This window comes from Shouchella sp. JSM 1781072 (assembly GCF_041949915.1).
Classification (GTDB): domain Bacteria; phylum Bacillota; class Bacilli; order Bacillales; family Bacillaceae_D; genus Shouchella.
Map to the genome: position 1 here is coordinate 1 of NZ_JBHFQE010000002.1, position 57671 is coordinate 57671.

Genomic DNA, 57671 nt, shown 5'->3' on the forward strand with positions numbered 1-57671 from the left:
CGTGTTACTCACCCGTCCGCCGCTGACTTCCGGGAGCAAGCTCCCTTCTGTCCGCTCGACTTGCATGTATTAGGCACGCCGCCAGCGTTCGTCCTGAGCCAGGATCAAACTCTCCGTTAAAAGTGTTTACTTACACACGGATGTGTTGACTTCGACGTTGCAACACGGATGTTGCGATCGTAGTCGAAGATCCTAAGCTGTTGCACATTTTTTAAAAGCTGTGTCTAACTTCATTGACGAGATACCTTGTATCTCTTTTACGCTTGGCTTTTGTTCAGTTTTCAAAGAACTTGTTTGCGCCATCTGTTGGCGACTTAGATATAATAACAAGATTTAACGTGTATCGTCAATACTATTTCATAAAAAAATAATAAAAATTAATTCCGAACAATTAAACATGCAAAAAAACCGTTTTTCTTCCTATATAAATAATTGTTTCATTCTCTATAAATAAAAAAGCAACCCGCCTTTTGACGAATCGCTTTTAAGAAAAAATTAATGAGGTAAGAAGAATAGGAATAACACGAATGCCACAAATAATAAATACATAAGTGGATGTAATTCTTTTCCACGTCCTTTAACAATCATCGTTAATGGATAAAGAACAAAACCGAGTGCAATCCCTGTAGCAATGCTATAAGTTAACGGCATCGTAACGACTGTAAAAAATACCGGAACGGCAATCTCCATCTTGTTCCAATCAATATGACGTAGAGAAGTCGCCATCATAACTCCAACTATGATAAGAGCAGGAGCCGTTACTTGTTCTGTAATGACAGATAGCAGTGGCGAAAAGAATAGCGCTACTAAGAAAAACAGACCTGTAAAGATCGCGGTTAACCCCGTTCGACCACCAACCGCTACGCCTGATGTCGATTCTACGTAAGCTGTTGTAGTTGATGTACCGAAAACGGCACCAACTGTCGTCGCACTCGCATCTGCAAATAATGCTCTTCCCGCACGAGGTAAGCGATTATCTTTAACAAAACCAGCCTGTGTCGCAACAGCAAACAATGTTCCTGCTGTATCGAAAAAGACGATAAATAAAAACGTTAAAATGACAATGAGCATCTGTAAAGTAAAAATCTCATCAGTCCAGCTTTCAAATTGGAAAGCTGCTCCAAAAGTCGTTAAGCTTGGTGGCATAGAAAGGATTCCACCATCTAGACTATTCATCCCTGTTAAAATACCAGCCAGGGCCGTTAATGCGAGGCCATAAAAAACTGCGCCTTTAATGTTCATCACAACAAGGATAATCGTAATCACAATACCAAAGATGGCAAGCAACGTTCCAGGAGATTGTAAATTCCCCATCGTAACAAGAGTGGCTTCATCCCCTACTACGATCCCAGCATTTTTAAGTCCAATAAAAGCAATAAATAATCCAATCCCGGCGCCTGCCGCGTATTTAAGCTCTTCTGGTATTGCATTTATAATTTTTTCTCTAAGTTTAAAAATTGTAATAAAGATAAAGATTACACCGGATGCAAAAACCGCAAATAATGCAGCTTGCCAGGACATACCATAGTTTATAACAACCGTGTAAGCAAAGAAGGCATTTAAACCCATTCCAGGAGCAAGGGCGATTGGATAGTTTGCGATTAATCCCATTATAATAGAACCAACCATTGCAGCTAACGCTGTCGCAACAAACACTGCACCTTGGTCCATCCCTGCTGCACCTAATATATCTGGATTGACGAACAAGATATAGGCCATTGCCAGGAATGTTGTTAATCCTGCTACTGCTTCTTGTCGTATAGATGTTTTGTTTGCACTTAATTGAAAGAACCGATCCATTCTTTTCTTTCCCCCCAAAATAAAATAACTCTAGGATGTTCTACCTAGAGTCGACATGACAAGGTTGTTTTATGCAAACAGCGCTTCTCATATCGTAGTCAAGCTATTTACGGTAGCTCGGTAGAAACTTGCAGACCTTATTTCTGCGGATATACGATCGAAATGCTATACGATTTAGTACGAAATTAGTTTAGCAATAGTAAAGGCAGTTGTCAATATAAAATACGAACATTAAAAGAGTATAATTAAAAAACATTCGTTATTTATCCAATTATTTTCAAGACCACCCTTTTCTTGTATACTTGCCGTACAAGATGAGATGGAGGCCATTGATGTACGTTTGTAAGGCAAGATGCAAAACAACTTTATACATTCATGTTGGTGACAAAAACCTCGATTTGCCACAGACAAGACAATTATTTGAGCAACAATATAAAAAAACCATAACAGATTCGGTTAAGGTCTTGCAGTTCGAGAATTATAAATACTGGCGAAACCATTACAATGAAGTAGCAGCAACGGCAACGATTGAGATACTCGTCCCTCCGTTAACATTTAGCCGTTATATAGAAGATTACGAATCAATAGCTTGCCGTGCTGTAAGAAGGTTATTACCCACAAAAGGTTCTGGCATCCAAATTATTTCGAGTGAATGGTTATTTCCACAACGAAAAAAAGGGTATAGTAAGAAATAGATGGTTTAAAACAGAGAGGGGCACTTACATTGATTCACAACATAACAATTGACTTAGCAATTGAGAACCTAGAGGACCGTGGAGTGACAATTGAGGATATTATGGACCTTGTCTATGATTTACAAACACCCTACGTCCCTAATTTAACGAAAGAGATGTGCAGAAACCATGTCATGAAAGTGCTTGCTAAACGTGAAGTTCAAAACGCTTTATTAACAGGCATTGAGCTTGATCGATTAGCAGAGCAAAAGAAACTTTCATCTCCTATACAAGAGATTATAGAATCTGATGAAGGTTTATACGGAATTGACGAGATTATCGCCTTATCCATTGTTAATGTTTATGGATCGATCGGGTTAACAAATTTTGGCTATGTGGATAAAATTAAGCCTGGTATTCTTGCAAAACTTAATGACCATAATCAAGACAAATGCCACACATTTCTTGATGACATTGTCGGCGCAATTGCTGCAGCTGCATCAAGTCGACTCGCACACTCAGAAGAAGGGGCAGGCGTTCGAGATTAACAAAAAGAGAAGCGGTTTAACCCGCTTCTCTTTTTTTATGTATAAGCGCCTTTTCTTCACCTTCCAGGGCATATAACGAGTCCAATAAGAATCGAATACATAGCTTATAAATAAGAGCTTTATTAAGGAGGTGAATCTTATGGAACATCGTTGCTCTAAATGTGGGAAAAAGAAGGATAACATTCATATTACTGAAACGGACCCAATCATACACGCTCCTAAAAAAAGAGTCGTCGAAGAAGTAGAAGTTGTCATCATTCCGGAAGTTCACCCGATCGAAACCGTTGTAAAACGAAAAAAAATCTACCGTCACGTCCATCATTACCCTGAGAAAGTTATTATTGAAGAAGATCAAGAAGTTGAGAATGTAGCATGTCACGATCAACAACGAACAAGACGTCCAAGACAAGGCTGGGATTGGTTTTTATAATAGATCAGTATGTCTAGAAGCATTTTTTACAAAAAAAGCTTTATGAGCAACCTACTCATAAAGCTTTTTTGATTCAAATTAATAGACTTTATCGCCATTAAAAATCGAGTTCTTCACAACCACGTAATCAACATTTCGAATTGATTCAAGCTTTGACCCACCAGCATATGAAATGGATGATTGTAAATCTTGCTCCATTTCTTCTAATGTATCGGTCAAGGAACCTTTATGTTCAACAAACATCTTCTTACCTTCCACATTCTTCTTTTCACCTTTTTGAAATTCAGAAGCCGAACCAAAATATTCTTTTACTAATTTGCCGTTTCTTTCTGTTGTTTCGCCTGGCGATTCTTCATGACCTGCAAAAAGGGAGCCAATCATCACCATCGTCGCACCAAAACGAACGGATTTTGCTATATCGCCATTGGTTCGTATACCACCATCTGCAATAATGGGTTTACTTGCGGCTTTTGCACACCAGCGAAGCGCCGCTAGTTGCCACCCACCTGTTCCAAAACCTGTTTTTATTTTTGTGATACAGACTTTCCCAGGTCCAATTCCTACTTTTGTTGCATCAGCACCAGCATTCTCCAGCTCTCTAACAGCTTCTGGTGTACCCACATTCCCTGCTATGACAAAGCTAGTAGGCAATTGCTTTTTTATATGTTGAATCATTTCAATCACGGCATTAGAGTGTCCGTGAGCAATATCAATTGTAATATAATCAGGAATGACACCATCTGCTGCTAGTTGCTCAACAAAGCGATATTCCTCTTCTTTTACACCTACACTAATTGAAGCAAAAAGATCTTTCGCGTGCATATCTTGTATAAAAGCATAGCGTTTTTCCGGTTGGAATCGATGCATGACATAAAAATATCCGTTTTCTGCTAAATAAAGTGCAATCTTTTCATCTATAATGGTTTGCATATTTGCAGGAACTACTGGTAACTTAAATGTGCGTCCTCCTAATTCAACACTCGTGTCACATTCTGCTCTACTATTCACTACGCACTTTGCAGGAATTAATTGAATATCTTCGTAATCAAATACATTTTCCATCTAAGACACCCCTAAAAACGAATATTAAAACACAAAGGACGTTTAATCGTTCGCCCATTCCGTAATATACATGATTTCTATCTATAAGTCAAAGCTTTCTTACAATTAAAAGAAAACGGTTACGAACCATCTCCACAATTATAGGTGAGAAAATCGCAATTTTTTCTATATCTTTTCATTTAGAAAACGGTAACATTAGAGGTAGGAGTGTGATTACATGACAATTATTGACTCATTAAAACAAGCCTTTAACTCATTTGCAAATGAAGACCCTCAACGAATTTATTTTTCTCCAGGGCGTGTTAACCTTATTGGTGAACATACAGATTATAACAGTGGCTATGTATTTCCTGCAGCATTAGAGATGGGTACCTACTTAGCAGTAAATTTTAGAAACGATGAGACGATTAACATGCAGAGCGCTAATTTTCAAACGACCTATCAGTATTCAATTGATAACCTTACTTACTCTGAAAAAGACGATTGGAGCAATTATCCAAAAGGAGTGCTTCGTGAATTTCAGCAGCTCGGCTACCGGCTTCCAGGTATGAACCTTTATTTTTTCGGGGATTTACCAAACGGAGCAGGGTTATCGTCCTCAGCTTCCATCGAAATGGTGACCGCTTATTTCCTAAATGATGCCCTTCGATCAAATTTGAATCGAACGACGCTTGCTCAACTTTGTCAACGTGTTGAAAATCATTATATCGGGGTAAATAGTGGCATTATGGATCAATATGCTGTGGGCCTTGGGAAAGAAGCACATGCGCTCTTTATTGATACGAAAACCCTTCACCACGAGCTTGTGCCGCTTGAACTGGGTGAGTATGCATTGGTGCTAACAAACTCAAATAAAAAGCGTGGCTTAGCAGATTCAAAGTATAATGAGCGTCGCGCAGAGTGTGAACAAGGGGTAGCAATCTTACAGGAAGCGGGGTATCAATTGGAATCTTTAAGCGATTTAACCGTTGAAGAATGGCAAATTGCGAAAGCGACCATCCAGAATCCCGTCTTAGAAAAACGAATCAATCATATTGTCACTGAAAATCATCGCGTTCAACTAGCTGTCAAACACTTAAAAGCGCACGATATTCATAAATTTGGTCATTTTATGTGTGAATCACATGACTCGCTTGCTACAGATTATGACGTTACTGGAAATGAACTTGACCTCCTTTACGCTATCCAAAAAGATCAAAGTGGCTGTATTGGCACTCGAATGACTGGTGCAGGATTTGGAGGGTGCACTGTAAGTCTTGTTCATCAAAGTTATATTGGCCAATTTAAAGAAAATGTGGCGAAGCAGTATCATCAGCATACAAAGATCCAACCAGATTTTTATACAAGCTTAGCTGGAGACGGGGTCAAAAAAATTTATGAAGGAGGGCTATAAATGGTTCATATTTATATCGAACAGTTATTGCTTTACGGTCTAAGAAAGAACTTATTCTTACCAGAAGATAAACGCTATCTTCATAACCGCCTTCTTGAATTTTTACAACTCGATTATCCTGAAGAAGTTCACGTCACGGAAGAAGAACAGCTTGAAAACATTTTGTCCCCTTTACTTGACTGGGCGTTTTCTCGAGGCTTGATCTCTCATAATACGGTCACACATCGTGATTTATTCGACACAGCGATTATGAATCTTCTTCTTCCTCGGCCAAGTGACGTGACGATTTGGTTTAGACACAAAGAAAACAAATATGGTCCTGAAACAGCGACTAAATCCTTTTACGAGTTCAACAAACATGCCAATTACATTCGAATGGATCGGATTCAATTAAATGAAAGTTGGCATGTCGACACAGCTTACGGACCATTAGACATAACGATCAATTTGTCAAAACCCGAAAAAGATCCAACAGCACTTGCGGAGGCACGAAAGCAGTTACAACCAAAACGCTACCCAAACGGGCCTCTTGCTAAAGAAAATATAGGTTTCAAAGGCTCACTTAACCATCCTGCCAGACACAATTTACGCTATATTCCTGTTACATTAGCTGGTGAAGAGTGGTATTTTCAGTTTTCTCCATATGTCTACTACAACGAGCATGCGATCATTTTTTCCGGCGAACAAACACCAATGAAAATAAACGACACGACATTTGAACGATTATTCGATTTCATTGATCAATACCCACATTATTTTATTGGATCGAATGCAGATTTACCTATTGTTGGCGGCTCTATTCTTGAACACGACCATTATCAAGGCGGGATGCATTCATTTCCAATGGCTCATGCTCCGCTTAAACAAAAGCTCTCAAACATAGGGTTTCCTACGGTTGAAGCAGGCATTTTAAAGTGGCCTATGTCAGTAATTCGTTTAACGGGAGCGAATCGAAGCGACTTAATTGCGGCTTCCTCTCTCATTTTAAAAAACTGGCGATCTTATTCTGATCACTCGCTTGATCTAATTGCTTTTACGGAAAATGAGTCTCATAACACCATTACACCTGTGCTCCGTATGAACAACAATCATTACGAACTAGACTTAGTTCTACGTAACAATCGAACAACAGTTGAGCACCCTCTCGGTTTGTTTCATCCTCACCAAGAAGCTCATGCGATTAAAAAAGAAAACATTGGTCTTATTGAAGTCATGGGGCTAGCCATTTTGCCAGGTCGGTTAAAAAAGGAGTTAGAAGAAATTGCATCTGTTCTACTAAATGAACATGCAGAAACTTCACTCTCTCAGTCTCCTTATACGGAAAAGCATTGTCATTGGGCAATCGAACTGAAAAGACGATTAGGGCAAAAGCTGACAAAAGATAATATTGGTGATGAACTAAAAAAAGAAGTTGGGCATATTTTTATGGCAGTTCTGCATCATGCTGGTGTTTTCAAAGATTCTAAAGAGGGATTAGAAGGATTCAATCGCTTTTGGAGGTATTGTGAAAGAAATAACCGATAAGAAAAGAGGCCTGGGTAATAGGCCTCTTCCTCACCTCATACTTCGTTTACTTCGATTAAACGAACATTGTTCATGAGTACATCGATTCGACGCAACTGCGCTCGAGCTGAAGGTGATTTTGCTTGAACGAATAAAATTTCTTTGTAGCCATGGTCAATATAAGATTGAATAAGCGCTTTAAGTCCATCTAGCATGCTCTGTTTAGAAGCAATAATGTCGCTACCATCTAATACGAGCGTATATTCCGCACAATTAATAGAAGAAGCATGCTTAACATAGTCGTTTGTATATGCTTCCGCTTCCTCTTCGGTAATAAATCCACTCACAACAATTGTGAAGCGTTTTTTGTTTTTGTCGAGATTCATTGAATACATCAAACATCAGTCCTTTTTTTAAAATTTATATAATAATGCCGACAGCGTATAGCCTGCGCCGAATGAAAACCAAACAATCGTTTTTCCCTCTGTGAATTTACCTGACTCTAAACCTGATTCAAAAGCAAAACCTGGTGAAGCATTCCCTGCATATCCGTAGTCACGGCTGACAAACAACCATTTATCCATCGACGACTCCATTAATTCACATGTTTTTTTCACTAAACCTTCGTGAAATTGCGAGCAAATAAAGTAGTCAATGTCTTTCTCTGTTAAGCCATTCCGTTCCAATAATTGTGGCAGGACTTCCATATATTTATCGGGAATCCAGCCAGCTGGACCAACTTCCCACCGTAGCGTCCGCTCTCTTAATGTCGTTTCTTCTTTAAATACTTTCGAGTACCCAGCGGCAGGAAAACTCATTAATTCCCAACCATCAGAACCAATTAACGTATCAGAATCGACTATTCCTTTTCCATCTTGTTCGGTCTTTTCTAGAAGAAGCGCACTTGAACCATCCGTTAAAAAGCCAAATGTAACCGGATCGTCTTGATGCGACACATGGGTGGAGTTAAATACACTAACAAGTAGACATCGCTTTAAGTCATTGCGCGTCTTCATATACGCACTTACCATATCAAAAGAAGACAATAACCCTGTACAATTTTGATTTAAATCCATCACAAATTTTACAGCTCCATCGTTGCCCTCTCCAAGCGCATTTACAATAGTAATTGCATTCGAAGGAACCGTATACTCAGGTGCATCCGATACAAAAAACAAACCGTGTATATCTGCTAACGAAAGTCCCTCTTTATCTAAAACAGCTTGGCATGCCTTTGTTGCCATCGTAACCGACGTCTCTTGTCGATAATCGCTAATATATGGATGATTTTCTCTCCCGCCTATATCAAAAAGTGAATCAACTTGTGCACCAACAGCCGCAAAATGGGTGCGCATGTCTTCACGGTTTTTTATAGATTCTGGCAAGTATTTCGCTGCATTTTTAACAATAATACTACTCAAGCGCAGTTCTCCTCTCTCTATCTAACGTACATTATACATATCGACAAGTTCCGCCAATTTTTAATAGCTGTCTCTGTTAATTTTCATAAAAAAACCTGCAGCCTTAGCTACAGGTTCTCATTTATTCAGGTGACCCTTTCATCTTTAAGTCCTCGCTCGTTTCTACTTTTTCTCCGCCCATAAAAAAGGATGTTAGCAGAGCTAAGCTTATCGGAATAATTGCCAAGGTGAAAATAAACGTGATGGAGTCCGACATCGTTGTTGTAATGACTGCCAGAACATTGTCTGGTATTTGTGCCCGACCTTCTGGTGTAAACAACTCTTGTGGATCTGCTATTAAGTTTTCGTTCACCCTATCGGCAAATGCTTCATTCATACGGTTTGAAAATGACATGGTTTGTACAGTCCCAAAAATTGCAATTCCAACGGTCATTCCGAATGAACGCAAAAACGAGTTCGTTGAATTTGCCGATCCGCGATAACGCTTTGGCAAATCATTAATCGAAGCTGCTGGTAATAATGAAAAGGAAAATCCAACACCTAATCCTGCTAAAAACATATAGACCCCTAGCATGATACGCGAAATGTCAGGTGTCATCGTCGAGAGTAAGATCATTCCGGTCAAAAAGCATACACCTGAAAAGATCATCATTGTCCGAAATGGTATCTTTGTTTGCAACATCCCTCCTGTCATACTTCCAACGACTGAACCGATCATCATTGGCATTAACGTCGTTCCAGCACTCGATGCAGATCCTCCAAAAACGGCTTGCACAAAGATAGGGATGAAAATGGCTAATACAACAAACGTCCCACCGTAAATAAATGCAATGATTTGCGATGTCGCAAACAACCTCTTTTTGAACATCCAAAACGAAATAATTGGTTCTTCTGCACGACGTTCCGCAAAAACAAAAACAATGAAAGCGACCAACGCTAAGGCAAATAAAGCCAAAAGCTCTGGTGAAGACCAACCATAAGCTTCTCCGCCTAATTCCAACGCGAACATTAAACAAACAACCGCAATAACAAGTGTGGAAGCCCCAAGCCAATCAATTCTCTGTTTTCTCGTTTCCAACGTTTCTTTATAATGACGACCAATTAAATACAATGCAACTGCACCGATCGGTACATTAATATAGAAAATCCAATGCCAGCTTAACGTTTCCGTAATAAACGCACCCATTAACGGGCCAAACACACTAGAAACGCCAAAAACAGCGCCGATTAACCCTGTCATCTTCCCTCTCTTTTCAGGTGGGAAAATATCAAAAATAATCGTAAATGCGATTGGCATTAATGCGCCTCCACCAATTCCTTGAATTACTCGAAAGGCAATAAGTTGATTCATAGAATCAGCCAACCCACATAAAATAGAGCCAATTAAAAAAACAATTAAACCAAATAAAAAGAAACGTTTTCTTCCATACATGTCAGATAATTTGCCATAGATCGGCATACCTGCCATCATCGCAACCATGTATGCTGCGGTGACCCAGACAAACTGATCATAATTTCCCAAGTCCCCTACAATCGTGCCCATAGCCGTTGCAACAATGGTATTATCAATCGCTGCCATAAAAATTCCGAGTAAGAGACCAGCCGTTACCAAGGATGATGTTTTCATATGTATACTCCTTACTTGTTCACACTTCAAACTCTCTTTCTAGTGTACACTACGATTTCATCCTCTACCTATAAAATTTACAATTTTTCTGTTTTATTGTTTTGCATCAAAACGACACTTTCTCTTAACGACAGTTGGTATGGTAAATGAAAAAAAGCTCTAGCAGAGCCCTCTTGACCGACTAGGTTCTTAAAGGAGCATTTGAGCTAGAGCAATTTTTTTAGATTGTGTCTAACATTCCTCACCCAAAACCCATCAAGCCTAGGCTAAATGCTTTGTCGCATAACGTAACAAAACTGGGGCTACTTTTGTTGAATAAGACAGCTGTAATCGCTCTGTTCGTTTATGCGCATCCTTTCCAAATGGGCCTACGTTAATCGTTGGCACATTGAGTTTCTGAATGGCCTGAATAGGGATTAGGTAATTCTTATTATAGAGCGGCATAAAGGTTGTGAGCGTTGTTTCTGCTCGCTCGTCACCTTTAGAGCGGAGGTAACTCACATCAGACAATCCAGGGAAAAATGTCTTTAATACAATGGATTCTTGAAACGATTCGGTTCCAATGTGTTGCAACGATTTTGTCAGCTGGAGAATCGCATCATCTTTCGTTTCATCCAGCTTGACGTGCGGGTAATAAGGTGGCTGTAACAACAATAAATAAAAGGGTGCGAGATCTAAGAAATAGGATGATAAGTTTCTTGCGACAGTCAATGTTTGATCAGTAAAATTGTCATTCTCTGCGATACTTTCTTCGATAATGGTTTCATAAGATTGTTTAAAAGAAATGCCGTACTTTTCGATTCCTCGCTCATAAAGTTCTGTAATCGTGTACACTTTTGGCTGCGGAACAGCAGCAGCTAGAGCATCTGTTCCAAAAGCAAGGCGATGATTAACTAGTCGCTCGTAAATCGCTTCACTTGCATGGAGACAGGCCTGTTTTACTTTTTCCATGACTGCTTCAGGACTAGAATGTAAGGTGAGTACGTTATAAAACAAGTAGGATTCATTAGGCGTCTGAACATCATAAGTTTCTTTTAAATCACGGATTCGCAAACACGTTGGAGAAGGGGATGACTCTCCATCTAGTTGATCAGAAAAAGTGTCCGACCATTCCATTTCAACGGCAAGTTGCGCAGCCATAACTGAAGCATTAATGCCTTCCAGGGGTTGACCGACATGCGTCTCTCTTCCTAAACAATAGATGAACGGTAACAATTTACCGGTTGAACCAGTATAAATATATTTATTAAAATCGTTTGGATAAGCTGAAAAATTCGGTTCTGAGCAAATGCATGCGGAAAATTCCCAGCCAGCTTGTTGGTAGCGTTCAAGTTCTTCTACAGCAGCAAACATACCAAGCGACAATTTTTCTTCGTCTGGAACTGCAACTAGACAAATATTTTCTTTTGAATGCTCGTCGTTCGCAATGTCTTCCATAATGGATAACTGCATAGCTAGGCCTGCTTTCATATCCATTGAACCTCTGCCGAACAAGTAGTCATTGGAATGCAAATCTTTCCTAGCATCTTCGTCTAAAAATCCTTCTTGCTCTTGTAAAAGACGCTGCTGTAATTGAACCGGTTTAAAAGCTTCCTCCTTATAAAGGCCAAAATCATCCACTCCGACAACGTCAAAATGACTAAGTAATATCGTCGCTCGTTTTGATAGAGCGTTTTTGTCGAGCATCGCTACAATGGCGATTCGATTTAGAGGATCTCCTTTTAAAGGAATCTGCTTTACGTTATCTGGATGCTTTTGAAAATAAGGGTTGCGCAACAAAATTGAATGAATTAAATCAGCCATTTGATTTTCTTGGGTCGTTCCAGAAATACTCGGCTGATGAACAAGTTCTTTTGTTAATTCTAAGACACGGTCAGAATGTGGATAAGCTTGAAAGTGAGAATAAGACATCGAAAAGACCTCCCTTATCTATGCTAATCTATCGTATGTATCGCTTCTTTCGCTGTGCCTCCTCTTCTCTCCTTTAACAAATACGTGTTCCATTCGACAAAATCCTTCTTCTCCATATAAAAAAGCTATGATGGGTACGGATGTAGCCATCATAGCTTTTGGATTTAACGTTTTCTTTCTGCTTGACGGGCAAGTAACAATGCCCCTTCAATCCCAGCGTGTTCATGAAGGCCAGGAGGAACAACATAGTCGTCTGGATTTCCTATATCCATATAGCCATTTAGCTGTTGGACAAGTTCTTCTCGTATGAGGGCATAAAGCTGTTTTTGCTTCATGACTCCACCACCGATAATGACTTTTTTCGGGGATAATACGTACGTATATGCTGCAATCGCTTGAGCAAGATAATAGGCTTCTAGCTGCCATACCTTATCGTCTCCCGCTAACTCTATGCCGGCTTTCCCCCAACGCGCTTCAATCGCTGGGCCTGCAGCCATCCCTTCTGCACATGTCCCATGATACGGACAGTGACCTTGAAACGAATCATCCTTATGTGGTTTGACTGGTACATGCCCCATTTCAGGATGGGATAATCCCTCTAATACGTTTCCATTTACAACTGCTCCAGCGCCAATTCCCGTTCCAACGGTTATGTACATACAGCTATCTAACCCTTTAGCAGCTCCTTTTGTCGCTTCCGCCAATGCCGCACCGTTTACATCTGTCGTGATTTCGATCGGAACATTTAGTTCATTAAATGCATCTAACAATGGATAGCCTTTCCAGCCTTTTTTGGGCGTACTCGCTAAAGAACCATATGTATCGGAGCCTTCTTTTAGGTCTAGAGGACCAAAACTACCAATCCCTAGACTTGTAATTCCATTCTTTTTAAAAAAAGCAACAATAGGTGGAACGGTTTCTTCTGGCGTTAATGTTGGGATCGTAAGGCGATCCAACCAAACCCCTGCCTCATCTGTTACCACACAAATCATTTTTGTGCCTCCAGCTTCCAAACCACCGTATCGAACGTTGTTCATTCCTTTTCCTCCTACCCAGTAAACTAGTAAAAAGTATAGCATCCATCCTCTTATTTTGCTTTACGTTCTGATTGTTTTTTGTAAAATAGATGAAAAGGAGGTTTTTCATGCTTCATTCTCCAGCGAGACAAGCAGGCTTTTCTTTCCCAGGATTCACTACCAGTAAGCATAACTGCATAACCGATGTAGAAGGCGTCCAAGTAGGTCATTCTACGCTTATTGAAGGAGAACACATTCGAACCGGCGTAACGGCGATTTTGCCTCATCGTCGAAATCTGTTTGAAGAAAAAGCACAGGCAGGGTCCTATGTATTAAATGGTTTTGGCAAAACAACAGGGCTCATTCAGCTTGAAGAATTAGGTGTACTTGAGAGCCCTATCATGCTAACAAACACGTTCTCCGTTCCAGCTGTAACCGAAGGAACCCTTTCCTACCTCCTAACGCAAAATCCTCAAATTGGTGTGACAACAGGTACTGTAAACGTCGTGACGGCGGAATGTAACGATGGGTACTTAAATGACATACGCCGTATGCATGTAAAACCGAGTGATGCTGTTCAAGCGATTGAAACAGCATCTACTGAACCTACTCAAGAAGGTGCGGTCGGCGCTGGAACAGGAATGTCATGCTTAGGCTTTAAAGGCGGGATTGGCACAAGTTCCCGCGTAGTTTCCACCTACACAGTTGGCTGTCTGGTGTTAACGAATTACGGAAAGAAAGAGGATTGGATATATAGTCCTCACGCTAATCAAATTTCCATCGCTTCAGGAAACGACGGTGCGTCACCTCCAGATGGTTCCATTATTATCGTTCTTGCTACCGATGCGCCTCTCGATGCGCGCCAATTAAAACGTGTCGCAAAACGAGGCACACTTGGATTAGGACGTACAGCGTCTTTCGCCGCCAATGGAAGTGGCGATATCGTCATTGCTTTTTCTACCGCAAATCGAATTCCTCATGATCCACCTTTTTCTCTTCAGCAGGTTTCGTTTTTACATGATCAACATGAAGACGTGTCTAAGCTATTCGCCGCCACTGCAGAAGTAGTAGAAGAGGCGATCTTAAACTCATTGTGTGCCGCAACAACGATGAAAGGCTTTAATGGTCATACGCGACCTGGTTTGCTCGAACAAACGTAATCTGCACAGATGCCTAATTCATTGCATAAACTATTGCGAGAATGGAGGCGTTTAGTATGAAAAAAGAGTATGAAAATAAAGCCAGTACGTATTATCAAGGGATCAATCAACAACTTTTTTCATTAATCGATCCAGGGAGTAAGGTATTACTGGATGTTGGTTGCGGAGAGGGTGCGTTAGGTGCGGCAATTAAAGACGCCTACGAGGCCGAGGTACACGGCTTTGAACTTTTTCAACATGCCGCTGATCAAGCACGAAAAAAGCTCGATTCAGTAACTGTTGGAAACATTGAACAAGATTCACTGCCGTTTGCCCATGGATATTTTGATGGAATTATTTTTGCAGACGTTCTTGAACACACGTTAGATCCGTGGGCAACACTTGAAAAAGTAAAACCTTACTTAAAACAATCAGGAACGATTTATGCAAGCATTCCGAATGTCGGTCATATCTCCATCATCGAAGAACTGATTCGAGGAACGTGGAATTATGTAGATGCGGGCTTACTGGATAAAACCCATTTCCGCTTTTTTACGAAGAGTGAAATTGAAAAATTATTCGTATCGAGCGGGTATGACGTTGAGCAGATCGTCAATAATCAAGTGCTATTCCCACACCACCATCAGCTCATTCATAAAATTGTTGAAGCTGGTCAATCTATAGGTATAAATGTTGACACGTTTATTGAACGTTCGGTCGCGTATCAATACATGCTAAAAGCCAAACCAGTTGTCACCGCATAATGCTCGGTGGCTTTTTGGTTTAACCCTCACCTAAATCGGTTATAGGATAGAGATAATGATTGGTTGGGAGGGATGACGTTGCCACTTACAGAGGATCAAAAAAACAGGATGCTTCCATCAAAGCATCGCCAGCGCGAAATTGAGAAACAAGCGGATGAAAATGATCGTTTTGAGGAATTATTAAACAAACTGGAAGACGTGACAACGAATGGACGTCTAAAAGATATGGCTTTTCATTTTACAGATACGAAACAAGTGGTAAAATCAAATTTAATCGCTGGTATCGCAAGAGGCGTAGGATTGACAATCGGAGTCGCACTTTTTATTTCTCTTCTCCTCGCCATTATTAGCTTATTTGAACCTTTGCCGATTGTAGGGGAATGGCTTGCAGATTTAGCGAATCTCATCGAAGCAAATCGATAATTTTAAAAAGGAGGTTTTTGAACATGGATTGGTTAGGAATAGGCGTACTTGTCTTTGCAATTGCTTTTTTAATTGCTGTTTTTTGCTTACTACCTGCAATGCGTAATTTAGCAAAAACATTAGACAACACTGCAACAACTGTTGCACAACTAGAAAAAAGTTTAGACGAAATAACAGGTGAGGTAAAAGTTACGCTACATAACACAAACGAAACAATTATGGACGTGAATGAAAAGGTAACGAAACTAAACCCGCTTTTTGACATGATTCATGATTCTGGAGAAGCTGCACACCGTGCTTCCTCTGCACTTTCTACCTATACGCTGACACGTGTGAATGCGGCGAAACAAGAAGCTGTTACGGCTCAACCAGACCAAGTCTCAGGAATTATTAAAAGTATTGCCTTTCTTTATTACTTCCGAAAAGCAAAGAAACAACAACAACCACATGCATAAAAAAAGACGGGGCGTCCTCTCAAGAGGGCGACTCGTCTTTTTAATGGTAGACTGTTAAAAGTTGATCAATCGCTTCCGCTAATTCCACTTGTTCCACGTCATAGCGACCACCTAACACAATTCGATCAAACTTATCATTGTTACGTAGTAATTCCAACTGGTAAATGGATTGATCCTTTGTTTGAATACTCACCACAACATCTTGACCATCCTTACGCGTTACATACAGCAATATACCATGGTCCATCGGGATATAGCCTTTCACGTTCCACGCTGTAAACCAATCCATTTCCTTGCTTTGTATAGTTACGATAATCTGCTCTGCCACTTCTTCCACGTTTAACGCCTCCTTGCCTCCTTAGTGTATCATGCTCTTGATTTACTAAAAAAGGAGGAAAAAGAGCGTTTGTCTACGTGAAGTGGTTCTTCAATGATGATTTGAGCACGATTTAGTAAATGACTGAAATTCTTTTGAATGTGCTCACTCTGTTCCGGGCTATATTTTGTGAGGATTCTTTTTACCTCATCTCGTTCACCACGCTCTGAAAGGAGGATTTCCGTATAGTTGCCAATCATATGAATTAAGTTTCCGTTTAGTAATGTTCGAATACACTTTTTTAACGCTTTGTCGTTTGTTTGCAACAGACTCATCGCATTTACCATTGTATACGCGCCATTCTTCACGAACTTATACAGTAAATCTGGATTTCTTTGTATCCGTTTGTCGGTTTCTGGATATAAAAGAACGGGATAATATCCCGCAACAGCTAAATGGTAAAGCTTATTTGCCGCTAACTCTAAATCAGTACCATCAAGCGTTATAAAGACAAACCGTGTCTTGTTCAACGTAAATGCCTGTCCGCTCTCTAAATCTAAAAGGAGCTCGTCGTATAAAGGTAACGTATGACCAGTCAAAAGCGTAATGCCTTTTAATTGCTCATTATAATCATCCACTATACGCTTAATGTCCTCTCCCCACGTGACTGGCTGTTCTCGATCAAAAAGTGGAATGTAGCAAAGTGAATGCATGTCTTGGTCACGAACGAAATGGATTTGTTCAATAATCTTTGATCGCGATCGGGAAACCCCACTAATCTCTGGAAGTTCATGGTCCCATACATCAAACATTTTCATTCCTCCTTTTTTCGGTTAACCTATTCTATTTGACAACCTAAAATGATTTTCCTGCACTACCTTAAATAAAAATAGACTGAAACAAGAATATAGAGTATAAAAAAAGCGAGATGGATTTTCTTATTCATGTACAAGACCCCAATAAACTCACGGGTATATGCATTTGGTTGAAAATACCATGCCGTTGGGGATCCAATCCCTTCGGCAGGCATTGCGAGTTGTTTTGCAAGTAAACTCGATCGGAAAACATGAAAGTGATTTGTAATAAATACCAATTTTAACGACTTAGATTGCTCCATCAGTTTCTTTGAAAACAAGAAGTTCTCATAGGTATTACGAGCTTGGTCTTCTAAAATAATGTGTTGAGCGGGTATATTTTTCTTGATGAGATATGCTTTCATCGCTTCCGCTTCACTGATTAACTCATCTTCTCCTCTCCCCCCTGTCACAATGATTTTGGGAGGAGGCGCAACCTTTTTTTGCATGTCATAGAAATAGACACCTCTATCTAAACGGCTTGCTAATATCGGAGAAACCCGCTTGCCTTTTAATAATCCAGCTCCAAGTATTAAAAGATAATCCTGATCGTAATGAGGTCGAATCTGCCGATATAGTAGAGAGGAGATTAGAAAGGATAAAAACAAAAAGCCATATAGCCCAATATAAACCGTTGTTGTTAACGCAAGAGGTTCAATCGTAAACAACGCGGTTGGGATAAGTATAAGTAACACCATAACAAACAAGCTAATGGATAAGGAGAAAAAATTATTCCATTTTCTACCTTCTTTCTTCACAAGTTTCCACGTATTTCGAATAATGTATCCTACAACAAAGAGTAAAAAAAGCACACTCATCAGAGCAAACAATGCAGATAAAATTAAAATAACATAATCAATTCTGCTCATAGGTCCTGTCGTTGCGGCTGCTATGCCACCTGCAAGAAATAATAATAGACTTGCCGTTAAGAACATACCGTTAAAAATACTTCGCTTTTCAATGCGCATACTGAAGAAAAAAACAATTGCACAAATAATGGCACTTAATAAAAAGATATTCATGTTCTTCACCCTTGCCTATTTTTCGTATTATTCCTGTTTTACGATCGTGCGAAACTAGTTAAAAAGCCTTATTGCTTGAGTCAATTTTATCATTTCTCTTAAAGAGAATGTGTAACATCACGATACTCTGCTTTTATCATTTGCGTAGGTCTGTCTAAGAAGGGTCGCCGTTTATCCAAAAATGGAACGTTCATCTGATCGTTCGTAATCTCCAGAGTGTTCGTTTTTATGACACGATGTAGGGTTATGAAATTAATTAATTTATGTTATCTATAACACAGCACAAAAACACGGCACATATTTGGCACATGTACCGTGCATAAGAATACTCACTGCAATTCTATGCTACTACTTAAGGAGTGACTTTCTTCCATACATCCCACTCACCTGATCGACTTGGATCTTCTCCCCGTGTCCACCATTTCGCTTCATACCAAACGCCACGATGTTCGACTTGATCGCCTTTCGTATAAATCTTATCTTTTAACCAACTAGCGGTAGCTACATCATCGTTACACTGATCAACTTTTTTCCATACGTCCCACTCGCCTGAACGATTTGGATCTTCTCCTCGCGTCCACCATTTTGCTTCATAAACAAGTCCATCTTTCTTCACTTGATCGCCTTTCACATATACCGTTTCTTTGGACCATTGCTCGACTTGACATGTTTGCTGCTCATCATCTTCAGAAAATACATCTGCGATAGACTGGACAAGTTCTCCGTCGCGATTATTGCTCGTTTCCCAAAACATCGCACCGGCTAGCCCATGATCGACTACATACTGGGCTTTATGCGTAATTGATTCAGGATCGTCGTACGTGATAAAGGTTCCATTTTCTTCATTATAAAGAAATGGCACCTTGGATTTGTCATTCCAATATCGCTTGTAGCCATTTTGATTAATATAATTTTCTTTTAAGTCTTGATAATCAAACGTAGCGTTTGTCCACGTTCCTACATCAGCTGGTCCGTCACAAAAAGCATATTCTCCATTATTTTCACTGTCACAACCTTTCCAGCCGTATCCGTAGAAAGGCATACCCATTAAGAGCTTATCTTTAGGGACACCTGCGTTTAAATGACCTTGAATAGCGGCATCCACATTGAGTGCATCTGCCCAAGGAACCGTTGCCTCTTCGTCATAAAATAATGGCGCATTATGTCCATTTTGAATTTGCCATGTGCCATTAAGATCATACGTCATAATTTGAATCCAGTCTAAAATATGTGCGAGCTTCTCCATCTCATTGTTTTGTAAATAACTAGGGGAGGCTGAGGAGGCGATGGTCAACAAATACTGTTTGCCATCTTCCTCTCCCGCTTGATCTAATGCGTTTCTAGTTGCTTCTAAGAGCTTTGTATGATTTTGCTTATCTTCAGGGCTACGTTCGTTTTCTGGCATTCCGCCACTCACTGGATATTCCCAATCTAGATCCAATCCATCAAACCCGTACGCGCGAACAAAATCCACTGCAGATTGTGCAAAAGTTTCTCGTGTTTCTTCTGTAGCGGCAACAAGCGATAAGCGATTGGACCATGTATAGCCACCAACCGATATTACTGTTTTAAGATGAGGGTGTTCTTCTTTTAGTTTCTGAAGCTGCTTCACGTTTCCTTTAATCGTTTCATCTTCATGATCGCCAGGATACATCTTGTGCACATCTTGTTCGGGGTCCCCTAACACAATCGTCCCGTTTGGTACATCAATCGCTCCGTTCTCATCTTCACATGCCCATTCCTGTGGATTAGGCCCTGACGGGTCTAGATTTCCATGCACACCATTCCAACAAACATTCGCAAACGCATACATAATATGTGTCATGTTTTTGGCTGGAATATCCGTTACTTCGTAGCCTCTTTCTTCCGCAACCCATGATGGGTAATAGCCGACAATCTTCTTTTCAGCTCGTTCAGCCTTAGCTTGATCGAAACTACCAAAAAATAATAACGTTATAATGATTAAACATACAGAAATCCGTTTTTTATACATGTTTATTCCTCCTTTTACCCCTTTGACATTCCCGATAAAAGGGAATAATCCTGCAAAATATTTCAAAATAATCAGAAATAACTACTCATTACAGCAATTTTTGCGATGAAATGCGCCTTTTTAGCTATTGCTTCTTAACTGCAATAAAACTATAGTGATAGAATAGTCACTATTTTCTTAATAGGTATCGGACTATAAGAAGTGAGGGATTTTTTAATGCGCACGATTGATCAAGCCTTTCAGTTGTCCATTCGCTACACGGATAAGTTAACGAACCGTGTGGACAGAATTTATACCAATGATGAAAAACAATTTATTTTAAAAAAGAAATCTGATAAAGAGCGTGCACAATTAGAAATACAACTGCTGCAAGATCTGATTCATAAAAATCAACCAGTCCCTTCTCCTATTAAAACGAAGTCGAACGAATATATTGTTCAAACGCACCAATCTTATTATGTCGTGTACGAGCATTTACAAGGGCAGCACGTAGCCATTGATCAGTTGCTTAAACATACGCATGATGTTCCTAGTAAAGTCGGTTCCGCTCTAGCAAAACTGGATAATGCCCTTCTTGAAGTGAGTGATCACCATACTTCTTTTAGAAAACGACATGTGCTAACGTCACTATATGGAAACATCGTTCCATTTATGCAAAAAGAGGAAATTGCACTGGATGTGGTTCACCTTTTATCTGAACTATCCGAGGGAATGCAATGCTTAAAACACTTGCCAACACAGCTCATTCATCGCGATCCCCACTATCTTCATTTTCTTTTCGACGATCATCAAGTAAGCGGCGTGATCGATTTAGAACTAGTTGAAGAAAATGTGAGGATTTTAGATCCATGTTACTTTGCGACAAGTATATTAAACGATGTGTTCTCAAACCCTAATGATATCGAGCGCTGGTTTCCTGCAATGAAGGGGTTTTTCCGCGCCTACCATCAAGAAAATCCTTTTACCATTCAAGAAAGAAAAGCACTATGGTATACATTTTTAAGTATTGAAGCTGTTATGATTGCTTTCTTCAGTCACGATGAAGAACGTATGGAAAAAAATCGAGCTATGTTCTACTGGCTATATGAAAATAAGCAGCTGATTGATGAACTCATTCACTTAAGATAATCTAAAAGAAAGAATGACATAACGTAGGGTTCTTTTAACAACATGATAGATAATAAAGAAAAGACGATTAATCCGCGAATTAGTCGTCTTTTCAACATGTTCATAGTCTTTTGTCCCAATCCATTTTACAGTTATTGGTCTTCCAAAAACTCCCCTAATACCGTTAACGCCTGTTCTTCATCTGCTCCAACAGCAGTTAACAATACTTCATCATTTGGTTTAAGAACAATACTCATCAGTCCAAGGATACTTTTCACATTAATGACTGAACTTCCTTTTTTAAGATGAACATCAGCTTGGAACTGACTAGCCTTTTCGACGAACGACGCTGCATTCGAAGCATGTAGACCATTAGGTAACCCTACTTTAATTGCCTTCTCCATTAAGACGCCTCCTCTCTCGTGACTTTCCATCTATATGCAAAAAAAATTCTGTTATGAATGTTTTTTTTCAGTCATGGCGCGTTTATCTTGCACATACTTATAAACTAAATAAGGACAAGAAGGAAGGTGGCGACTTTGAATCAAACGGAATGCCTCTCTCATATTCGCAGCATACAACCTTTAGTAAGAGACATAGAATCCTTGAAAAAGGAGCAGCTAGAACAAATGAACAAGAAAGACCAACTAAAACGCGGTCCACTCCGTCATGTTTATCATTACAAGGAGCTTAATAGTCTATTTGCAATTGTGATTGTAGCCTATCTTTTCTTCTTTCATATCCTATTTTCCTCAACGCTTATTTATTTTTACCACTTCTTTACCATAATTGATCTCTTTCTTTTTCGGATGTTTCTTGTTCTCATCCTGTTTCTGATCATCCCTATAACGCTTTATTTTCTGCTGGTGATCGGGACCAACTATCTTTTAAAACGTTGGATGAACTATGAAGAAAAGGAAAATGAAACCTCACTTGCACTAGAAGAAATGATAGAAGCACAAACCACATTAAAAAATCAGTTGTCCAAACAAACGTCCATCCCAAACTATTACTTAAAAACATACGCGCTTAATAAGTTTGAAACGTACTTTCTTCACCAACGCGCTGATTCGCTTAAAGAAGCCATCAATTTATTTGAAGTAGAGCAACAACATGTTTTACAGCAATATCGTTTTTATCGCTATCACGGAGAAAAACGTTTTTCTGCTCTGTATGAAAAAGCAGCAGAATTCGAAAATCAAGTGACGTAACGCCGAAGAAACTCTATCCCGCCTTATGGTGGATAGAGTTTTTTTATGCTTGCTTCTTGATATCGTCCCATTTTCTATGAACATGCGTCGATGGTCCCTTATTTCCACATACTTCACATGGTTTTTTTGAGCGTATGTATAAGACCCAAAATACTGTGATCGTAATGCCTAACATGCCTCCCATTGTATCGACGATCACATCCTCGATCATAGGTGAACGCCCTGGAGTAAACGACTGTCGATATTCATCGAAACATGCATAAAACACGACAAATATGAACGACATCATCACCGCATAGCGCAAGCGGACGATATAAGCAAGTAACCGAGAGCCAATTAAGCCAATTAACAAAAAGGAGAAAAAATGGGCGGCTTTTCGTAGAAAGAACTCTACAAACGATTCTACCGATAAGTAATCTAAACTAATTTCACGATTCCCATATGGAAAAGAGATTTGCGCGATTCTCGTATTCTCAATCCAATGAATCGGAAGAACGCTAAGATACCCTCGAATATCTTGACTTCCGTATGGCGTGGAACTCGAGAAAGCAATGATTGATACCGCAGCCACTAGAAACAAGCTAAATACGGTTATTTTAACGGAACGCGACAAATGCCTCACCTCATTTAATGTTCCGTCCATTATACGCTGTTTTTAATAAAAATCGTCTAGAAATGTATATTTTCTCACAAATGAATAGAGATCAAGCTCTCACATTCACTCGCTATTCCTATCATCCTTTTCTGTTTCTAAAAATGCATGAATAGCTTCTTTCCAATGACGCATTGGGGCAAAATGGTTTAGCTGTAAGCCTTTATGTGACAAGACTGAGTATTTAGGACGTTGAGCAAGTGTAGGAAATTCAGCCGTCGTGCATGGTTGAATCGATGCAGGTATACGTTTTAAAGCAAATATTTCCTTAGCAAATTCATACCAGCTGACCGTTCCACTGTTCGAAATGTGGTAAATGCCGTAGCGCTTCGTGCGCACTAACGAAACGATCGCTTCAGCAAGATCATTCGCGTAAGTGGGCGAACCAATTTGGTCATCAACAACGCGAAGCTCGGTCTTTTTTTCCGCTAGCCGAAGCATCGTCTTCACAAAATTACTACCAGTATGACCAAACACCCAAGAGGTTCGCACAATAAAAAACTTAGAATGAAACTGTTGGACGGCTTGTTCACCTGCAAGTTTTGATCTCCCATACACGCCAATCGGAGAAGGGGGTGTCCATTCATCAATAGGCTCCGTTGCACCTCCATCAAAAACATAATCAGTGCTAACATAGACAAATACTGCTCCTAATTGTTCAGCCGCGACACAGAGGTTTCGCGTTCCTATAGCATTCACGCGATATGCCTCCATCTCGTCTTTTTCCGCTTGATCTACATTTGTATAGGCAGCGCAATGCAAAATGACGTCAGGATGAATCGTTTCAAAGACCGTTTTCACATGATATTCATTCGTAATATCAAGTTCTGCTCGGGTCATACCGATCAGCTGAACCCCTACTTCCACAGGGACACGCAGAACGGCAGATCCAAGTTGTCCATTAGCTCCTGTGACGAGAATTTTCATAGCTTTTGCCTCCTATAAACACCGGAAAGGACATCCTGCCACCACGCCTTATTTTGAATGTACCAATCGATTGTTTCTGCTAAACCCTCATTAAATGTATACATCGCTTTCCAACCTAACTCTCGTTCAATTTTTGTTGCATCAATTGCATAACGAAAATCATGTCCAAGCCGGTCTTCAACATGGGTGATTAGTTCTTCGGACACCCCCAATGTCTGCACAATCCGACGAACGATTTCCTCATTTGTTCGCTCGTTCCGCCCACCGATGTTGTACACTTCGCCTGGCTGGCCAGTTCGCAAAACGAGATCAATCCCGCGACAGTGGTCATCAACGTGGAGCCAATCACGAATTTGTTTGCCATCTCCATAGATTGGCAGAGATTTATTTTGCAATGCATTTGTAATCATAAGCGGAATCAGTTTTTCAGGAAAATGGTAGGGGCCATAATTGTTTGAGCAACGGGTAATATTAATGTTCATCCCATACGTTTCAAAATAAGCACGAGCAAGTAAATCTGCGCCTGCTTTGCTTGCTGAATAAGGGCTGTTCGGTTCTAGCGGTGATTGTTCTGTAAATAAACCTGTTTCGCCTAAACTTCCATAGACTTCATCGGTTGAAACTTGTACATACTTTTCAACGTCAGCTTTTTTTGCCGCATGCAAAAGCATTTGCGTTCCGTACACATTCGTTTGTACAAACGCACCTGGATTTACGATACTCCGATCTACATGAGATTCTGCAGCAAAATGAACAACCGCATCAACATCATACTTTCCGAAAAGTTTCTCTAAGTCATCTTCACTGCAAATGTCGCCTTGCACAAACTCAATCGCCGATTGTACACGCCTTAAATTATTGACATTCCCTGCATATGTTAATTTATCAAAGACAATAATCGTATCTTCTGGATGTTCTTTGCACAGTAACCGAACAAACGCGCTTCCAATAAAACCTGCTCCTCCAGTAACAACGATGTTCATAGCAACCTCCTAAAAATTATTCTCAGCTTTTTGAAGTAGCGGGTGTGCGCGATCTTTTTTTGATAGAATCGGTTGGCTACACGGCCACTCAATCGCTATTTCTGGATCGTTCCAACGAATGCCACGGTCCTTTGAAGGCGAATATAGTTGATCGACTTTGTAAGCCACAATGGTTTGATCCACTAACGTACAAAAACCATGGGCAAATCCTTTCGGTACAACGAGTTGCCTTTGATTATGCTCGCTTAAAATCACCCCAACCCATTGTTTATACGTTGGCGAATCTGTTCGAATATCGACTGCAACATCAAAAATCGCCCCTGTAACACAGCGGACAACTTTTAATTGTGCATCTGGAGCAAGTTGGTAGTGTAATCCTCTCAATGTCCCTGCTTGTTTAGAAAGAGATTGATTATCTTGTAAAAACGCTGTATGAATCCCTGCTTTTTCATAGACATCACGATTAAACGTTTCGACAAAATAGCCTCGATCATCAGCAAATACATTTGGTTCCAATACATAAACGCCTTCTAATTTGGTTTTGTGAACATCCATTCCTTATCCTCCCTCTGCCATTCTAAGCAGATATTGACCATATTCATTTTTCTTTAACGGCTGAGCTAATTCAATTAAGTCGGCTTTTGAAATATAATTCATTCGAAAGGCAATCTCTTCAATACAAGCGATTTTTAAACTTTGTCGTTTTTCAACAGTATGAATAAATTGAGATGCCTCTAGCAACGATTCATGTGTTCCAGTGTCTAGCCACGCCATGCCTCTGCCTAACTTTTCAACCCGAAGTTTTCCTTGATTTAAATACGTGACATTAATATCTGTAATTTCCAATTCACCACGTGCTGAAGGGTTAATCTCTTTAGCATATTGAACAACATGATGATCGAATATATACAAGCCTGTTACTGCGTAATGAGATTTTGGCTTAGCCGGCTTTTCTTCAATGGAAATCGCTTCATCGTTCTCATTAAATTCAACAACACCAAAGCGCTCCGGATCACGCACGTAGTACCCGAATACGGTTGCACCTTCGTTTCGATCAATTGCCTGTTTTAATCGTTCAGGTAACCCGTGCCCATAAAACAAATTGTCTCCTAAAACGAGTGTTACGCTTGAATTGCCAATAAACGCTTCCCCGATTAAAAAAGCTTGCGCCAATCCACCAGGCTCCGGTTGTATCGCATATTGAATGGAAATGCCCAGTTGAGAGCCATCACCGAGAACTTGCTCGTAACGTTCCGTATCTTCAGGCGTTGAGATGATTAAGAATTCTCGTATCTCAGCCAACATGAGTAATGATAATGTGTAATAAATCATCGGCTTATCGTAGATTGGAAGCAATTGCTTCGATGTCGCTTTTGTAATTGGGTATAACCTTGTGCCACTTCCACCTGCCAGAATTATGCCCTTCAGGTTAACCACATCCCTTATAAAAAAGTCCATATAAATGAATCTATGCAAGCAAAACAAAAAATCTGCATCATTTATGCAGATTTTTCGTTTAACGCTTTTCCTTTTTTCATGATCTTCACAACATAAAACATTAATACGCCAAACAGATAGAGGAAAAACCCGATGTGGAGAAATCCGACTAAAAAAACGTCCCCGCATCATGGTCGGAGACGTTTCATTTCATTATTCACTCTCGAGATATTGTAAATCGACAAGTCCGTCAATGTCTGTATTCGACATTTGTCCAGCTTCTTCACTAATCTGAGCCATCTCTTGTAAGACTTGTTCATTCACGTCCGTTGTTGGAAAAAGACGATCCAATGATAAACGAATTTCATCAAAATCGAGTTCATTTCCTGTCTCTTCTTGGATGTGGTCAACAAAGAGTTGTGCAGCTTCATCTGGGTTTTCAGCGACAAATTCTACTGCTTGCTCGTGCGCGCGTAAGTAGGCACGAGCCAAGTCACCATTCACGTCTAAAAACTCATGGCTCGCAGTAACAACTGTATTGGTTGAATCTTCTCCCCAACCAAATTCATCTGCATCTACGAGGAACGTTGCATTTAAATTATCTGCTAAAAAGCTTCCCCATGGCTCTTGTGTTGCTGCGGCATCTGCATCACCTTGTGAAAAAAGAATCGATGTGTCTGCTGGGGCTTGAGGAACAAAATTAATATCATCCGCATCTACGCCTGCATCAGCTAACTCTTTTCGTAACATAATATCTTGTGTCGATCCAATTGTGGGGATTGCGACGTTTGATCCAACTAAATCGGATACCGACTCTACACCTGAACCTTCACGTGCCATAATTACGGCACCACCATTAACCGCGCCTGCAATAATAGAATGGGCTTGATTTCTCGTATATGCATTCATTGCCGGAACTGGTCCAACTGTACCAATGTCAATTTCGTTAGCAGACATTGCCTCCATAAACTGCGCGCCATCTGGCACCGTCATCTTTGTGAAGCTTGCGTCATCTCCAAACTCCTCTTCAAAGTAACCATTTTCTAATGCGACAATTGTAGAAATATGCGTCAAGTTTGGAAAATAAGCGATTCGCACTTCCCCTTCTGTTGTACTATTTCCGCAAGCAGAAAGAGCAACCCCTGCTCCTACGGCTAATATTGACCCTTGTAAAAACTTCCTCATACGTTTTCTCTCCTTTAATTTAAACCAGGTTTCAAGCCCCATTTTTTCTGAACCGAGCGTTCCATACGTAAAAACACTAAATTATCCACAATCGTTCCAATAATCCCAATGACGATCATCACAGATAAAACTAAATCCATTTGTCCGAGGGATCGCCCGACTGTTAGTAAGTAACCAAGTCCACCCGCAGCAACAAAAAGCTCCCCTGCCATAATGGCACGCCATGCAAACGCCCATGCGGTTCGAACGCCAGAGATTAAGTGAGGGACAGAAGCAGGTAAAATGACCGTTCTTAATAAATGACTTCCACCTGATCCAAGTGTTTTTGCAACATTCATATAAAGACTTGGCACGTTTTTAAAACCTGTACTCGAACTAACCGTTACTGTCCATGTGGCGCCAATCGTGACAATGAACAGCAACGAAGCATTTCCATACCCAAACCAAATAATTGCTAGCGGCAGCCAAACAATACTTGGAATGGACTGAAGCGCTGTGACCAAAAATCCGAGTGTATCATCAACAAGTTTATAGCGAGCGATTAAATACCCTAATGTCAAACCAAGAATAATAGCAATAGCAAAGCCTATTAATAATCGTCCTAACGTAATTCCTGTTGCTGTAAGAATTTGACCCGATATTAGTCCATTAACAAATGTGCTAAGAACCGTTGTTCCACCAGACTCGAGTGGGAATAAAAGTGGTGGGAAAGAGCCTGGAGGAAAATTTCCGACTCTAGATGTTATCTCCCATATAGCCACGATTATCGCGATGAATACGATCCGTCTTATAGCTGTAGTCATCTCCAAACTCCTCCTTCAACACTTTTTCCATCTCTTCTTCAAGCTCTGCAAGAATACGACGCTCTAAATCAACGACATTACTATCTGCAGGGTCTCGTGGTAACGCGGCTTGCACCGGAAATTCGCGCTTAATTTTTCCAGGGCGCGTCCCCATTAAGACAATACGATTCGATAGCATAACCGCTTCTCGAATATTATGAGTAATAAATAAAATTGTCTTACCTGTATTTGCCCAAATTTCAAGCAATTCTTTATGCAATACCATTCTCGTTTGTTCATCTAGTGCAGCAAAGGGCTCATCCATTAACAAGATATCAGGGTCCATTACGAGCGCACGGGCAATTGCCACACGTTGCTTCATGCCGCCAGACAGTTCATGAGGAAATGATTTTGTAAAATTGCCAAGATGAACGGTTTTTAAACCTTCAAGCGCTTTTTTCTCGCTTTCTTCCTTCGATATGCCTTTTAATTTTAAACCATACGTTACATTATCAAGTACGTTCATCCATGGAAAAAGACCCGCTTCTTGGAAGACGACAACCCGGTCATTCCCTGGCTTCTTGACTTGCTTCCCTCCAGCAATGACTTCCCCTTCTGAAGGTGAATCAAGTCCAGCGATTAAATTTAAGATGGTTGATTTCCCACATCCTGAAGGACCTAACAGCGAAATAAAATCCCCTTCATTAATAGTGAGATTAATATCATTTAATACGTGTAAAGACTGCTTTTTATCTTTTTTAAACGATTTCTCTACCTTATTTAATTGTATTTGCATGTCTTCCACCTCGAATCCCAATAAATCCTACTATTATAATAAGAATTATAGTTTTTTTTAGTGTAAGCGATGTTGTGAGAATCGTCAATCAGAATTAACTTCTTTGGATAAAAAGATGTTTTGTACATAAAATAAGGGGGATATATAGAGGTCGACTTGTCACATATATAGATGTGTGTTATCATTCGAAACTTATGACTGAAATCAGGAGGAACAATTGAAAAATCTTAAACTAGACTGGCCTGTATTTGCAATTTCTGGTGGCTTCTTACTTTTATTTGTTATTGCTTCACTTGTAAATGCAGAATTTGTCGGCAACCTTGTTAACACGGGATTTGCTTGGTCGTCTCTAAACTTCGGGGCGTTTTGGCAAGTACTTATGATACTAACTTTTATCATTGCGGTATTTATGAGCCTTACCGAGCTCGGTAAGGTGCGTTTAGGTGATTCTCTTAAACCTAAATTCTCTTTCTTTAAATGGTTTGCGATGATCATGATCACTCTTTTAGCTGGTGGCGGCGTGTTTTGGGCAGCAGCTGAACCAATGTATCACTATTTAGATACACCACCGATGTTTGCAGAAACTGGCGGGGCAGCTACTGATATTCAAGCTGGTTTGTCTACAGGTTTCTTACACTGGGGCTTTCTTGCATGGAGTATTTTAGGAACCCTTGGTGTTGTCGTACTCATGTATGCAAAGAAAAAAGGACAACCCCTTAAGCCAAGAGCGTTACTTTATCCAATTTTCGGTGAAAAAATTATGCACAAAAGCGTCCTTGGTACATTGATTGATGTTTTTTCCATCTTAGCAGCTTGTGCAGGGACAATCGGACCAATTGGTTTCTTAGGACTTCAAGCAGGTTACGGATTGAACATGTTATTCGGTCTACCAGATACATTCGCAATCCAATTTGCGATGATCTTCTTCTTAGTCGGGATTGCCGCTGTATCAGCAGCTACAGGGATTAATAAAGGAATTCAGTGGTTAAGTCGTTTTAACGTCATTGTAACTGTTATTCTTGCCGCTGCAATCATCATTCTTGGACCTGCTCGCTTTATTATTGATTCTTTTGTAACAAGCTATGGTTCATACTTACAAAACTTCTTACCGATGAGTTTTTATCGTGGAGATGAAGGCTGGCTTTCCGGCTGGACGATCTTTTTCTGGGGTTGGTTTATTGGGTACGGACCGATTATGTCGATCTTTATCTCAAGAATTTCAGATGGAAGAACCATTCGAGAGCTATTCTTAACGGTTGCGTTTCTTGCACCGGTTGTAACGAACTTCTGGTTTACTGTTGTAGGCGGAACGGGTATTTTTTATGAAATAAACGATCCTGGCTCAGTAAGTAATCCATTGAATGAAGGCGGCTTACCTGCTTCCATCTTTGCGATTGTTAACCAGCTACCATTAGGAGCCGTATTTGCGTTCTTATTTATATTTGTTACGTGTGTATTCGTCGCAACAACAGCGGATTCCATTTCTTATTCCATTTCCATGATTATTACCGGAAAAGAAACGCCTGACCGCTACATTCGAATTTTCTGGGCACTCATTTTTGGTGCAGTTGCAGCCGTTCTTTTATATATCGGTGAAGGCAGTATTGATTCCCTTCAATCGTTTATCGTCATAACGGCCGTGCCGGTGTCTCTAGTTATGCTACCAACACTCTGGTTAGCACCTGTTACAGCAAAACGATTATTACGTTTACAAGAAAAAGAAGAAGCGAAGTGAGGGTGATCCTCACTCGCTTCTCTTTTTTATGAGCTTACGGATTGATTCCAATTCATTTGCAATTTGAAACAGAATACCTGCACACAATCCAATGATTGCGCCAAGAGATCCTGCGGCTATAAATCCGAGCAAAACGCCTACTACCATAGATCCAATAAGCGAACCATTCATTTCTGCAGTTCCCTCCAACCCTTATGTATGGCTGACAATTAGTTCTAGCTCTCCTTTTACTTCAAAGGTTGTTGCTTCCACTGGTAAAAGAAGGTGGTCGCCTTTCACTACACGATAGGACGCATTCGCTATCGTCAATTCACCCATTCCTTTAACAATAGACACTAATAAATAGTTTGCATCAAAAGCAGCGTTCCAATACGATCTCACTTGTCCATGATAAACGGTAAATTCGTTGGTTGTCACAAGCTCGGTCACTTTACACCCATCATTTTCTATTATTGTTTTCGTTTTCGTTTTATAGCGAATATCAGGAATTTGTGTGACCTCCATGGCTTTTTCAAGATGGAGTTCACGTTTCTGTCCGCTATCATCCGTTCGATCAAAATCATAGACACGATAGGTTGTATCCGAACTTTGCTGGGTTTCTAAAATAATCGTTCCTGCTCCAATTGCATGAATAGTACCGCTTGGCACATGGAAAAAATCACCTGCTTTAATTGGCACACGATTTAGCAGTGTCTCCCACTCATTTCGCTCCACTTTTTGTGTGAATGCTTCTACTGTCTGAGCAGTATGGCCGAGAATCAGCTCTGCCCCCTCTTCTGCATCAATGACGTACCAACATTCTGTTTTCCCATAAGCTTCATTTTTTTCTAGTGCAGCGGCTTGCTCATCATTCGGATGAACCTGAACAGAAAGATCCGCTGCAGCATCCAAAATTTTCACAAGTAAAGGGAATTCCCCTGAGGTTTTGCCACCAAAAAGCTCTGGTCGACTGTCCCAAAGTTCACGTAGTGACTTTCCTTCAAACTCACCTTCACGTACAACACTTAATCCATTTTGGTGTGCAGATATCCCCCAGCACTCACCTGTTTGCTTACTTGGTAATTCATAGCCAAATTGTGCGAGCTTTTGTCCTCCCCAAATTCTTTCTTGTAAAACGGGCTTAAAAAAAATTGGCCTTTTCATGAACATCTTTCACTCCTCTTCTTCTTCCCTCGTAATAAGCGTACCATATTCACACTACAAGGCAATATGAAAGGAGTGATCGCGAAAGGACGATAAAAAAAACTTCATGAATGATCTATCACCCATGAAGATTCTTTTCGTTGCTCCATTTAATTTGGTTATTGCTCCTGCTCGCGTCTTCGAAGATCAATGCGTCTTGTTTTTCCAGAAATCGTTTTCGGTAGTTCTTTAATGTATTCAATTTTCCTTGGGTATTTATAAGGAGCCGTCTCTTGTTTAACAAATTCCTGAAGTTCCTTTGTTAATTCATCCTTTGATTCAGGCTCCAGATTAAGCACCACATATGCTTTCACAATGCTTCCTCTCACTTCATCCGGGCTAGCGACAACCGCACATTCTTTCACAGCTGCGTGTTTTGTCAATGCATCCTCAACTTCAAACGGTCCAATTGTGTATCCTGATGAAATAATGATATCGTCGCCCCTACCTTCAAACCAAAAATAACCATCTTTATCACGCTTTGCTTGATCTCCCGTTACATAATAATCACCGATAAATGATGCCTTTGTGCGCTCTTCATCTTTATCGTATCGTTTAAAAAGCGCTGGTGAGTCTTTGTGTACAGCGATCATTCCAATTTCATCAACAGCTGTTTCTTGTCCCTCATCATTAATGATACACACCCCATTTCCAGGTGTAGGCATCCCCATCGATCCTGGTCGCGCTTCCATTCCGATCATCGTTCCAATGAGTAAGGTATTTTCTGTTTGACCGTATCCGTCCCTTACTGTAAAACCAAATTGGTCTTGGAAGGTCGAGATTACTGCCCGATTTAGAGGCTCGCCTGCAGAGACGGCTTGTCGAATCGAACGAAGCTCATAAGAAGCTAATGTTTTTTCCTTCGCGAGCATTCGATATTCAGTCGGCGTCGCACAAAAAACCGTTACCTGATGTTCTTGTAAAAGCGATAAGTATGTTTGTGCATCGAACGGTCCATCATAAATAAACGCCGTTGCACCCTTGCCAATAACAGATAAAAACGGGCTCCAGACCCATTTTTGCCAACCAGGAGCGGCTGTTGCCCAAACCGTATCTTCTTTTTGCACTCCAAGCCATTCTGTAGCTGCCGTCTGCAAATGCGCATACGCCCAGGCGTGGGTATGTACAACCGCTTTTGGATTGCCTGTTGTACCTGAAGTATAAGGCAAAAAGGCGACCTCATCTTTATGGGTTTCACACTCAAAGGAAACGCTTTCATTTATTGCTTTTTGAAGCAAATCTTCCCATCCACTTTCTTGACCGTTGACAATGATTTTGGTCTTCAAGGATGGCAGTGACTCCATCTTATCCACTTCTTCTGTTAAACCTGCATATGCAATAACTGCTGACGCTTCGGCATGGCGGATTCTAAAAGATAAATCTTTTGAACGAAGCATTCCTGAGCAAGGAATTATGACCAACCCTGCTTTTATACATGCTAAATAGGTTGCATAAGCTTCTGGCACCCGCGGAAATAAAAGCAGTACCCGATCCCCTTTTTGTAAATCCAATGAGCGAAATACATGTGCATATTGGTTCATCGCATTTAGTAATTGCTCATATGTCCATTCAACTTTATTCCCCTCTTTGTCTTGCCATAGCAGCGCTTTTTGCGAACGATCTACTTGTTGCTCTACTTCAACAGCAAGGTTGTACTGTTCCGGTATTACGTATGTCCCTTGAACCATTCAATCACTCCTCTCTGCACTCTATTATATAGATAATTCTGTCACTTTTAAAGCGATTCCTTTTTTATTCTTATGCACAGGGAAAACCCACGCAACTTAACGTGGGTCTTTTATACTTAAACAAATGATTTAACGTTCGTTTACTAACGCTTGATTTTGTTCATTAAAATAAACGGCTTTACCAGATTTCGCTGATTCGTAAATCGCTTCTAATATTTCGCTTACGACAAGGGCTTGCTCAGCTTTGACGACAGGCTCAGTATCATTGCGGACGGCATCAATCCATAAGCGTGCTTCTTTATCCGCCTGAGTCTCACTTCCGCCATCATAATACGCCACGCCACCGGCTTGTAAATCTGGTTTCGTGACATACAAACGGCTTAGTTTTTCGCCGTTAATTCTCAAACCATCACGCATATCTGCCCCAGCTTTCGTACCACAAAGCGTTGTTTTCGCTTCATCAACATCAAGTGTATTTAACGCCCAGCTCGCCTCTAGCGTGACCGTTGCGCCATTCTCCATTGTAATGAACGCAAACGCTGAGTCTTCTACTGTGAATTCCTTAGGGTCCCACGGCCCGAATGCATTCGCAGCATTTTCAGTATCTGACAGTTTATAATAAACGTTTCCAACCACACTCTTCACTTTGTAGTTATCAAGGGTCCATAAGGTTAGATCTAGCGCATGGGTCCCAATATCAATTAAAGGGCCGCCTCCTTGCTCTTCTTCATTTAAGAAAACGCCCCACGTTGGAACAGCTCTTCGACGTACAGCATGTGCTTTTGCGAAATAAATGTCGCCGAACTCACCTTCTTCAGCAAGTTGCTTTAGATATTGCGAATCTGGCCGATAGCGATTATCGTAACCGATCGTTAATTTTTTTCCAGTTCGCTTGGCTGTTTCTACCATCTCACGTGCTTCCGCTGCTGTTTTGGCCATCGGTTTTTCACACAAAACATGCTTTCCAGCTTCTAAAGAAGCAATCGAAATCGGAGCATGGGATTTATTCGGCGTACACACATGAATGACTTCAATCGACGTATCTTTTAATAATTCGTGATAATCTGTGTACACATCCGCTCCTTCCACTCCGAATGTTGCTGCAGCTTTAACCGCTTTATCTTTAACGATGTCACAGAAAGCAACGAGCTCTACCCCTTCTTGTTTAACCAGACTGGGCATTTGCTTGCCGTTTGCAATTCCTCCACAACCAATAATGCCAATTCGAATTGTCCGATCGTTCATTTTGCTCACCTCTATTTTTTAAGTAATTGCTTTAAATACGTTGCGCTTTCTTGAATTGATGCAAACTCATCTTGATCGAATTCTTCTTGCTCGACCGTATACCACTCCACAGCGTAAGCTTTTGCCGCTTGATGAATCGCGTTAAAATCCATCGCACCTGAACCCACTTCAACATTCCGTAATTCTGTCGGGTTGTTCATGTCTTTCATATGAAGAAGCTTTACTCGCTCTTTATATTTATGGAGCCAATCCACAGATTTAAGTCCTGTCGCTTCTAACCAAAATGTATCCAATTCCATAAAAACAGCTTTTGGATCAGCATACTGAAACAACAAGTCTAAGCCGTAATGACCGTCAAATTTCTTTAATTCGACATCATGATTATGATAGCCAAATGCGATGTTCGCTTCTGCCGTTTTTTCACCTATTTTTGTAAACAACTCAGCTGTTCGCTTATATGCATCTGCAGAATCACGATAAGAGTCGGGTAATCCTGGGCATACAATGTAAGGGCTTTCAATTTTATGTGAGTATTCAATTACTTTTTCCAACTGATTCTCGAGTTGGTCTATTCCAATATGACTTCCTGCAGCCCTTAAGCCAACATCCTTTAATTTACGCGCTACTTCTGTACTTGTTTTCTCATAATACCCAGCAAATTCAACGCCTTCATAGCCTGCTTCTGCTACCTTCTCCAGCGCACCAAAAAAATCCTCCGCACAACGTTCCTTTATTGAATAAAGTTGCAACCCAATCTTTGGCATCCATCCACCTCCATTGTACTGAATCTAATCTTAAGACTACCATGACTCTAAAATTGATTATATACTAAAACTATTCAATTATATAAAATATTTGTCATGGAGGTGCTTCTTCATGTTTGATCAAAGTCAGGCATACAGAGAAAAAAAGGTTTTAGGCAACGAAATTAAACAACCGATCCACTGTCACATTGAACAAAGCATGCCAGATCGCCGTATTGCTAGTCCTCATTTTCACGATGCAATTGAGCTTTTGTACGGCTTTTCAGGTTCAGCCTACGTATTTGTTAGCGGACAATCGTTTCGAATGGGCCCAGGTGATTTAATTATTATTAACTCCCAAGAGGTGCACGGGATCTTTGCCGAAAAAGGAGACGATGTCGAATACTTAGTCATTAAACTGGAGCCAGAAGTTCTTTATTCTACATCCCGTTCCTTGTTTGAATCAAAATATGTCCTGCCTTTTACAATGGCAAAATCAAGTCCGCAAACACTTTTACAACAAATTGAAGTAGCAAATACGAGTATCCCTGAAACGATAAACAACATCATGGCAGAGTTCTCAAAACAGGACTATGGGTTCGATTTTGCGATTCGCATCCACATCTGCTCCATTTTTTTAGCTGTATTACGACACTGGCGCCATGTCGGTATAACTGTTGGGATGAACGATGACTTAAGTGAAGACGACCTGTTACTGATGCGGCAAACCTTTCAACTGATTGAAAATCAATACAGCTTCCCTCTTACAGCAAAAGAAGCTGCAGATGCGTGTAATCTGAGCTATAGTTATTTTTCAAGAAAAATTAAAGCGATAACAGGCCGTTCTTTCACGGAACTTTTGAATTACGTCCGCATTACGGAAGCTGAGAAGTTGCTAACAACGACTGATTTATCCATTACAGATATTGCGGTTTCTGTCGGTTATACAAACACGAGTTATTTTATTTCGCAATTTAAACAAGCCAAGCATATTTCTCCATTACGATTTAAAAAAGCGACAAGTAAATCCTTATAAAATAAAACATTTTTGTCTTGACAGTTTCAATCTCGCTAGCTAGTATGAAAACTAATTCAAACGAAGGAGGAAGTTTCATGATACGAGTTGCGTTATTAAGCCGCTGGCATGTGCACGCGGATGATTATGCGAGAGAAGCAAGTCAACACCCTTCGATTCAACTAACAACGGTTTGGGACGAAGATCCAGCTAGAGGAAAGCGATGGGCAGATGAGTTAAACGTAGACTTCGAAAACAGTCTCGAATTCACCCTTGCTCGCGATGATGTGGACGCCGTGATTGTTGATACACCAACGTCTATGCACAAAGAAGTCATTATTGCTGCCGCAAAAGCGAAAAAACATATTTTTTCCGAAAAAGTGTTAGCGCTTACGGAAAAGGATTGCGAAGACATTTTTTCTGCAGTAGAAGAACACAACGTATCGTTAATGCTCTCATTACCTCGGTTAAATGATCCCACATATCTGTACGCTGAGAATGCTGTTCAAGATGGACTGCTCGGAGATGTTACGTCCATTCGTTGTCGCCTTGAACACGGAGGGGCACTCGCAACGAAATCCCATCCAAACGGCTGGCTCCCTGCCCATTTTTTCAATAAAGAACAATGTGGCGGTGGTGCGTTAATTGATTTAGGTGCACACCCCATTTATTTAACGAATCGATTTGGTGGTCAAGCAGTCTCTGTCTATGCAGAAATGAACGCCTTTACGAATCGGACTGTTGATGATCATTCTACAGTTATTGTCCGTTATGCATCTGGCGCAACAGCTACGATTGAAGCTGGCTTTATCGCTTCAAAAAGTCCATTTATTCTCGAATTGCACGGTACAAAAGGGTCCATTTTGGTGGAAGAACGAGCTTTACGAATTCAGTCAACGGAGCTAGAGGAAGAAGGCTGGATCACGCCCGATTTACCAGAACAAGCAGCAAGTGCAATGAATCAATGGGTTGACGAGATTCTTACAGGAACAAAACCTCGTATTACAAAAGAGGATATGCGTGTATTGACTCGTATTAACGAAGCAGCGATTGCTTCCTCCAAAACAGCAAAGCGCGTAAGCTTAAATAGCGAAGCACACGCCTCTGTTTAATGGAACGACTACGAGGGGATAGTATTCGTAAGAGGTGATACAGATGAACAATCAAGTAACAGTCTTTTACGACGCACGCTGTCCTCTCTGTCAAACGGTCAAGAAAAGTTTGCGTGTTTTTGATACACATAATCAGTTACGGTGGGTTCCTGTTCAAGAAGTTCGCGCTTCCACCAGACTAAAGGCACGACAACTATTTGCCGATATGGAAAAGGAGATTTATGTGCTGACAAAAGATGAGCGTGTACGGGTAGGCTTTGCTGCCATACGAGACATACTTGCACACTTACCTGCTTTAAAATGGCTCGCTTTTCTGATGCAGCCGCGATTTATAGAAGCAATTGGGCAACCAGTTTATCAATTTATCTCTCACCGAAGACATGCTTGGTTTGGACAGACCGATTACATCCGACCTGTCTCAGTCTAATGAATCGGAAAAAACGGTTTCTCCACAAAGGGTAAACCGTTTTTTTGCGTTACATTTTCAAGTTGACCGCATAAGATAGTCTAGAGTCTATACACAAGGAGGAACCCATCCTTGTTTAAAAAAGAAGCATCACCTACAATGTTTGATCAGCTTCGAGAAGATAAAAAAAGACGCTACCCGAATCAACCGCAGCTTAATGAAAATGGAAATCTGGATACTGAAGACGAAGACAATCATTCCTTAATATTCTTCGGTCTCTGGGTCACTGCAGTCGGAACGATTTTTAACGCCATTGCTGCGACGACTCGAACCGATTTAGAAGATGCGTTACGCTCGAACTTTTCGATCTATGGTAATACACTTGAAACAGCTGGTAATGCCCTTGTGGCAGAAGGATATGGAACTTATGGACCAGATAAATATGGCAGTTATATCATTACGATCGGCTCTCTAACCGCACTATATGCTGATATTGGAAATCTTACTGACGAAGAAGTTATTCGAACTGCTCTGAGTGGCGCACTCATTGAAGGATTAGGTACGTCCTATGCCTTATTTGGAGTTGAGCCTCCTGAAGACCCTACAGCTTTTGAAATTTACACGATTTATTCAGCTCTGCTACAACTATTCGGCAACGGCTTTGAAGCTTTTGGCGGAATTACAGAGCTTCAAGGTGGAAACGGGGAACCACTTTATGAAATTGGAACGATTTTGCAAGCCATTGGTGCGATTCTGACTGGCTTATTTTATGAGGGAGGCAATCGATTTAACTAACCTTCTCACTTCAATTCATGTTTCAGCCATAAAATTGTCTCTCTCACCCCTATTTCATAAGGAGTAGGCTCCCAACCGCCAAAATAATGTCTTAGCTTGCTGCTATCCAAATAAACTGGTGTTTCCATTAAATACATCATCTCTACCAATTCCTTCATTTGCTTTGAAAACAAGCCTAGAAATCGGATCATCGGTCTCTTAACAATGCGAAACCCTTTCGTTGTGTTTGTTTCGGTACGAATGTGCGCCAGAAGCGTCTCTCCTTTTATCACGCTTCCACTGACATTCCAGTTTTGATTGTAGCAATCATCTTGTAACGACAGATCAGTAATTGCCTTAGCTGCATCCATTGTAAAAAGATACTCTCTATGTTGTGTCGCACAGCCTATATAATTTGCTTTTTTGGATTGAATGGCTAGTCGTAATGTCTCGTGAATTAACGTATTCTCAGCATACGGACCGTAAAGATCTGGTAAGTGCACAATTAATACAGGCAAGCCACTTTGAAACAATCGCTGCTCCATTTGTAAACGAATCTTGCCCTTCTTTGTATTCGGCTGTTTGACCGTCTCTTCTGAAACGTGCATGCTTTTGTTTCCATACCCGTAAATATTGTCGGCAAGGATGAGCTTCTTATTTTCTTCCTTAGCAACCTTTATAAGAAGGTCGATGCAATGTAGCTGTTTAACTTCCCATTCACTATAAGGAAAATTTAGTGCATGGTAAACTGCATCTGCTTGAGCAACTGCTCGCCGAATGTCACTTTCGTCTAAAGCATCTCCAATGAAGATTTCCGCATTCTGTTCGATCCCAAACATTGCGGACAACTTGCTTTCGTTACGTGCAAATGCGTTTACATGTACGCCTCTTGATAGTAGTTCTTTCGTTAACGCATATCCTACCCCGCCTGTTGCTCCTAGCACCGTTACTCGTTTCATTATATATACCCTCCTATTTGACCAGTGGTCAATTATTTTTATTAAAAAAGCCGAACTACGCGGCTCGTTTAATTCATGATTGCCCGCTTCAAAAAATGCACGTGTTTTTGCGCAGCATCTTGTACGTCTGCGAAATCCTTTACTCTGTAAAGATAGTGCGCTACAAATCCATGTAAGGCAATAAAGGTTGAGTAAATATCAGCTATTGATGCCTGCTTATTCGATAACTTATTTAGCATAATAGAAAATTGGTCATAACTTTCATTCGCTGCTCGCTTCGATAGCGCATCAATTTCTTTCTCTTTGACCATAAACATGAACTCGTAATATTGTTGGTGATTTAAACCAAATTCAATATATCCAAGAAGCAGCTGGGTTAACTTCTCATCTTGGCTTAAGTATTGTGCTTCGGCCCTATTCATTTGTTCATTTAACTTATCAAAATAAAAAGAAACGACTTCATAAAATAGCTCAGCTTTATTGTTAAAGTGGTAATATAAAGCACCATGACTACATTGAAGATCCTTTGCAAGCGAACGCATGGAGACATGTCGATATCCGTTAGCCTGAAATTGAATACTTGCGGCTGATACAATTGCTTCTTTTGTTAATTCATTTTCTGTCTTACGTCTTGGCGTCATAGGTATCCTCACTAAATTTAATTGACCATTGGTTAATTAATATTTTATTACTTCGATTATGTATTGTCAACAAAAAAACAGAAAATTATTTTTTCTCTATACTTTCTCACCGCAAGTACGCTGCTCTTTTTGAAAATAGACTAACTCCACGCTGCCTTTTACAACTTTCCGCTCTACAAACTGATACCCCGATGATCGGTACAGGCAAATCGCTGGCGTATTTTTAGCTCCTGTTGCGACTTTTAACAGTTGCGAAGGTTTTGTTTTACTTTCGACATAGTGTAACAATGCTTTTGCGATTCCTTTTCGAAAATGATTAGGGTCGACCATCATTCTTGTCACTTCAACAAGCTCATTTTCGACGGAAATCGATACTGCTCCTACGACATCATCACCTTCAAGATAAGCATAAAACGTTTCATTTGATTTAAGAAATTGTTCAAATGATTCCATGAGCGGCGGAATCTCATAAAATTCAAGCATATCGGCTTCAATTTGATAGGCAACTTTTTGAAGTCTATATAGATTTTTCGTTAGATCGTTGTTTGCTAGATTCAATGCTGTAATCATTTCTGATACCTCCTTATCAACATTTTACAAAAAAAATGCGCTTAAATAGATTTACAATTTGTGGTACGATAGACAAGATTATCAGCCTTATGATCCTGAATAGGAGACAGATTTTTAAATGATCCTGTTCTTGTACTTTTTTGTTGCCTATGCCTTTGGGTGTTTAAACGGAGCATACTACATTGGAAAACTTTTTTTCAAACAAGATATTCGAGCGTTAGGAAGTAAAAATGCAGGTGCGCGAAATATAGGAAGATTATTCGGAAGAATCGCTTTTCTTTCCGTAATCGCCATTGACACATTAAAAACCATTGTACCATTACTTTTTGCTATCCATATTCTTGGATTAGATAACTTGGCGCTATATTTTATTGCCATTGGCATTATGATCGGCCATCTTTACCCAGTGCAATTAAACGGACATGGAGGTAAAGGCATTGTTGTTTATTTAGCTTGTGTACTTGTCTTTTCTCCCACTCTGCTCCTTATAGTAGGTGTACTAATAGGGATAAGTAAACTTTGTGGAATAAAAACAACATCATCTGCACCAATTGCTTTTATCCTTCTACCATTTCTATTTCTTTATAAATCCACAATTGACTATGCATTCCTTTTCTTTATTTTAACAGGCATTATTCTGTTTGTTTACAAAAAGGAGAGAACTTAAGTGACTGAATCAGACCTATACGTTAAGATTGCGGACGAAAACAACGAGTTTGAACAAATATATCAACTAAACTATCAAACATTCGTGGAGGAAATTCCTCAACATCTCCCTAATTCACAAGAGAAATTAATCGATCGTTTTAATTCTGAAAACGTCTATATAATTGCCAAAATTGATGAAGATGTTATTGGGATGATCTGTGTTCGAGAAAAACGTCCGTTTTCATTAGATCAAAAACTAGATTGTTTAGACGATGTCGTTGATCTAACAGGAAAACCTTGCGAAATTCGCTTATTAGCCATTTGCGAGAAATATCGCCGCGGTACAATTTTTTATCGCCTCGTCTACGAACTCGTTTCATATTGTCTTGCTCAACAATATACGATCGCACTAATTTCCGGTACAACGAGACAAATCCATTTATACAAAAAAATGGGTTTTCTTCCGTTTGGACCACTAGTTGGTCATAGGGATGCACAGTTTCAACCCATGTTCTTAAATGAGGAAAATTTCAGTAAAAAATCGCTCGTTTATAAGCGCATTATCAAGAGACATGAACGCTCATCTTATACAAAACAGTCTTTTCTTCCTGGACCAGTCTCCATTCCGAACGATGTACAAGAAGCGTTTACTGCTGAGCCTATTTCCCATCGAGATCCACAATTTGTGACTCTAATGAAGCAAGTCAAACATGGACTTCTTCGTCGAACGAATGCGAAACACGTTCAGATTGCGATGGGGACAGGGACTATGGCAAACGAGATGATTGCGGCACAACTTTCGATACTTGGAGGCAAAGGACTTATCCTTGCTTGCGGGGAATTTGGTGAACGTTTAATTGCACAAGGGACTCGTTGGGGGTTGAATTTTGATACCATCGAGCACGAGGATTGGTCGTCAATTTCTATTACACAAATACAACGGAGACTCGAACAAATAGGTCCTATTAAATGGTTATGGACCGTTCACTGCGAAACATCAACTGGGTATCTGTTTCCAATTGAGGGGCTAACCATGCTTTGCGATCAATATAACTTCAGACTATGTCTCGATGCATGCTCAAGCTTAGGTACATTACCAATTAACCTTGCAAACGTTTATTTGGCAAGTAGCGTCAGTGGCAAGGGACTTGCTTCTTACCCTGGACTTGCGCTGCTCTTTCATCAAGAATCGATCGAACCTTCAAAACATCTACCCGCATATTTAGATGCTGGTTATTATCAAAAGAATGAGGGCGTTCCTTTTACATATTCATCAAACTTAATCCTGGCTTTGGAACAAGCGTTGACGCATCATCATTGCTCAGAAAATCTCTATAAGCGCTTGCTAAAAAAACTATGCGAAGAAAAAATAGATGTCCTGAAACATGAGACTTATTCCCCAGCCATTCTATCAATTAAACTACCTAAAGATCTACCTTCAAAAAAAGTTGGCGATTCTTTAAAGAAAGCATCTATTATAGTTAGCTATGAAAGTCATTACTTACTTAATCGAAACGTCATACAGCTTGCATTAATGGGTTCGATGAAAGAAAAAAATGTCTTAACTGTAGTAGAAATTTTAATTAAAACCTTTCAAACATTACGAAAGCAGGCGTCGACCTTATGAGATCTTTTCCTCATCATTTTGTGAAGGCTCATTTTTTACTTATCGCTCTTTTTACTCTGACATTCAAAACATTAATAACTAGTTTTTTGGGTTTCTCATTACCCCTACATAGTTTTTTGGATTGGCTTCTTTTTTTAATAAGTCCGATTGGCAGCCTACTTTTTCTTTTTAGTTTGAGTTTTGTCGGTCAAAATCATATTCGTCCCCTTGTTTTTTGTTTCATTTATCTACTATCTACAGCATTATTAATCAGTAATTTGCTTTATTATCGCTTTTATATTGATTTTCTAACTTCATCCGTTTTTTTACAGCTTAATAATGTAGGTGGACTCGGTTCGAGTACAGTTGAGCTCTTTTCACCCTACGATTTGCTACTGCTTATTGATGTCCTGTTCTTTTGTTCATTTGCGTGGTTCTTTAGCAAAAAGAAGGAAGCAATTAGTCGTCCAAACGGAAAACCATATTTCATAACAGCCGGCTCCTTTCTCGCTCTCACCGTTGGCTTGAGCTTGGTACAAAATCCGTATGTGCTACAACATGATTATGAGCGCGATCAAATGGTCTCGTCTCTTGGAATCTATAATTATCAACTCATTAATGTTGCTCAATCCATACAAGCACCTTTAAAAGGGATACTTGCCAACCAAACGGTTGCATCGGAAATTAAAGGAGAGATGGTCGACCCTCCTCCACCTGACACTTCTACGTTTGGACTAGCTTCTGGGAAAAATGTTGTTTTTATAAGCTTAGAGTCTGTACAAAATTTTGTCATTCAACAAGAAAATAACGGCGAGGAATTAACCCCTTTTTTAAACCGTTTACTTGCCGATAGCTTTTACTTTCCAAACATTTATGATCAAACAGCACAAGGTAAATCATCGGATATGGAGTTTATGCTTGATACAGGTTTTTATCCTTTATCAAGCGGTTCTGCTTTTGTGAGAAGCTATACAAATACATTTCAGTCACTGCCACGGATCCTTGAACAGCATAATGGGTATACATCTGCAGCCTTTCATGCTAACGATGCTACTTTTTGGAATCGCGAGTTAATGTACGATGCGCTTGGGTATCATCATTTCTTTTCAAAAGAGATGTACAACGTTACAGTAGACGAAAGTGTAAATTATGGTTTAAAAGATAAGCCGTTTTTTGAACAATCTGTTCCGCTTCTAAAAGAATTAGAAGAACCCTATTCTGCAAAATTCATTACATTAACGAACCACTTTCCGTTTCTTTTGGAAGAGGAAGATCAATTGATTGAAGAAGGCGAGACCGACGTAGGTATCGTTAATCGCTACTTTACGACAGTTCGTTATTTAGATGCGGCGGTCGAACAGTTCTTTCAGCAATTAAAAGACGAAGACATGTATGAAGACACAATGTTTGTTTTATACGGAGATCACTACGGTATTTCTCGTCAATATGAAAAAGGCGTCCATCAATTTTTGGATCAAGAAGAAACGACGTTCTCTCATATTGATTTACAAAAGGTGCCGTTGATTATCCATATTCCAGGACAAACAGGACGTACAATTGAAACAGAAGGTGGACAAATTGATATCCATTCAACGGTTCTTCATCTTCTCGGGATCTCAACAAATGCAAACTTATCTTTTAGCTACGATTTATTTACTCGCCCAAGCGACATGCCGATTATATTTCGAGATGGTCATTTTATTGCGCAAGATTTTCTTTTTGCCGATCATGCCTGTTATGAGCGTTCAAGCAACACCATGATTCCAATACAATCTTGTTCACCCAAACAAGCAATTGTTCGAGAACAACTTCAGCTCTCGGATGATTTTCTGTTAGGCGATTTACTTCGATTTATGGAGTGAAAGATTTCTTGAGAATCGAATGAATTTCATAATAAGTAGTAGTTATTTACACGAATGATAACAGCAATATTGGTTGTAACATTCGTCTTATTAAATGGCGACGACTCCCTCGGGAACAGCACGTGTCCGAAGACAATGGAGCGCTTTTTTGCGGAAATGGCTGAGGCCGTGCCCGGGGAAAGCGTTCGCCATTTTAAAATAGTGTGTACGTCATTTTAGCTGCTAACTCGAATTATGAAATTGACTCAATCTCTCATTCTTAAAATCTTTTTTCTACTTTGTGTTTAAAAGATTACTAGCATGGTCAGAATGTCTCTTATACCGTTGGTGAGGAGGACATTCACATGAACAATAATAAAATGCAAATCAATGGTTTTATTTTAATCGTAACTCTCGCTTGCTTACTGCTTGCTGTTATACCCGCATACGCAGTTGAACAAGGAGAAGTAACCGTAAACACAACGTTAAATGTACGGAATGCCCCTAGCACGACTGCAGAGGTCGTAGGGGTAAAATATAATGGTGACATGGTTGAATTTATTGATGAAGGTCAAGGCTGGGGACGTCTTGCCGATGGAACAGGCTACATTAGTCTCGACTGGGTGAAACGAATTGACGTAACGCCTCCACCTCCTGAAAACAACCCTGAGCCAAAACGAATCATGCTCGATCCAGGTCATGGTGCTCATGACAGTGGCGCTGCTGCAAATGGATTAATGGAAAAGGATGTTGTATTAGATATTGCGCATAAAACAAAGAAACGACTAGAAGAATTAGGCTATGTTGTGAATATGACGAGGGAAACGGATGTCTTTCTTTCCTTAGAAGAGCGAGTAGCTGTGACCTCAGCATGGGGCGCAGACCAATTTGTTAGCATCCATGCAAATGGGCATACGAACGTCGAAGCAGCTGGGATTGAAACCTTTTACCATCCGTCGAGTACGACCGGTAAAGCAATGGCACAATCGACACAAAATTCCCTACTTGCTGATACTGGTGCCGTAGATCGAAGTGTCAAACAAGAAACGTTTCATGTGTTACGTAACAGCCCTGTCCCAGCGATTCTTGTAGAAGTTGGGTTTATTACGAATGCAGAAGAAGCCGCAAAGCTCGCAGATGATTCTTATCAAACAACAATTGCCCATGCCATTGCAAAAGGGATTGTCGAACAATAATACTGTACTCTCGCACCATCTCCTTTTAAACTATGAATATAGTAAGAAAAGGAGGCTATTATGAAAACATTTGTGTTACCAGGAACAGATTTAAACGTTTCCAACATGATCTTAGGCAATATGCGAATAAATGGATTAGATGATGCTTCCATTCAGAAATTAATTCAAACTGCTTATGAAGAAGGAATTAATTTTTATGACCACGCCGATATTTATGGCGGCGGTGAATGTGAATCGTTATTTGCAAAAGCGCTTTCTCATACGGACATTTCCCGGGAAAAAATTGTCTTACAAAGTAAATGCGGCATTCGAAAAGGAACAACGGGTTTCTATGATTTTTCAAAAGACCACATCCTCACGTCCGTCGACGCGATTCTACAGCGTTTGAACACGGAGTATTTGGATATTCTATTATTGCACAGACCTGATCCATTAATGGAACCTGATGAAGTCGCTGCAGCATTTCAACAGCTCCATGATCGTGGAAAAGTTCGTCATTTTGGTGTATCGAATCACACACCACAACAAATCGAATTGTTGCAACGTTCGGTCGATCAAAAACTTATTGTGAACCAAGTACAATACAGCCTTGCGCACACACCGTTAATTGACTCAAGTATGTCGCTAAACATGAAGACTGATGAATCTGTCAATCGAGACGCTGGAACGCTTGATTATAGTCGTCTGAATGAGATTACTTTACAAGCTTGGTCTCCTTATCAAAATGGATTTTTTGCAGGCACGTTTATTGGCAATCACAAAGAATTCCCAGAGCTTAATGATGTACTTGAGCGTTTAGCAAAACAGTATAATGTCACTGCTACAGCAATCGCTACCGCATGGATTACGAGGCATCCAGCTAATATCCAAGTTGTGGTAGGGTCAACAAAACCAAGTAGAGTAAAAGAAGCTTGTGCTGGCTCAGCCATTCCGTTATCAAGGGAAGAATGGACAGAGCTTTATGCAGCAGCCGGTAACCCAATTCCTTAAAAAAACTTCCGTCGATAGTCTCGACGGAAGTTTCTTCTTAACGTTGTTCTAATCGTGCAATTCGATCGTTCAAATCAGGGTGTGTCGACATCAATTTCATCATTGATTTTCCACCATTAATCTTCATCGTTTGAACAGCAGTATCGTCTAAATGATCCCCTGCTTTCGCGCGATTTACATACTGTTGCAATGAACGTAGCGCATGAACCATTTTATCTTTTCCTGCCAAGTCTGCACCACCACGATCTGCGTGGAATTCACGATGACGTGAATAGGCACTAATAACAAGGCTTCCTAGTATAGAAAAGAGAATTTGTAAAATAATAATTGAAGCGAATTGGACAATAAACTGAAATTCCGGGCGCACAAAGCGTGATAGAACAATTGCAATCACACGGGAGAAGAACACTACAAATGTATTAACAATTCCTTGCAATAGCGTCATTGTAACCATATCACCATTCGCAACGTGGGCAACTTCGTGTGCGATAACACCTTCAACAGCATCGTCGTCCATCGTGTCTAATAATCCTGATGAGACCGCTACGAGCGATCGTTTTTTTGATGGACCTGTTGCAAATGCATTCACTTCATTACTTTGATAAATGCCCACCTCTGGCATATGCACTAAGCCAGCTGCTCTTGATAAGCGATGAACTTTTTCTACAATTGCTTTCTCATCTCTAGACATTGGACCATCAGGATCGATTACTTTGACCTTCATCATCGTTTTTGCGATCCAACGAGACATCGCTAATGAAATAAAGGAACCTGCAAACCCAACAATCGCACTAAATAATAAAATAACAGCAAATTGGATGGAACCATCACTCGATACGAATGATCCATCAATGCCTGTAAACTGAATGATCAATGACCACACAAGAAAAATTGTTGTTAGAACAAGAATATTCGTTCCAATAAACAACATAATTCGTTTCCCCATTATACCCCTCCATAAATCCTTTTTCTCAGTGTACCATGGGTTCTCTTGTTGCTAAATAGAATGGTAGCGAGAATCTTTCCGTTTTAATAGAAATTCACATATCTGTTACATTTCTTCCTTTATTCTTAAACCTAATAATCGTGCGAAGCCAACCGCTTGATCTCTCGACACAATCAACCCAGCGATCACTTGCTGTGACGCCTCTATTCGGTTATAGGTACATGTACTTATATCAACACCCATTAATGGCGTTTCAAAAAAACTGATATCATCTATATCACACTCATTCAGGTATAACCCTTTGATCTTCCCATTTGCTACATTCATTTGTTTCATTGACGACTTTGTAAACTGAACTTGCTTGATTCGAACATCAATAAAGTTACTTAAATTCAACATGCTATTTGAGAAAGTTGTTTGCGCCAGATGAGCATTTGAAAAATGACTCCCAATCAACTTGCAATCAATAAATTCCACCCGATGAAAAATACTTTCTGAGAAATCCACATTTGAAAAATCACAGTTTATAAATTGCACATCCGTAAAATCTGCACGAGGCATCTGTGCACCTGTAAACGTCGTGCGTGACACGCGAGCGTTTGAAAGGACGAATCGCTCAACTATTACATCACGTGCATCTTCTTCATTGATCGATATGTAGACAGCTTCGTTCTCATGCTCCTCTATCATTTTGAGCAACTTTCTTTCTGTTAAAGACTCCGGTATTTTTGGTGCCTCAATTCTCATGGTTTACACCCCTAATTAAAACAAGCTAAGCCTATTGTTGCACAATGGCTTAGCCTTGTATAGATTGATACTACTAATTGATTCTCAATTGCGACCCTTACGTTGCGTCGCCAAACGTCGCGTCTCCTAATGTTGCATCTCCAAATGTTGCATCTCCAGCAGTTGCATCCCCTGCATCTCCACAATTAGGACGTTCCTCTGGACGATTTTTAGGACGTTCGTTACAAGAATTGCAACGCTTTTTGCAGCGACAACCAGGACAGATACGTGCTGAGAAGCCTTTTGAAGGTTTATAATGTCCATACCCACCAGTTCCGTAGTAACTCATTCCATTCACCTCCCAAACTTAAGGTCTTCTATACCTTATGCAAATGGAATGTTGAACGTATGGACAAAGTTCCTGCTCTGTTCACCTATTTTAAGCGACTATCTAATTCTCTTTTGAAAAATCAATGATGCGTATATAATTGTTGTTCTCATCTTTACAAACGGCATATCGACCTGGGGGGATGTCTTTTGGTGGTTTTACGAATTGAAACAACTCTTTTTTCTCCAGGTAAAAAGTATCCACACTTTCAACGAGAAACATGCCTCCCGCTTCTAACTCTTTTTCATCTTCTTCAATCATCATTTGTACATCGCTTTCAGGTAAATGTAAAGCAACTGTATGATCGCCTTCTCGCCAAGCTTCTTCAAATCCTAGCATGTCCCGATAGATTTTTAAGGACTCTTTCAGATTTTTCACTGGATAATATAAAAACACAAGCTTCATTCTAACACCTCTTTTTTATAATTTAATTATGTATAACATAAGGTGATTATGTATACCGTATAATATTTACGCTTTTCTGTCAATTTGTTATACTAAATCTTATGAGACATTTTCCATATCCCGGTACAAAAAAAGAACGTGTACTTAAAGCAGCGATGCATCTTTTCTCTCAGCAGCCGTATGAAGCGATTCCAATTCATGACCTTGCTCAACAAGCCGGTGTCACTATTGGCACAATTTATCATCATTTTCAGTCAAAACTTGGTCTATATGAGGTCATTTGCAATGAAATAGAAAGAAGAGTTTTAGATCGAATGGAAGGAGCCATTGAACTTGTTCCAGAAAGGAATAATGGTATTTATCTTGCTTTAATAAGTGGTATCACTTTCTCCTATAAATATGGCTTCACTTTAATTTTTGCTGAGAAAAATCACTACCTTTCAGAAGACGGAATCTCCCTCTTTTTAAAAGAAGCGACCCGTACTAGTTTGCCAACCCATCTATTGCTTTTTTCTGCATGGCAAACATTAAATAAGGAGTTAGCCAATGAAACGATTACATTAAATGAAGCCATTTCTCTATTAAAATGGCAATCTGGACGATTAGACTTGTTACACCCCTCACCACACTTACCCTAAAGGAGTGATGACCTTGGATTATGTAAAAGCTTTACGCAAAAAAGTAGGAAATGACCCTTTGCTGTTGCCTGGAGCGGTCGTGCTTATTTTTAATGATCAGGGAGAATTGTTACTTGAACATCGCAAAGATGGAGGATGGGGACTTCCGGGTGGTCTTATGGAACTTGGTGAGACGATTGAAGGGACAGCTACTCGCGAAGTTTTTGAAGAAACGGGGCTCGTGATTACATCTCTTCAATTACTCGGCATTTTTTCAGGCGAAGACTACCATTTTACCTTTCAAAATGGGGATGAAATTTATTCCGTTACTGCGGTTTATTGGACCAATCAGTATAGCGGCAAGTTAAAACATAACAGCAATGAATCCGTTGATGTGAAATTTTTCAAGACGCTCCCTCCTGAACTGAAAGATGAATACAAAGATTACATCTTGCCCTATTACTCATCAATTATCGAAAAACAAAGAACATCCACGCATGAGTAAGCAAGCTGGATGTTCTTCGCTAAGCCTTGGCGATTAAAAGAGTTAAATCAATTGTGATTGTCGATTGACCTTCTTCAATATACATTTGCTTCGCTTCTGCCGAAACAGACCATCCGAGTGGCGACATGTTGACGATCGCTTGACGCTCTGTTTGAGTTAATTCTTTTTTATACTGAACTATCTTTATCTGTACTTCAGAAAAATGCTGGTTAAATAAGGCTACGGTTTGGTGGTTTGAATACGTTACGTTTGTTGTTTCGTTCGTGTATTCTCTTAGTTCTTGGAGATAGTTCTCACCTGGTATTACTTTAATCAGTTTCCCACCTTGTTTTAATACTCTCTTGAATTCAGCGTAATTTGAAGGAGATAAGATGTTTAGTATGACGTTGATTGATTCATTTTGAAACGGAAGATTGGCTAAATCTCCTACCATCCATACGCTATCTCGATAAAGTTTCCCCGCTTGGTTAATGCCATCTTTTGATAAGTCTAATCCAATTGGAACGATGTCCGGGACTCTTTTCTTAAGTTCATTCAAGTGAGAACCTTCACCTGTTCCAGCATCTAGTATCACATCTTTATTTTTTAGCTCTAAAGAAATGGGCTCATAAATTGGCGCATATAGCTGAAATTGCTGAATCATGTTATGTCTTGCTTGGAACAACGGCCCATTATATTGACTATTTGCAGCCTGTTTCACTAAGAATAGTGATCCTTGTTTCGATAAATCAAATGAGTGATTCTCCGCACATGTGAAACGATACGATTGATCCCACACTAAAACTTGCCGACAGAAGGGGCACCTTAACTGTTTGTCTAGCTGTCCAATTAATGCTGCAGCAGCATCGCGTTTACTCTTTAACTCCCCCATATGTCACCTTCTTTCCCCTATACTCTAACATAGGCTTTACCATAAAAGAAGTCACTCACTCCCTTTATTACCCAGTTGTTCTTACGGAAATGCCTGGGAAGATCTTTCTATTTTCATTGCAATCTGTTAAAATTAGTACGAATATACTGTAAAGCATGAATGAAAAGAGGCCTTTTATGCTCGATCAAACAGCAAAACTATTATTTATTTCGTTAAAAAAAGAGATGGAATCGAAGTTAAGTCGAGAGCTAACAATAGAAGAGCAACAATTTTTAAAAGAAATGTCTAAAAAAAATAGCCAAGCCATGCAATAGTAGATCATCTATGAAAAAAACAGAAAAAGCGCTTTACGACAAGCGTCTCTATCTAGAGAGTGTTGTCGATAGCGCTTTTTTGTCTTCCCATTCTAAAGATCCTTTGCCTCCTGAACGTCTTTTCCGCCTTTTGCAAGAAAATAAAACGCTGCTAAAGCCGCAATGCTTGATAGGAACATGATTAATCCCATTGGTACAGCCGTATCTTCACCTGCAATACCGACAAGTGGTGCCGTTATCGCTCCAATTACAAACGGCAATAACCCAAGTAACGCTGAGGCACTACCCGCTCTCCCCCCTTGTGCTTCCATTGCCAAAGAGAAAGATGTCGTTCCAATCATACCAATCATAGAAACAAATAAGAAGATGGGGATCACAATCGTAAATAATGGTCCATTCATGATCGTCATAATGAGCAATACGCTACTGGCGATACTAGCCGTTATTAACCCAAAACGAAGAAATGAACGCTCAGGTATAATTCCTGCATATCGGCCGACTAAATGAGTCCCAACAATAATCCCTAACCCATTTACGGCAAACAACAGACTAAATACTTGGGGTGATACATTGTAGATACCTTGATAAACAAAAGGAGTTCCTGACACGTATGCAAAAATTCCTCCCATCATTAACCCTTGAGTGAACGCAAAACCCATAAATGTTCGATCTAATAGTAAGCTCTTAAATGTCCGCAATGTATGACCGATACTGCTTTGCGTTCGATTTTCTTCAGGCAACGTCTCTTTTAAGCGATTAATGACAATCAGAACAATGACAAGACCAAGGATAGCCAGTGTAATAAAAATCCAGTTCCAATTAGCACCTGGTAACAACAAAACTGCGCTACCAAAAACAGGAGCTAAAATCGGCGCTAACCCATTAATAAGCATTAATAATGAGAAAAATTTCGTTAGTTCTCTTCCATTAAATAAATCACGGACAATCGCTCTTGAAATGACGATTCCCGCTGCTGCTGTGAAACCTTGCATAAACCTCGCCACTATCAGTGTTGTAATATTTGGTGCCATCGCACAAGCTAAAGACGCGAGCACATACAAAAAGATTGATATAACAAGCGGTTTTTTTCTTCCTTTCGAGTCACTCAACGGTCCAACAACTAGTTGACCTGTACCTAGACCTAACAAACAAGCAGTTAAGCTGAGCTGTACCAACGAAGCTGGTGAGCCTAAATCCGATGCAATAGACGGAAAGCTAGGTAAATACATATCAATCGTTAGTGGTCCAAACGCTGCCAACGTCCCGAGTAATAAGGCTAAACCGAACCGTTTTTTACCCGTAATTGCTGTTTGCTCCAAATTAACCCTTCTCTCCCAATAATGTGAAATCGTTCTCACAAAAGTCTGTATTTATCGCTTCTTTCCTATTTTGCCACTCTTTTAAGGGAAAATAAAGATGTATTTCTACTACATGTTCGTGAATTTAAAAATGTGGATTGTGGTCTATCTGAATCGGGTACGTTAGTAGAGGAAAGTACGAAAGGAGCTACATGCGATGTTTACACTCATTGATTTAGGAAGACTTATTATGTCTGCATTAGTCATTTTACCTATTGTTACAGTTATTCGAGAATCCGGCTATTATTTAACAGCTGTATTACTTGGAGCATCGAATAAAAATTTGGTTGTTGGTAGCGGTCCCAAACTTTTTTCTTTAAAAACGATTGAAGTTCGTCGTTATTTTTTTATGTTTAGCTGGATGGAATATGATGAAGTAAACCCAAAAAACCGCTTTTGGCACGGCTTGATTTATGCGTCTCCAATCTTATCTTGTATGATTGTAGCCATTATCATCAATTCACTCTTATCAGCCTCCATCTTACCTGAAAACATGTTTTGGAGTACATTCATGTTTTACGTTTTTTACTTTGTGTTCTTTGATATTATTCCGGTTTACTTACCAGATGGTCAACCAACCAATGGCCGCGCTATTTTTGACTTAATTTGGCACGGAGAGCGATCAGATTACTTAAAACAAAAACAAGAAGAGGAAAAAGATGAAGAACGCTCTTATACGGATTCACAAGAAGAAACGATGAAAAATCGGGATAAAGATCGACAAGAACGAGATGATCATTCAAATCCAAATAAAGACGACAATGAAAAAAGCTATACAAAAGAACAAGAAGAAACAATGGAAAATAGCGATGAAAAAGAAGAGGACTTTTCTGATCATACAAGAAAAGATGGATAAAAAAGAATCTTCATGAACATTCATGAAGATTCTTTTTGTACTACTAAACGAGCTTTAAAATTAATGTCCGCTCAAAACGTGTGGCTGCTAACAAAAGGATCTTTTTGAAAATAATGTCCCCATAATGATCGAAATCGTCCCAGTTCTCGCATCCACTCTTCTTGCTTGTCGATTGTTTGCAAACGCCCTCTTGAAATCGATTCATGATGATATAGTTTAGCTTCTGGGATCAACACATTTCGTTTGCCTCGAGCATAAAGCTCCATACAAAAATGCATATCGTTGTAAGACGATTCAAAAGCTTCATCTAGTCCGCCAACTTCCTCATAAAGCGATCGCTTTACCATCAGACATGCTCCTGTTACAGCTAAAAAATTTCTTTGTAACTGCACAAGTTTTGAAACCGCATTGTCGCCCAGAAGTCCTTTATAAAACGAGTGGATAGGCGCCACATCATTAAAGATGGCTCCAGCATGTTGGACATGGCCACTTTGATAGTAAAGCAACGCACCGACCGCGCCAATTTCTTCTTGAATGGCATAACCCGCCATATCTTCAAGCCACATGGAAGACAGAACTTCAATGTCGTTGTTCAATAATACGATTAATTCACCAGTTGATTTTTTTACTGCTTCGTTATTTAAAGCAGAAAAATTAAATGGTCGGTCATCTCGAATCACACGAAATCGATTTGCCTCTTGCTGCTTCCATTTTTCAAACAGAGCAGCCGTCTCATTTTCAACAGATCCATTATCAACAACCAGAACTTCAAAATGTTGATACGTCGTTTTCTCAAAAATCGATACCAAACAACGTTCTAGTAATCCCGGCTGATCTCGGGTACATATAAGAATGCTTATTTTCACTTGATCCGGTACGTTCATACGTATGGCATAAAGATTTGACTCTTCGTCTTTTATAAACACTTTGCCACTTTGCTTTCTTCTTACGAGCGCTTCCTCTAGCGCCTTTTTTCCAAGCTGAACCGTTTCTTGTTGTCTCGTTTCATCGCTTTCCCATTCACATAAATCAGAGGCCAAGCGCTTATGATAAGCATATTTTTCCACTCTTTCAACTGAAGCTGCTACCTCCGTTATTCTTAAATAGAAATCATAGTCACTTGCCTGCCCATATTGCGTTCGGAATGCACCTGAACTTTTTAAAAGTTTCGTCGAAATCATCACACCAGTTCCTAAGTAATTATGGGCTAAAAGAAGTTCTGGTGACCATGCCGGCTTTTCGTACACATTAACAAACGTACCTGTTTCGTTTATATACGCTTCATGACTATATACGACGTCCGCTTCTGTTCGCATCAACCACGCAATGCCATTTACCGCTAACCGATCATCAGGCTGTAGAATTAACACTTGTTCTCCCATAACGACCGACAACCCTTGATTGATTAAAGAAGCCTTTGTGCCTACCCCACTTCCTTTCATAATACGGAGGTTTTGATTATGCACTTCTTCTTTAAACTGATCAATGAGATTGTCTGGAATACTTTCATGAATTACAACGATGCAATCCACAGCTTGATACGATTGATTTTGAACAGAGCGCACGGCTTCTAATAAATACTTAATATTGACGTCGTATACTGGAATGACAACTGAAACGACCGGACCGTCGCATAAGCTAAGTGCAGGTTCTTTTTCTTGCAAAAGATAATATGCATGCTCATCAGGAATATCATGTCTCATAGCTGTTAAAAGTGGGGCTAAATTTCGTTTGTTTTCAAGTAACTTAAAAGCTCGATAGCGATTATAATTCATCAAATGGTTCGTGCCATCCCACTCAATGTTAAAATGTTGATGTTTTTTTGACCAAGCAAGAGATAAAAACGTATTAAGCAACATAGGGGTCGCTTGTGTGATCGCGAGTTCATGTGGTGTCTCTTCTTCAAATTCTAATGAAACCTGGAGCTTGGTTAGATGAGGAGAAAGATAACAAGAGAATAGATGCTGGTTAACAAGTTTGCTATCTAACAAGCCAATCTCCTCACTCCACGTTTGTTTAAAACCAGCTTGATCGAATGTCCAATAAAGCCTAATCGGTACAGAATGCTTGCCTTTATAAGTAAAAGATAGAAAATACCAGCCAGAAGGAAGATCTCCATCGATCTGATAAAAGACATGATTATTGGGAGTAACATGGCTAAATTTTGCCTTCATCTTACCCCTTCTTCCTAGCATGAACGATATATTGATAAGCTGTTGCCCGCTCTTGAAGATCATCTACTGGTATTTGAAACGCTGTTGCTAGAGAACGTAACCCTTCAATCAATTGATCTTCTCTTTCCCCAGTGTTCATCAATTGGGTGATTGATTCTATAGCAAACCCATTCTCTTCAAACAGCTTTCGTATTTCTTCTTTCGTAAAAAATCGGAAATGAGTCTTATCGAGTAAGCCTGATTCTGCGTATGTCCATGTTCCTTTCAACAACTGTTCGATGATGGTAATATGTCCAACATTTGGGATGCTTGCGTAAATGGAACCTGAAGGCTTGAGTAACGTTGCTGTTTTTCTCACTACACGCCAAGGGTCTAGCATATGTTCGAGCACATCACCAAACACAACAGCATCAAATTGCTGGTCGTGAAAAGGGAGTGTGTCTGTTTCAATGTTTGCACATACGACTTGGTCGAGCCTTGCTTTCGCTTCTTCTGCAGCCTCTGATATAAGTTCAACCCCTGAGACGAGTCCTCCTGTCTTCACCTTAATCGCTTCTCCTAAATACCCCGCCGCACATCCAATATCAAGAACTGCTACATCAGTTGGTTGAATTAAATGTAATAGCGCATGGTTCAGCACTCGATAATAAGCACTTTCTTTACGCTCAGATTGAGTCATTCTTTTGGCTCCTTTCTCTGACAACATCCTTCAGTATATGCGCCGAGCGC

The 57671-nt window shown here is 40.0% G+C and carries 61 protein-coding genes, 1 rRNA gene and 1 riboswitch; of the genes, 25 read left to right on the forward strand and 37 right to left on the reverse strand.

The window, feature by feature from the left end:
* Together ACE1TH_RS09315 and ACE1TH_RS09320 are read right to left on the reverse strand one after the other, a co-directional pair.
* A 16S ribosomal RNA gene (locus ACE1TH_RS09315) occupies positions 1–120 on the reverse strand; the annotation flags it as partial.
* A gap of 375 nt (positions 121–495) precedes the next feature.
* On the reverse strand, positions 496–1800 hold the full coding sequence (locus ACE1TH_RS09320; RefSeq protein ID WP_375078808.1) for an NCS2 family permease: 1305 nt from the start codon (positions 1798–1800) through the stop codon (positions 496–498).
* Positions 1801–1875: 75 nt separating this feature from the next.
* A riboswitch (purine riboswitch) is annotated at positions 1876–1977 on the reverse strand.
* Between the two features lie 155 nt (positions 1978–2132).
* Between ACE1TH_RS09320 and ACE1TH_RS09325 the strand changes: the two genes are divergently transcribed.
* The 3 genes from ACE1TH_RS09325 to ACE1TH_RS09335 all read left to right on the forward strand — a co-directional run bounded on the left by ACE1TH_RS09325 (position 2133) and on the right by ACE1TH_RS09335 (position 3452).
* Entirely contained in the window at positions 2133–2495 is a 363-nt protein-coding gene (locus ACE1TH_RS09325; RefSeq protein ID WP_375078809.1) for a hypothetical protein, read from the forward strand.
* A 29-nt stretch (positions 2496–2524) separates the two neighbouring features.
* The gene (locus ACE1TH_RS09330) at positions 2525–3022 is read left to right on the forward strand and encodes a phosphatidylglycerophosphatase A family protein (protein ID WP_375078810.1); all 498 of its coding nucleotides are present in this window, start codon (positions 2525–2527) and stop codon (positions 3020–3022) included.
* 139 nt (positions 3023–3161) lie between these two features.
* Positions 3162–3452 (forward strand): CotD family spore coat protein, encoded by a 291-nt coding sequence (locus tag ACE1TH_RS09335; protein WP_099302184.1) that lies wholly within the window; start codon positions 3162–3164, stop codon positions 3450–3452.
* Positions 3453–3530: 78 nt separating this feature from the next.
* Here the strand turns inward: ACE1TH_RS09335 and guaC are convergent, their stop codons facing one another.
* A complete protein-coding gene (gene guaC, locus ACE1TH_RS09340) occupies positions 3531–4514 on the reverse strand; it encodes a GMP reductase (protein WP_099302185.1) in 984 nt (327 codons plus the stop codon).
* Positions 4515–4731: 217 nt separating this feature from the next.
* Here guaC and ACE1TH_RS09345 point away from each other — a divergent pair, with 217 nt between their 5' ends.
* Together ACE1TH_RS09345 and ACE1TH_RS09350 are read left to right on the forward strand one after the other, a co-directional pair.
* Positions 4732–5907, forward strand: coding sequence for a galactokinase (locus ACE1TH_RS09345; protein ID WP_099302186.1), 1176 nt, complete (start codon positions 4732–4734; stop codon positions 5905–5907).
* Positions 5908–7431 carry a UDP-glucose--hexose-1-phosphate uridylyltransferase gene (locus ACE1TH_RS09350; protein ID WP_099302187.1) on the forward strand — a complete coding sequence of 508 codons (1524 nt, stop codon included), beginning with the start codon at positions 5908–5910 and terminating at the stop codon, positions 7429–7431.
* 35 nt (positions 7432–7466) lie between these two features.
* On the opposite strand, the gene ACE1TH_RS09355 is transcribed toward ACE1TH_RS09350, so the two are convergent.
* The 5 genes from ACE1TH_RS09355 to ACE1TH_RS09375 form a co-directional block, all read right to left on the reverse strand.
* Positions 7467–7805 carry a hypothetical protein gene (locus ACE1TH_RS09355; protein WP_099302188.1) on the reverse strand — a complete coding sequence of 113 codons (339 nt, stop codon included), beginning with the start codon at positions 7803–7805 and terminating at the stop codon, positions 7467–7469.
* A gap of 18 nt (positions 7806–7823) precedes the next feature.
* Entirely contained in the window at positions 7824–8831 is a 1008-nt protein-coding gene (locus ACE1TH_RS09360) for a 3-oxoacyl-ACP synthase III family protein (RefSeq protein WP_099302189.1), read from the reverse strand.
* Between the two features lie 121 nt (positions 8832–8952).
* Positions 8953–10458 carry an MDR family MFS transporter gene (locus ACE1TH_RS09365; protein ID WP_375078811.1) on the reverse strand — a complete coding sequence of 502 codons (1506 nt, stop codon included), beginning with the start codon at positions 10456–10458 and terminating at the stop codon, positions 8953–8955.
* A gap of 261 nt (positions 10459–10719) precedes the next feature.
* Entirely contained in the window at positions 10720–12369 is a 1650-nt protein-coding gene (locus tag ACE1TH_RS09370; protein ID WP_375078812.1) for a M20/M25/M40 family metallo-hydrolase, read from the reverse strand.
* Between the two features lie 164 nt (positions 12370–12533).
* Complete coding sequence (locus tag ACE1TH_RS09375; protein WP_099302192.1) at positions 12534–13406, reverse strand: ROK family protein; 873 nt, start codon at positions 13404–13406, stop codon at positions 12534–12536.
* 107 nt (positions 13407–13513) lie between these two features.
* Between ACE1TH_RS09375 and ACE1TH_RS09380 the strand changes: the two genes are divergently transcribed.
* From ACE1TH_RS09380 to ACE1TH_RS09395, 4 genes are all read left to right on the forward strand, one after another.
* On the forward strand, positions 13514–14545 hold the full coding sequence (locus ACE1TH_RS09380) for a DmpA family aminopeptidase (protein WP_375078813.1): 1032 nt from the start codon (positions 13514–13516) through the stop codon (positions 14543–14545).
* A gap of 56 nt (positions 14546–14601) precedes the next feature.
* Complete coding sequence (locus ACE1TH_RS09385; protein ID WP_375078814.1) at positions 14602–15288, forward strand: class I SAM-dependent methyltransferase; 687 nt, start codon at positions 14602–14604, stop codon at positions 15286–15288.
* Positions 15289–15366: 78 nt separating this feature from the next.
* Positions 15367–15711 (forward strand): DUF5665 domain-containing protein, encoded by a 345-nt coding sequence (locus ACE1TH_RS09390; protein ID WP_099302195.1) that lies wholly within the window; start codon positions 15367–15369, stop codon positions 15709–15711.
* A 23-nt stretch (positions 15712–15734) separates the two neighbouring features.
* Entirely contained in the window at positions 15735–16166 is a 432-nt protein-coding gene (locus ACE1TH_RS09395) for a DUF948 domain-containing protein (protein WP_176554334.1), read from the forward strand.
* Positions 16167–16206: 40 nt separating this feature from the next.
* Here ACE1TH_RS09395 and ACE1TH_RS09400 read toward each other — a convergent pair whose 3' ends face one another.
* The 4 genes from ACE1TH_RS09400 to ACE1TH_RS09415 form a co-directional block, all read right to left on the reverse strand.
* Entirely contained in the window at positions 16207–16503 is a 297-nt protein-coding gene (locus ACE1TH_RS09400) for a hypothetical protein (protein ID WP_099302197.1), read from the reverse strand.
* A 29-nt stretch (positions 16504–16532) separates the two neighbouring features.
* Positions 16533–17294, reverse strand: a complete 762-nt coding sequence (locus tag ACE1TH_RS09405) for a CpsB/CapC family capsule biosynthesis tyrosine phosphatase (RefSeq protein ID WP_099302198.1) — start codon at positions 17292–17294, stop codon at positions 16533–16535.
* 62 nt (positions 17295–17356) lie between these two features.
* Complete coding sequence (locus ACE1TH_RS09410) at positions 17357–18358, reverse strand: YdcF family protein (protein WP_375078815.1); 1002 nt, start codon at positions 18356–18358, stop codon at positions 17357–17359.
* Positions 18359–18710: 352 nt separating this feature from the next.
* Positions 18711–20351: a glycosyl hydrolase family 18 protein gene (locus ACE1TH_RS09415; RefSeq protein WP_375078816.1), complete on the reverse strand. Its 1641-nt coding sequence runs from the start codon at positions 20349–20351 to the stop codon at positions 18711–18713.
* 216 nt (positions 20352–20567) lie between these two features.
* Here ACE1TH_RS09415 and ACE1TH_RS09420 point away from each other — a divergent pair, with 216 nt between their 5' ends.
* Positions 20568–21479: a phosphotransferase gene (locus ACE1TH_RS09420; protein WP_375078817.1), complete on the forward strand. Its 912-nt coding sequence runs from the start codon at positions 20568–20570 to the stop codon at positions 21477–21479.
* Between the two features lie 131 nt (positions 21480–21610).
* Here the strand turns inward: ACE1TH_RS09420 and ACE1TH_RS09425 are convergent, their stop codons facing one another.
* Entirely contained in the window at positions 21611–21862 is a 252-nt protein-coding gene (locus ACE1TH_RS09425) for an HPr family phosphocarrier protein (protein WP_099302202.1), read from the reverse strand.
* Positions 21863–22087: 225 nt separating this feature from the next.
* Here ACE1TH_RS09425 and ACE1TH_RS09430 point away from each other — a divergent pair, with 225 nt between their 5' ends.
* Positions 22088–22669: a hypothetical protein gene (locus tag ACE1TH_RS09430; RefSeq protein WP_375078818.1), complete on the forward strand. Its 582-nt coding sequence runs from the start codon at positions 22088–22090 to the stop codon at positions 22667–22669.
* A gap of 43 nt (positions 22670–22712) precedes the next feature.
* Here the strand turns inward: ACE1TH_RS09430 and ACE1TH_RS09435 are convergent, their stop codons facing one another.
* The 8 genes from ACE1TH_RS09435 to ACE1TH_RS09470 form a co-directional block, all read right to left on the reverse strand.
* Positions 22713–23312, reverse strand: coding sequence for a VanZ family protein (locus tag ACE1TH_RS09435; protein ID WP_099302204.1), 600 nt, complete (start codon positions 23310–23312; stop codon positions 22713–22715).
* 75 nt (positions 23313–23387) lie between these two features.
* A complete protein-coding gene (gene rfbD / locus ACE1TH_RS09440; RefSeq protein ID WP_375078820.1) occupies positions 23388–24248 on the reverse strand; it encodes a dTDP-4-dehydrorhamnose reductase in 861 nt (286 codons plus the stop codon).
* On the reverse strand, positions 24245–25231 hold the full coding sequence (gene rfbB / locus ACE1TH_RS09445) for a dTDP-glucose 4,6-dehydratase (protein WP_099302206.1): 987 nt from the start codon (positions 25229–25231) through the stop codon (positions 24245–24247). Before rfbB ends, rfbD begins: the two co-directional genes overlap by 4 nt.
* 9 nt (positions 25232–25240) lie before the next feature.
* Positions 25241–25786 carry a dTDP-4-dehydrorhamnose 3,5-epimerase gene (gene rfbC / locus ACE1TH_RS09450; protein WP_099302207.1) on the reverse strand — a complete coding sequence of 182 codons (546 nt, stop codon included), beginning with the start codon at positions 25784–25786 and terminating at the stop codon, positions 25241–25243.
* A gap of 3 nt (positions 25787–25789) precedes the next feature.
* Entirely contained in the window at positions 25790–26659 is an 870-nt protein-coding gene (gene rfbA, locus ACE1TH_RS09455; protein ID WP_099303398.1) for a glucose-1-phosphate thymidylyltransferase RfbA, read from the reverse strand.
* 222 nt (positions 26660–26881) lie between these two features.
* Entirely contained in the window at positions 26882–27853 is a 972-nt protein-coding gene (locus tag ACE1TH_RS09460; protein ID WP_099302208.1) for an ABC transporter substrate-binding protein, read from the reverse strand.
* A 14-nt stretch (positions 27854–27867) separates the two neighbouring features.
* On the reverse strand, positions 27868–28656 hold the full coding sequence (locus ACE1TH_RS09465) for an ABC transporter permease (RefSeq protein WP_099302209.1): 789 nt from the start codon (positions 28654–28656) through the stop codon (positions 27868–27870).
* Positions 28589–29431 carry an ABC transporter ATP-binding protein gene (locus tag ACE1TH_RS09470; RefSeq protein WP_099302210.1) on the reverse strand — a complete coding sequence of 281 codons (843 nt, stop codon included), beginning with the start codon at positions 29429–29431 and terminating at the stop codon, positions 28589–28591. Before ACE1TH_RS09470 ends, ACE1TH_RS09465 begins: the two co-directional genes overlap by 68 nt.
* Before the next feature lie 217 nt (positions 29432–29648).
* Here ACE1TH_RS09470 and ACE1TH_RS09475 point away from each other — a divergent pair, with 217 nt between their 5' ends.
* The gene (locus tag ACE1TH_RS09475) at positions 29649–31166 is read left to right on the forward strand and encodes a BCCT family transporter (protein WP_255224837.1); all 1518 of its coding nucleotides are present in this window, start codon (positions 29649–29651) and stop codon (positions 31164–31166) included.
* A 9-nt stretch (positions 31167–31175) separates the two neighbouring features.
* On the opposite strand, the gene ACE1TH_RS09480 is transcribed toward ACE1TH_RS09475, so the two are convergent.
* From ACE1TH_RS09480 to ACE1TH_RS09500, 5 genes are all read right to left on the reverse strand, one after another.
* Positions 31176–31337 carry a hypothetical protein gene (locus ACE1TH_RS09480; protein WP_176554336.1) on the reverse strand — a complete coding sequence of 54 codons (162 nt, stop codon included), beginning with the start codon at positions 31335–31337 and terminating at the stop codon, positions 31176–31178.
* Positions 31338–31358: 21 nt separating this feature from the next.
* Positions 31359–32309 carry a mannose-6-phosphate isomerase, class I gene (gene manA, locus ACE1TH_RS09485; RefSeq protein WP_375078821.1) on the reverse strand — a complete coding sequence of 317 codons (951 nt, stop codon included), beginning with the start codon at positions 32307–32309 and terminating at the stop codon, positions 31359–31361.
* 158 nt (positions 32310–32467) lie between these two features.
* Positions 32468–34036, reverse strand: a complete 1569-nt coding sequence (locus ACE1TH_RS09490; protein WP_375078822.1) for an acetate--CoA ligase — start codon at positions 34034–34036, stop codon at positions 32468–32470.
* A 129-nt stretch (positions 34037–34165) separates the two neighbouring features.
* Complete coding sequence (locus tag ACE1TH_RS09495; protein ID WP_375078823.1) at positions 34166–35281, reverse strand: Gfo/Idh/MocA family protein; 1116 nt, start codon at positions 35279–35281, stop codon at positions 34166–34168.
* A gap of 11 nt (positions 35282–35292) precedes the next feature.
* Positions 35293–36045, reverse strand: coding sequence for a sugar phosphate isomerase/epimerase family protein (locus tag ACE1TH_RS09500; RefSeq protein WP_375078824.1), 753 nt, complete (start codon positions 36043–36045; stop codon positions 35293–35295).
* A 112-nt stretch (positions 36046–36157) separates the two neighbouring features.
* Between ACE1TH_RS09500 and ACE1TH_RS09505 the strand changes: the two genes are divergently transcribed.
* From ACE1TH_RS09505 to ACE1TH_RS09520, 4 genes are all read left to right on the forward strand, one after another.
* Positions 36158–37060 carry an AraC family transcriptional regulator gene (locus tag ACE1TH_RS09505; RefSeq protein WP_099302215.1) on the forward strand — a complete coding sequence of 301 codons (903 nt, stop codon included), beginning with the start codon at positions 36158–36160 and terminating at the stop codon, positions 37058–37060.
* A 77-nt stretch (positions 37061–37137) separates the two neighbouring features.
* Complete coding sequence (locus tag ACE1TH_RS09510; protein ID WP_375078825.1) at positions 37138–38151, forward strand: Gfo/Idh/MocA family protein; 1014 nt, start codon at positions 37138–37140, stop codon at positions 38149–38151.
* A gap of 43 nt (positions 38152–38194) precedes the next feature.
* On the forward strand, positions 38195–38578 hold the full coding sequence (locus ACE1TH_RS09515; RefSeq protein ID WP_375078826.1) for a thiol-disulfide oxidoreductase DCC family protein: 384 nt from the start codon (positions 38195–38197) through the stop codon (positions 38576–38578).
* A 111-nt stretch (positions 38579–38689) separates the two neighbouring features.
* Entirely contained in the window at positions 38690–39352 is a 663-nt protein-coding gene (locus ACE1TH_RS09520; protein WP_375078827.1) for a DUF6944 family repetitive protein, read from the forward strand.
* Positions 39353–39357: 5 nt separating this feature from the next.
* Here the strand turns inward: ACE1TH_RS09520 and ACE1TH_RS09525 are convergent, their stop codons facing one another.
* The 3 genes from ACE1TH_RS09525 to ACE1TH_RS09535 form a co-directional block, all read right to left on the reverse strand.
* The gene (locus ACE1TH_RS09525; protein ID WP_375078828.1) at positions 39358–40290 is read right to left on the reverse strand and encodes an SDR family NAD(P)-dependent oxidoreductase; all 933 of its coding nucleotides are present in this window, start codon (positions 40288–40290) and stop codon (positions 39358–39360) included.
* 68 nt (positions 40291–40358) lie between these two features.
* Positions 40359–40931 (reverse strand): TetR/AcrR family transcriptional regulator, encoded by a 573-nt coding sequence (locus tag ACE1TH_RS09530; RefSeq protein WP_375078829.1) that lies wholly within the window; start codon positions 40929–40931, stop codon positions 40359–40361.
* Positions 40932–41027: 96 nt separating this feature from the next.
* A complete protein-coding gene (locus tag ACE1TH_RS09535; protein WP_375078830.1) occupies positions 41028–41501 on the reverse strand; it encodes a GNAT family N-acetyltransferase in 474 nt (157 codons plus the stop codon).
* Positions 41502–41619: 118 nt separating this feature from the next.
* On the opposite strand from ACE1TH_RS09535, the gene ACE1TH_RS09540 reads away from it, so the two are divergent.
* From ACE1TH_RS09540 to ACE1TH_RS09560, 5 genes are all read left to right on the forward strand, one after another.
* Positions 41620–42168 (forward strand): glycerol-3-phosphate acyltransferase, encoded by a 549-nt coding sequence (locus tag ACE1TH_RS09540; RefSeq protein WP_375078831.1) that lies wholly within the window; start codon positions 41620–41622, stop codon positions 42166–42168.
* Positions 42169–43776: a GNAT family N-acetyltransferase gene (locus tag ACE1TH_RS09545; protein ID WP_375078832.1), complete on the forward strand. Its 1608-nt coding sequence runs from the start codon at positions 42169–42171 to the stop codon at positions 43774–43776.
* Positions 43777–43949: 173 nt separating this feature from the next.
* Entirely contained in the window at positions 43950–45617 is a 1668-nt protein-coding gene (locus tag ACE1TH_RS09550; protein ID WP_375078833.1) for an LTA synthase family protein, read from the forward strand.
* 344 nt (positions 45618–45961) lie between these two features.
* Positions 45962–46792 carry an N-acetylmuramoyl-L-alanine amidase family protein gene (locus tag ACE1TH_RS09555; protein ID WP_375078834.1) on the forward strand — a complete coding sequence of 277 codons (831 nt, stop codon included), beginning with the start codon at positions 45962–45964 and terminating at the stop codon, positions 46790–46792.
* 60 nt (positions 46793–46852) lie between these two features.
* Complete coding sequence (locus ACE1TH_RS09560) at positions 46853–47782, forward strand: aldo/keto reductase (RefSeq protein WP_099302225.1); 930 nt, start codon at positions 46853–46855, stop codon at positions 47780–47782.
* Positions 47783–47819: 37 nt separating this feature from the next.
* Here the strand turns inward: ACE1TH_RS09560 and htpX are convergent, their stop codons facing one another.
* The 4 genes from htpX to ACE1TH_RS09580 all read right to left on the reverse strand — a co-directional run bounded on the left by htpX (position 47820) and on the right by ACE1TH_RS09580 (position 50247).
* A complete protein-coding gene (gene htpX, locus ACE1TH_RS09565; protein WP_099302226.1) occupies positions 47820–48728 on the reverse strand; it encodes a protease HtpX in 909 nt (302 codons plus the stop codon).
* Positions 48729–48833: 105 nt separating this feature from the next.
* Positions 48834–49475, reverse strand: coding sequence for a pentapeptide repeat-containing protein (locus tag ACE1TH_RS09570; RefSeq protein WP_375078835.1), 642 nt, complete (start codon positions 49473–49475; stop codon positions 48834–48836).
* A gap of 97 nt (positions 49476–49572) precedes the next feature.
* The gene (locus ACE1TH_RS09575; RefSeq protein ID WP_375078836.1) at positions 49573–49803 is read right to left on the reverse strand and encodes a hypothetical protein; all 231 of its coding nucleotides are present in this window, start codon (positions 49801–49803) and stop codon (positions 49573–49575) included.
* A gap of 102 nt (positions 49804–49905) precedes the next feature.
* Positions 49906–50247, reverse strand: a complete 342-nt coding sequence (locus ACE1TH_RS09580) for a VOC family protein (protein ID WP_375078837.1) — start codon at positions 50245–50247, stop codon at positions 49906–49908.
* A 101-nt stretch (positions 50248–50348) separates the two neighbouring features.
* Here ACE1TH_RS09580 and ACE1TH_RS09585 point away from each other — a divergent pair, with 101 nt between their 5' ends.
* Both ACE1TH_RS09585 and ACE1TH_RS09590 read left to right on the forward strand, forming a co-directional pair.
* On the forward strand, positions 50349–50885 hold the full coding sequence (locus tag ACE1TH_RS09585; protein ID WP_375078838.1) for a TetR/AcrR family transcriptional regulator: 537 nt from the start codon (positions 50349–50351) through the stop codon (positions 50883–50885).
* 13 nt (positions 50886–50898) lie between these two features.
* Positions 50899–51369 (forward strand): NUDIX hydrolase, encoded by a 471-nt coding sequence (locus ACE1TH_RS09590; RefSeq protein ID WP_483882521.1) that lies wholly within the window; start codon positions 50899–50901, stop codon positions 51367–51369.
* A 19-nt stretch (positions 51370–51388) separates the two neighbouring features.
* Here ACE1TH_RS09590 and ACE1TH_RS09595 read toward each other — a convergent pair whose 3' ends face one another.
* A complete protein-coding gene (locus tag ACE1TH_RS09595; protein ID WP_375078840.1) occupies positions 51389–52240 on the reverse strand; it encodes a methyltransferase domain-containing protein in 852 nt (283 codons plus the stop codon).
* Between the two features lie 176 nt (positions 52241–52416).
* Here ACE1TH_RS09595 and ACE1TH_RS09600 point away from each other — a divergent pair, with 176 nt between their 5' ends.
* A complete protein-coding gene (locus ACE1TH_RS09600; protein WP_176554337.1) occupies positions 52417–52554 on the forward strand; it encodes a hypothetical protein in 138 nt (45 codons plus the stop codon).
* Positions 52555–52646: 92 nt separating this feature from the next.
* Here ACE1TH_RS09600 and ACE1TH_RS09605 read toward each other — a convergent pair whose 3' ends face one another.
* Positions 52647–53873: a multidrug effflux MFS transporter gene (locus ACE1TH_RS09605; RefSeq protein ID WP_255224826.1), complete on the reverse strand. Its 1227-nt coding sequence runs from the start codon at positions 53871–53873 to the stop codon at positions 52647–52649.
* A gap of 196 nt (positions 53874–54069) precedes the next feature.
* Between ACE1TH_RS09605 and ACE1TH_RS09610 the strand changes: the two genes are divergently transcribed.
* Positions 54070–54768, forward strand: coding sequence for a hypothetical protein (locus tag ACE1TH_RS09610; RefSeq protein WP_375078841.1), 699 nt, complete (start codon positions 54070–54072; stop codon positions 54766–54768).
* Between the two features lie 71 nt (positions 54769–54839).
* Here ACE1TH_RS09610 and ACE1TH_RS09615 read toward each other — a convergent pair whose 3' ends face one another.
* Together ACE1TH_RS09615 and ACE1TH_RS09620 are read right to left on the reverse strand one after the other, a co-directional pair.
* Complete coding sequence (locus tag ACE1TH_RS09615) at positions 54840–56942, reverse strand: glycosyltransferase family 2 protein (protein WP_255224824.1); 2103 nt, start codon at positions 56940–56942, stop codon at positions 54840–54842.
* Between the two features lies 1 nt (position 56943).
* Positions 56944–57621: a class I SAM-dependent methyltransferase gene (locus ACE1TH_RS09620; protein ID WP_176554340.1), complete on the reverse strand. Its 678-nt coding sequence runs from the start codon at positions 57619–57621 to the stop codon at positions 56944–56946.
* Positions 57622–57671: the final 50 nt, after the last annotated feature.

Coding starts and splice junctions, on each gene's coding strand:
- rfbD (WP_375078820.1), bottom strand. CDS start 24,248: ATGAAAATTCTCGTCACAGGAGCTAATGGACAACTTGGATCTGCCGTT.
- ACE1TH_RS09490 (WP_375078822.1), bottom strand. CDS start 34,036: ATGGTTCAAGGGACATACGTAATACCGGAACAGTACAACCTTGCTGTT.
- ACE1TH_RS09610 (WP_375078841.1), top strand. CDS start 54,070: ATGTTTACACTCATTGATTTAGGAAGACTTATTATGTCTGCATTAGTC.
- ACE1TH_RS09510 (WP_375078825.1), top strand. CDS start 37,138: ATGATACGAGTTGCGTTATTAAGCCGCTGGCATGTGCACGCGGATGAT.
- ACE1TH_RS09430 (WP_375078818.1), top strand. CDS start 22,088: ATGAACAAGAAAGACCAACTAAAACGCGGTCCACTCCGTCATGTTTAT.
- ACE1TH_RS09540 (WP_375078831.1), top strand. CDS start 41,620: ATGATCCTGTTCTTGTACTTTTTTGTTGCCTATGCCTTTGGGTGTTTA.
- ACE1TH_RS09435 (WP_099302204.1), bottom strand. CDS start 23,312: ATGGACGGAACATTAAATGAGGTGAGGCATTTGTCGCGTTCCGTTAAA.
- ACE1TH_RS09615 (WP_255224824.1), bottom strand. CDS start 56,942: ATGAAGGCAAAATTTAGCCATGTTACTCCCAATAATCATGTCTTTTAT.
- ACE1TH_RS09555 (WP_375078834.1), top strand. CDS start 45,962: ATGAACAATAATAAAATGCAAATCAATGGTTTTATTTTAATCGTAACT.
- ACE1TH_RS09570 (WP_375078835.1), bottom strand. CDS start 49,475: ATGAGAATTGAGGCACCAAAAATACCGGAGTCTTTAACAGAAAGAAAG.
- ACE1TH_RS09595 (WP_375078840.1), bottom strand. CDS start 52,240: ATGGGGGAGTTAAAGAGTAAACGCGATGCTGCTGCAGCATTAATTGGA.
- ACE1TH_RS09335 (WP_099302184.1), top strand. CDS start 3,162: ATGGAACATCGTTGCTCTAAATGTGGGAAAAAGAAGGATAACATTCAT.
- ACE1TH_RS09370 (WP_375078812.1), bottom strand. CDS start 12,369: ATGTCTTATTCTCACTTTCAAGCTTATCCACATTCTGACCGTGTCTTA.
- ACE1TH_RS09575 (WP_375078836.1), bottom strand. CDS start 49,803: ATGAGTTACTACGGAACTGGTGGGTATGGACATTATAAACCTTCAAAA.
- ACE1TH_RS09525 (WP_375078828.1), bottom strand. CDS start 40,290: ATGAAACGAGTAACGGTGCTAGGAGCAACAGGCGGGGTAGGATATGCG.
- ACE1TH_RS09345 (WP_099302186.1), top strand. CDS start 4,732: ATGACAATTATTGACTCATTAAAACAAGCCTTTAACTCATTTGCAAAT.
- ACE1TH_RS09585 (WP_375078838.1), top strand. CDS start 50,349: ATGAGACATTTTCCATATCCCGGTACAAAAAAAGAACGTGTACTTAAA.
- ACE1TH_RS09350 (WP_099302187.1), top strand. CDS start 5,908: ATGGTTCATATTTATATCGAACAGTTATTGCTTTACGGTCTAAGAAAG.
- ACE1TH_RS09620 (WP_176554340.1), bottom strand. CDS start 57,621: ATGACTCAATCTGAGCGTAAAGAAAGTGCTTATTATCGAGTGCTGAAC.
- ACE1TH_RS09425 (WP_099302202.1), bottom strand. CDS start 21,862: ATGGAGAAGGCAATTAAAGTAGGGTTACCTAATGGTCTACATGCTTCG.
- ACE1TH_RS09470 (WP_099302210.1), bottom strand. CDS start 29,431: ATGCAAATACAATTAAATAAGGTAGAGAAATCGTTTAAAAAAGATAAA.
- ACE1TH_RS09480 (WP_176554336.1), bottom strand. CDS start 31,337: ATGAATGGTTCGCTTATTGGATCTATGGTAGTAGGCGTTTTGCTCGGA.
- ACE1TH_RS09465 (WP_099302209.1), bottom strand. CDS start 28,656: ATGACTACAGCTATAAGACGGATCGTATTCATCGCGATAATCGTGGCT.
- manA (WP_375078821.1), bottom strand. CDS start 32,309: ATGAAAAGGCCAATTTTTTTTAAGCCCGTTTTACAAGAAAGAATTTGG.
- ACE1TH_RS09505 (WP_099302215.1), top strand. CDS start 36,158: ATGTTTGATCAAAGTCAGGCATACAGAGAAAAAAAGGTTTTAGGCAAC.
- rfbC (WP_099302207.1), bottom strand. CDS start 25,786: ATGGATGTTCACAAAACCAAATTAGAAGGCGTTTATGTATTGGAACCA.
- ACE1TH_RS09385 (WP_375078814.1), top strand. CDS start 14,602: ATGAAAAAAGAGTATGAAAATAAAGCCAGTACGTATTATCAAGGGATC.
- ACE1TH_RS09325 (WP_375078809.1), top strand. CDS start 2,133: ATGTACGTTTGTAAGGCAAGATGCAAAACAACTTTATACATTCATGTT.
- ACE1TH_RS09500 (WP_375078824.1), bottom strand. CDS start 36,045: ATGCCAAAGATTGGGTTGCAACTTTATTCAATAAAGGAACGTTGTGCG.
- ACE1TH_RS09600 (WP_176554337.1), top strand. CDS start 52,417: ATGCTCGATCAAACAGCAAAACTATTATTTATTTCGTTAAAAAAAGAG.
- ACE1TH_RS09320 (WP_375078808.1), bottom strand. CDS start 1,800: ATGGATCGGTTCTTTCAATTAAGTGCAAACAAAACATCTATACGACAA.
- rfbB (WP_099302206.1), bottom strand. CDS start 25,231: ATGAACATCGTTGTTACTGGAGGAGCAGGTTTTATTGGAAGCGCGTTT.
- ACE1TH_RS09415 (WP_375078816.1), bottom strand. CDS start 20,351: ATGTATAAAAAACGGATTTCTGTATGTTTAATCATTATAACGTTATTA.
- ACE1TH_RS09420 (WP_375078817.1), top strand. CDS start 20,568: ATGCGCACGATTGATCAAGCCTTTCAGTTGTCCATTCGCTACACGGAT.
- ACE1TH_RS09355 (WP_099302188.1), bottom strand. CDS start 7,805: ATGTATTCAATGAATCTCGACAAAAACAAAAAACGCTTCACAATTGTT.
- ACE1TH_RS09460 (WP_099302208.1), bottom strand. CDS start 27,853: ATGAGGAAGTTTTTACAAGGGTCAATATTAGCCGTAGGAGCAGGGGTT.
- guaC (WP_099302185.1), bottom strand. CDS start 4,514: ATGGAAAATGTATTTGATTACGAAGATATTCAATTAATTCCTGCAAAG.
- ACE1TH_RS09495 (WP_375078823.1), bottom strand. CDS start 35,281: ATGAACGATCGGACAATTCGAATTGGCATTATTGGTTGTGGAGGAATT.
- htpX (WP_099302226.1), bottom strand. CDS start 48,728: ATGGGGAAACGAATTATGTTGTTTATTGGAACGAATATTCTTGTTCTA.
- ACE1TH_RS09580 (WP_375078837.1), bottom strand. CDS start 50,247: ATGAAGCTTGTGTTTTTATATTATCCAGTGAAAAATCTGAAAGAGTCC.
- ACE1TH_RS09365 (WP_375078811.1), bottom strand. CDS start 10,458: ATGAAAACATCATCCTTGGTAACGGCTGGTCTCTTACTCGGAATTTTT.
- ACE1TH_RS09380 (WP_375078813.1), top strand. CDS start 13,514: ATGCTTCATTCTCCAGCGAGACAAGCAGGCTTTTCTTTCCCAGGATTC.
- ACE1TH_RS09515 (WP_375078826.1), top strand. CDS start 38,195: ATGAACAATCAAGTAACAGTCTTTTACGACGCACGCTGTCCTCTCTGT.
- ACE1TH_RS09535 (WP_375078830.1), bottom strand. CDS start 41,501: ATGATTACAGCATTGAATCTAGCAAACAACGATCTAACGAAAAATCTA.
- ACE1TH_RS09410 (WP_375078815.1), bottom strand. CDS start 18,358: ATGAATATCTTTTTATTAAGTGCCATTATTTGTGCAATTGTTTTTTTC.
- ACE1TH_RS09405 (WP_099302198.1), bottom strand. CDS start 17,294: ATGTTTGATGTATGGGACCATGAACTTCCAGAGATTAGTGGGGTTTCC.
- ACE1TH_RS09375 (WP_099302192.1), bottom strand. CDS start 13,406: ATGAACAACGTTCGATACGGTGGTTTGGAAGCTGGAGGCACAAAAATG.
- ACE1TH_RS09560 (WP_099302225.1), top strand. CDS start 46,853: ATGAAAACATTTGTGTTACCAGGAACAGATTTAAACGTTTCCAACATG.
- ACE1TH_RS09395 (WP_176554334.1), top strand. CDS start 15,735: ATGGATTGGTTAGGAATAGGCGTACTTGTCTTTGCAATTGCTTTTTTA.
- ACE1TH_RS09530 (WP_375078829.1), bottom strand. CDS start 40,931: ATGACGCCAAGACGTAAGACAGAAAATGAATTAACAAAAGAAGCAATT.